A 57,671-nucleotide genomic window follows, 5' to 3' on the forward strand; every position below is an offset into this window, starting at 1 on the left:
CGGGAACCTACCGACCGGACGTGAACCGGGACGAATTCCTGCCTGACCAATCCGGCGACATTAAGCTTGAGCTCAATACGGAAGTCCGCCAAAAATTGTTCAGTATCGTCCATGGAGCGGTGTTCGTCGATGCGGGTAACATCTGGCTGCGCAACAACGGAACCGAAGAAAATCCGTTGCCCGGAGCAAAATTCACGAGCAAATTCCTAAGTGAACTCGCTGTGGGAACAGGTTTGGGTTTGCGGTTCGACCTGTCGTTCCTCGTGCTTCGAACCGACCTCGCCTTCCCGTTGCGCAAGCCGTGGCTACCAGAAAACGACCGTTGGGTGCTCGACAGCATCAACTTTTCAAGCAGCACCTGGCGCAAGGAAAACCTCGTGTTCAACCTCGCGATCGGTTATCCGTTTTGATTTTTTCGAAGCTTTTTCCGGCTGTCCGCTTATAGCTTTCTTAAATCCGGCGCTTTTGATTCCGTCGCAAAAAGGCTTCCGCTGGTCGCCATTCGCGCCGGGCAAAAGCAGCCGTATTTTTCAAAAGGCTACCGCTTCCATCCGGGCTATTGCGTCACGCCGGGAGGTAGACGTAAAACGAAGCACCCTTGCCGCTTTCACTCGTGGCGGTAATGAATCCTTGGTGGTTCTCCACTATTTTCTTGCACAACGCCAACCCGATTCCCGTTCCTGAAAATGAAGTCCGTTGGTTGAGTCTTTGGAAAATCGTAAAGATCTGGGTGGCGTATTTCTGGTCGAATCCAATGCCGTTATCGGTAAACACCAATTCGACATAGAGGCGGTCGGGATATAGATTGTGCTCAAAACCAACATCCGATCCCGTCAGCGTTCGGCACGAAAGCCTGATTCGGGGACTGTCGGCGGTAAATTTCAACGCATTTCCGATCAGGTTCGAGAACAACTGATTGATCTGTAACGGGACGGCGATGACCGTCGGCAGCATGTCCGCATCGATATGGGCGCTTCTTTCCTCGGCAAGCAGTTCAAAATCGACGAGCACGTTTTGGAGCACCTCGTTAAGGTTCACCTTTACAAAATGTTCGTCAATGCGCGAAAGGCGGCTGTAGTTGAGCACGGCTTTGATCAGGTCGCTCATGCGTTCCGCCGACGAATTGATCTTTTCGAAATAACGTCTCGATACCTCGGCATCGTGAAGGTTGCGCTCCAACATGCCGGAAAACATCTGGATCTTGCGCAGCGGTTCCTGCAAATCATGAGAGGCGATATAGGCGAACTGCTCGAGTTCCCTGTTCTGGAATTCGAGTTCGGCATTGTATTTCTGCATGCGGTCTTCGCTGATTTTGCGCTCGGTAAGGTCGCGCGTCACTTTAGAAAAACCGATGACGTTGTCGTAGTCGTCGTGAAGGGCCGTGATGGTGACGCTTCCCCAAAAAACAGTGCCGTCCTTGCGGATGCGGTAGCCTTCGTGAATGGCTCGGCCGCTGTTCCTGGCTTCGGTTATCAACGTCTGCGGCAACTGTCGCTCGCGATCTTCAGGCAAGTAAAAAATCGTGAAGTTCTTGCCGACGATTTCCTTATCGGAATAGCCCTTGATCTTTTCGGCGCCCTTGTTCCAGTTGAGGATCGTGCCGTCCGTGTCAAGTAAAAGTATCGCATAGTCCTGGACTTCCTCGGTCATGCGTTGGTAGCGTTCTTCGCTTTCCTGCAGCTGGCGGTTTTTCTCGGCCAGGCTTTTCGTGCGTTCATACACTTTTTCTTCCAGGATCGCCGTCTGGAGTCGCTCGTCTGTGATGTCGAGGACGGTGCCGTACATACGCGTAGGCTGGTTGGCCAAATCGCGCTCGGCCCTTCCGTTCAAGCGGATCCAATGCAGGGAGCCATCGTTCCACACGATGCGTGCCTCATAAAAAAGGATTCCGTCGAGCATGGCGCTGGCAACCGCCGCATCGCGTATCGGCTTGTCGTCCGGATGGATTTTGCTTACAAAGTCAGTGTGGGTACAATCCCGGGCATCGGCATATCCGAAAATCTCCGCCAACCGATCTGAAAAAATAAAGCGTTCTTCCTCTAAAATCCAGTCGAAGCTTCCCATCCTGGCGGCTTCTATCGCCAATTTGTATCGTATGGCGCTGCCTTCGATCTCTTTGCGCGCCACAACGCTGTCGGTAATATCATCGGCTACGACCACGATTCCTGAGATTGTCCCGTTTTCCTCTTTCAGCGGCTCGTAGACAAATTTCACGTAAATCATTTCGCTGCGGCCGTTCCTGTAAAGTTTGATCGGCATTTCTTCCGCAACGTAGGTTTCACCGGTATCATACACTTTTTCGAGTAAAGCTTTGAAGCCTTGAGGCACCATCTCGGGCAACCCTTGTTCGAGCGGCTTGTGCAAGATTGCCTGGGCGGACTTTCCCCAGATTTCGATGATGCGTTCGTTGGCGATCTCTACCAGAAAGTTGCGCCCTCTGAGCAAACAAATTGCGACCGGTGCATGCTCAAAGACGTTTCGAAGTTGGGAATTGACGTGCCGCCTGGACTTGCGAAGCCGCAATTGGGCCATCACACGCGCCTGAAGTTCCTTAGCCGAAAACGGTTTGACGAGATAATCGTCCGCGCCGAGTTCGTAGCCTTCGATCTTCGATTCCTCCCCTGCCCGCGCGGATAACAGCAAGATGGGCGTATCGGCGAATTCCGGGTTGTTCTTGATGCGTTTCATCATCTCGATCCCATCCATGACAGGCATCATGATATCGCTGATCACCACATCCGGACGTTCGGCATCCATCATCTCCAATCCCTGTATCCCGTTGGCAGCGATCACAACTTCGTATTGTGTCCCGAGTATTTTTGCGATGTAGGCGCGCATGTCCGAATTATCGTCGACAACCAGTACTTTTTCAAGACTTTTATGTCGGCTTATCTCATGAGGTCCGGCGGTTTCGGCCTCGGTCAGGCTTAAACTGTCCAGCCCGTAAGAATTCGGGATGATTTGGTCGAAAGGCGTGCTTTCATCAACCAGGTCGGTCGATTCCAGATGTGCGCGTCCTACCGGAATCCTTACCGTGAACCTGCTTCCTTTTCCGAGTTCACTCTCGGCCAGGATTGTCCCGTGATTGAGCTGGACGAGTTCGCGCACAAGCGACAGCCCGATCCCGCTTCCTTCAAAGCTGCGGCCCGTCGCATTCCTGACACGGTGGAAGCGTTGGAACAATTTGTCCATTTCATCGGCGGGAATGCCGGTTCCCGTGTCGGAAACTTTCATTTCGATAAACTCGCCGTTTTCACATATCGAGACGCCGACTTTTCCTGAAAGCGTGTACTTATACGCATTCGACAATAGGTTTAGCACTATTTTCTCCCACATTTCGGTATCTACATACGCTGCCGATTTCACTTCGGACTTCACCTCGAAATCCAGCCCGGCCCTTTCAAACAACGATTGGAACGAACTGGCGAGCTCTTCCGTATAACGCCCGAGGCAGACGCCCCGAAAAATCGTTTGCATACGTCCTGCCTCGATGCGGCTGAAATCCAGGAGCGAATTCACAAGTCTCAACAACCGCATGGCGTTGCGGTGTGTAATCTCCACATTTTTCCGGTTGTCCTGCAAAGTTCCGTCTCCAGGATCGTTGAGCATTTCCTCGAGTGGCCCGAGCATCAGTGTCAACGGCGTTCTAAATTCATGGCTGATATTGCTGAAGAAAATCGTCTTCGACCTGTCGATTTCGGCGAGTGCCTCGGCCCGTTTTCGCTCGCGTTTGATTGCATAGGCATTCGAAAGGGCGCTTGTTATCTGGTCTGAAACAAGTCGAAAAAAGCCGATGTAATCCTCATCGACCAGGCGGTACGGATTCATGCCTACTCCAAGGATCGCGAACGGCAAGCGATGATTCGACTGAAGGATCGGAATCAGCAACGCCTTATCGGAGGACCGCTGCCAGAACGTCGATGGCAGTTCCCCGAACCGTTCGGTTATACCGGAAACTAGTTGTATCGAGCTCCCGCCTATGGCTTTTGAAAGCTCCTGGTAATGCGCCGCATCCTGGCTAAGATCAAGTATCGGAGCCGATAATTGCTCAGGCAAGTGAGCCGGAGTTTTACCGACGAGGTGTAAGCGGTTGCCGCTTTCTTCCACTTCGTAAAGCGTCGCAAATGGAAAATCCTGAGGGTTTTGGGCGAGCACGTCCAAAGACGCCTCGTAAATCGCCTGGTTGCTTTCGAGGCTTAGAAGTGCCTTGGCCAGGTCCTGCAAAGTGCGCATTTGCCGTTCGCCCGTGATGCGCGCCGTGTCGTCGGTATTGGCGCAAATTATGCCCTGCGGTTTCCCGTCATCTCCGGGAATCGGGCTGTAGGAAAACGTGTAATAGGTTTCTTCGGTATAGCCGTTGCGCTCCATGAGCAACAGCAACGCCTCGTCATAGGTACCGGTATTTTGTTCGAGACATTGGCGGGTGCGGGGCTCGACTTCGTGCCAGATTTCGCGCCAGACTTCAAACGCAGGCTGCCCTAGACATTCGGGATGCTTGCCTCCTACTATCGATTTGTAAGCGTCGTTATAGATGTTGATGAGTTCTTTTCCCCACCAAACGAACATCGGTTGTCTTGAGGTAAGGATAATGCGGACCGAGGTGCGCAAACTTTGCGGCCACACGGACGGGTGACCCAATGGTGTCTTGCTCCAATTCTTGTTCCGGATCAATTCTCCAAGTTCCCCTCCGCCTTGCAGAAACGATTCATCAGATGGTAATGTCATAGGCTATTTCAGTATTTTACCCAATAATTCCTGCAAGCCTTGCACCGACGAGGGTTTGATCAGGAAATCCGTGGCTCCGAGAGCGAGCATTTCCTGAGTGGTCCTTGGAGCAGCTGCAGTCGAGTAAATATACACTGATACGGCGTTCAGACGTTCAATTTTCCTAATTTCTTCGAGGGTTTCCTTTCCGTTCATCTTCGGCATGTTCATGTCAATGAAGATAAAATCGGGCAAAAATGCCTCATCTTTTAATTTTTCCAATGCATCTATGCCATTTGAGGCGAACATGCATTCTAAGTCCGGATCGATACTATTGGCCGCATCGCAGAAAAATTCCTGGTCATCCACGTCGTCATCAATAAACAAACATTGCCTTGGGGAAGCCATTTATCAGAATTTAATTGAGTGATACTAAAATATGTTTTTTGGGTGAGATCGCCCTAACTTTTCATCATTCCCGAAGCAGCAAACCGCATTTTGAGATACGTGATTCTGGTTTGCAACCAAAGTTTGGAACTTATGATTTTCAGTGGATTGTTTGCATTCATGGCCGATCTTTTTGGAATGTTACAAAGGTTGTGATTTTGTCCCGCACCTTATTACAGGATTATGGGCGGTAGTTGTAAAATTCCCGCGTTAACTGTTAAAACTACAAGCTTTGCAACAAAACATATAAGCTAAAGCTGTAACATTTTGCCAAACTTTGCAATTAAATTTCAGCACATGAAAGCACTTTGGAAAGGCGGCATCAGTTTCGGTTTGGTAAACATTCCGGTCAAACTTTACAGCGGCGCCCAAACTCACCGCATCGATCTCGATATGATCCGGAAAAAAGACCAATGTAGGATCGAATACGTCCGCGTGTGTAAAAAAGACGGTAAGGAAGTGCCTTGGGATGAGATCGCAAAAGGATACAAAAAAGAAAACGGCGACTACGTCATACTCGAGAAAGAAGACATTGCGCGCGCCATGCCCGAGAAAACCCAGACGATCGACATTTTCGAGTTCGTCAAGGAAGACGAGATTCCGTCCAAATATCTTGAGAAGCCCTATCTTGTCGAGCCCGACAAAATTGCCGCCAAAACCTATGCGCTGTTGAGGGACGCCTTGAAAAAGTCAGGCAAGGTCGGCCTTTGCAAGTTTGTGATCAGGACATCCGAACACTTGGGAATCCTTACACCGCAGGACGATGCCATCGTGCTGATCCAAATCCGGTTCGAGCAGGATCTCCGGGATCCCAAAGAGCTTAAACTTCCGACCAAGAGCGTTACCATCAGTAAGAAAGAACTTGATATGGCGCTCAACATCATCGACCAATTGACCGACAAGTTCGAACCCGAAAAATACAAGGACACCTACAAAGACGAATTGCTGAAACTCATCAAGAAAAAAGCGGCGGCGAAAGGCAAAAAAGTGGTGGCGGAAGACGAACCTAAAAAGAAAAAAGAACGGCATCCGGCAGATGATTTGCTCGATCAATTGAGGGCAAGCCTGGAGGCGATCAAAAATTAAGTGAAAACTTGACTGGAAATTGAAAGACACGAAGAATGGATCAAAGCCTCGAAAAATACAACCAGAAACGCGATTTCAAGAAAACTGCGGAGCCAAAAGGCGTCAAGAAGGCCTCGAAAGGTAAGCTTAAGTTCGTAGTCCAAAAACACGCGGCATCCCATCTCCACTACGATTTCCGGCTTGAGATAGACGGCGTCCTCGTGAGTTGGGCCGTTCCCAAAGGCCCGTCCGGAAACCCTGCCGACAAACGCCTGGCGATGCATGTCGAGGACCATCCGATGGACTATCTCGACTTCGAAGGCACGATACCGAAAGGCGAATACGGAGGCGGGACCGTCATGGTTTGGGACATCGGGACGTATGAACCGGAAGGCGGGATTGCCGTAGCGAAGCAAAACGCCGAGATGAAAAAAATGCACAAGTCCGGATCGATAAAAATCGTGCTGCACGGCGAAAAACTAAAGGGTAGTTGGGCGCTCGTCGAAATGCACGGGCGGGGCGAAAACCAGTGGCTGCTGATCAAACACAAAGATGAATTTGCGGGTAAGGACGTCACCTACAACCCATTTTCTATACTTACCGGTCGCGATTTTGACGCCATAGCGGAAGGAAATGAGGAGTGGACGAGCGATGGTAAGAAAAACAAGACATCCCCAAAGAAAGCCGACCCTAAAAAACCTAAGACAGAAAAACAATCCGGATCTGCGACAGAGTTCGAGGCACATGACCTTGCAGATGCCAAACGGCTCGAAAAATTCCCATCTGACTGGAGCCCGCAACTGGCCACGCTTGCGAACGAGCCGTTCGATAACGAGGAATGGCTGTTCGAGACCAAGTTCGATGGTTACCGCGCACTGGCGCAAATCCGAAAAGGCAAATGCGAACTGGTTTCCAGGAACGGCATTTCGTTCAGTAAAAAATATCCGGAAATTGCAACCGCTCTCGACGATACGGCTACGGATATGATTCTCGACGGAGAGATCGTCATCGAAGATGAAAAAGGAAAAAGCCGCTTCCAATGGTTGCAGAACCGGGACGACAATCCGAATCGAGGCACGATGAAATTCTATGTGTTCGACATACTGTATTTCGGGAATTACGACCTGCGATCGCTCGACTTGCTGCTGCGTAAAAAAATCCTCAAGGCCGTGCTTCCCAAAAAGAAAGGTTTGGTCTTTTCCGAACACACCATCGGCGACGGTCTCAAAGCGTTCCGAAAGGCCGAAAAAGATCAGGGAGAAGGCATAATCGCAAAGAAAATTTCTTCCACCTATATTTCCGGCAAGCGAACGAAAGACTGGCTCAAGATCAAGACCGAAAAGCAGCAGGAAATGGTCATCGGCGGGTTTACCGAACCTTCCGGAGGCCGAAAAGGGCTTGGCGCTTTGTTGTGCGGTTACTACGATGGGGACGACTTTATGTATTCGGGAAAAGTCGGCAGCGGATATACCGAGGAAATCCTGAACGACCTCCGGGCAAAACTCGACAAGATCGAACGCAAGACACCGGCTTTCAAAAATCCGCCAAAGGAAAAACAGGTGCATTGGGTAACGCCCAAGTTGGTGGCCAACATCAAGTTTTCCGAATTTACCGAGACGAATTCGATGCGACACCCGGTTTTCCAGGGTTTGCGTGTCGATAAAAAAGCTTCGGAAGTAACGTTGGAATTGCCAAAGCTCGACACTGATTCCGTCGCTTCGGCCGATTCCGCATCCGAGAAAAAAGTCGCCGTTGAACAAAAGACGAGGCCCCGAAAAAAAGCTTCCAAAACATCCGATTTAATAAAAATCGCCGCCACCGATGTAGCCGATATCCCATCTCTTTCAAAAAAAGTGGAATTTTCCAATCTCGACAAACTTTTCTGGCCGGAAGAGAAAATCACAAAAGGAGACGTGATCGCGTATTACAACTCGATTTCTGGTGTATTGCTTCCTTACCTAAAGGATCGTCCGCAATCGATGCGACGCACGCCCGACGGTATCAAATCGGAAGGATTTTTTCAGAAAAACGTAGAAGGAAGCGCCCCGAAATGGGCCAAGACACGCAAGATCAAAGCCGATTCCAAAAGCGAGTCCGTGACCTGGCTGTTGTGCAATGACAAAGACACGCTGCTTTACATGGCCAACATGGGTTGTATTGAGATCAATCCCTGGAGCAGCCGCGTGGGCTCTCTCAACAACCCGGATTATATCATTTTCGATTTGGATCCGAAAGGCGCCCCGCTTAAGAACATCGTCAGGACCGCACAAAAAGTGAAAGAGATCCTCGATAAACTCGGTGTTGTCGCTTATATCAAAACCTCAGGCGGCAACGGGTTGCATGTGTTCATCCCGGTCAAGCCGGTCTATACATATGAACAAACGCGCGAATTTTCCCATCTGGTAAGCCAAATGGTGCACAGGGAGCTGCCGGATATCACGAGTCTCGAGCGCCTGCCGTCCAAACGCCAGGGCAAAGTTTACCTCGATTTCCTGCAAAACGGCAAAGGCAAGACCATGGCGAGCATTTATTCGCTGCGTCCCCGCGAAGGTGCCGGAGTCAGCACACCGTTGGACTGGAGCGAAATCGATGATGATCTCGACCTTAAAGCGTTCAACATTCACACTATCTTAAAGCGCCTTGAACAAAAAGGCGATCTTTGGGCCGGTTTTTTTGACGACGCGATCGATTTGAAATCGTTGTTGAAGAGTTTGTGATTAATTTCCAGGCACTTTTCCTTCGCTCATACTCCGGATGCGAATCGAGAAAATACGCAATCTGTTCCCGGAGTCCATCCTCTAATTTGGTGGCCGGCCGATGACCTAACAATCGCTGCGCCTTGTCGATCACGGCATGCGTCCGCAATTGGTCGCCCACTCGTTTTCCAGCTTTTCGGATCGCGATGTTTCGGCCACGAAGCCGTTCCACGATACGGATGCCGTCGAGCGTCGAGTGTTGGATATCGCTGCCGATATCGGATTCGGGCTGGTAAAGGCTCGTTTCAAGTTAGTCTTCCTCTCAGCCTTGGCCTTCAGGTCTCAATAATTGTTCAGGCGTTTCCATTGTCAGCTGTGTTGCTGAGACCGGATGGATATAAATCTGTAGACGAAGTAAAACGAATTGCCCGCACCCAGGGACTTACCGTTTACGAATTCGGCCCTTTCAGCCCGGAAATCGTTTACGCCTTCGGACAAAAAATCCCGAAAGCGGCTCCGGTTGCGGCACCTTTCGGGATTTTAGCGATGTCGGCGGACAGCCTGAAGGTAAGGGAACGATCCGACAGCGAAAAAACGGAGTTTCATCAATCTGAACACTTCCAAAAAACGCGAGAAACTAGCACAAAACAGACTGTATCGTGATTTTTACATCGTGTCCGACCAGCAAACATTATTGATAGAGCAACGCTGCAAGTCGTTTGTCGCGGTTGTAGATGTCCTCGTAAAAGGAAACATTTCCGTCTGCATCCGCCATCGCGGTAAAATAAGCGATATACACCGGAATCTTTCGATCGAGCGGATATTGTTTCTCGGTTCCCGAGTTCATATGTTCGTCAATTTGCTTTTTGCTCATCTTCTTATCGTCTTCGAGAATTAGGTAGGCCAACTCCTTGGCTTTCTGGACGCGCACACAACCATGGCTGAACGCGCGTTCACTGCGGTTGAAAAGACTTTTGGCAGGAGAATCGTGCAGGTAAATGTTGTTTTGGTTCGGAAACATGAATTTAACAAGTCCAAGCGAGTTTTTCGGACCCGGCTTCTGGCGGTAATTGCTACCGACCTTTTCCATATTCTGTTTGTCGAGGTAGTCGGGATCTTTAGCCAAGGCAGGCTCGATTTCCTTTTTGACGATACTTTTCGGAATGTTCCAGTATGGACTGAACACCAAATAACTCATCTTTCCGCTGAATACGACTGTTTTGTTGAGCGCCTTTCCCACGACAACGTTCGACTCCAGCACCGATTTCCCGTCTTTGATATAGGTTAGATGGTAAGACGGTATGTTGACGGCAACGTATTCGCTGGCCTTTTCAAAATCGGCGGGAATCCAGCGGCAGCGCTCCATGTTGACGACGATCGTCTTGATTCGCTCGGCAACTGGAATATTGAGCGCGCTGACAAGATCGGGCGTAATGGTCTTGCCATCGGTATATTGGCGCTTGTTAAAACTGATGATCGCCTGTTCGAGTTCGTCGTCAAATTGCTGGCTGCCAGAATCCGAACCGATGTCGCCGGTTAGGGCCATGCGTTTCCGGACTTGCGCCACGGCTGCATCGGAATCGCCTTTTTTCAAGATTTTTTTGCCTGGCAAAGCGATCGTGGCCCAACCTCCTTTTTTCTCGATGTCGCGATATTTCGCCAGCGCTTTACGCAGGTTTTCGTACTGGGAAAAGTTTTCCATTTTGCCTTCTTTGAGCAAACTCGGGTCTTTCATCAACGTGTCGAGATAACTCACATAGGAAATTTTCTCCCGGGGCAGGAACCAACCCATCTTACGGCTTTCGGCTGGCGGAATTCCGGCGTAGACTTTATCGACGTAAAAAATGTAAAGCGCACTTACGAGCAAATCGTCTTCGGTTGACGGTTTTTTGGTATCCCTTTCCTCGAATAAATCGGCGTATTCGGATTGGTACGGAAGCGCTACAGGAACGCCTTCTTTTTCGATCTGAAGCGATTTGTCATACAGTACTTCGGCAAAATCGATGCGGCCGTCTTTGTCGTACCAAAGCATTTTATTTGCGGATGATTTGTAAAGGGCGTCGATTTTGGCTTTTGCCGGAGTGAACTCCGGGTGCTTCGCATAAAATTCGGAAACTTTTTCGGTATCCAATGCATAGCGATCTTTAGGGTCGGCGGACAGTTGGCCGTCATTTTTCTTACAGGAAAAAACAAAAATCGAAAGGCATAGCAACAGTAGTAATTTGGGCATCTTGAACATCATATCTGTAATCTTTTTCGGCTAATTTACTGTTCGCATATCCGGCAAACAAGGCGCTGTAAAAGATTATGGAAATGATGTAAGCAGTCGTCAGCCCTGATTTTTGCCCTTAAAAAGATACTTCCGCTTGATGTGGACGACCTTCTTATGGTTCGGATAATGACGCTTATCGGTAGCATTGTTAAATACAAAGGCGCAGATCAACAGGATCATCGCGCCCGTAAACACCGGCGACAGTACGTAGCCGAAACCGAGAGCCTTGAGCTCCGGAGAACCCGTCGCGGCGATCAAGGCAGTGGCGCCACCCGGAGGATGCAGCGTTTTGGTAATTTGCATCAGTACGATCGAAAGCGAGACGGCCAACGGTGCTGCGATCCACATTTCCGGAACAAGCTTGGTCACCGCCACGCCCGTAATGGCCGAAACCAGGTGACCGCCTATGAGGTTGCGCGGCTGGGCCAACGGACTTTGGATCACGCCATAGACGAGTACGCACGATGCCCCGAACGAGCCGATCAAAAAGATAAAGTCCTGCTTAGGAAAGGCTTCGTATTGAAGGTAAGCGATGATTCCCATCCCGACGAACGATCCCAGGAATGCCCAAAAATGTTCGCGAAAATCGACAAGCGTCTCCCGATAAAGTACATAACGCGTCTTGCGATAGGTTCGTTTGATTTTCTCTATCGGCATCAGCTCGCGGGTTTGTAGGTATAAACGTTATAGCGATACATCTTTTGTGAAGCGATTTTAGACAGCACGCAAACCAACAGCAGCGGCAGGATCAGCACATAGTTCCCGGTTATTCCGCAGACCAGGAAAACGGCGGTGAAAGGTGCGTGTATCGTGGCGCTAAGGACGGCGCCCATTCCTATCAGCATAAAATTGATCGGAATCAGGTGGGCGTTGAAAAAATGGTTGGCGACCATGGCGAACAACAGTCCCGCAATGGCGCCGGTGACGAGGCTGGGCGCGAAAACACCTCCGTCCCCTCCTCCCCATAGCGCGACCGAAACCAAAAGCGGTTTAACGATGAGAAGCGTCGCAAGCAAGCCGGCAAAGCCAAGTGAATACCGCGTATTGGAATCGAGGAAAAGCTCCGACAGCCCGTGATAACCATCACCGTAAAGTTGCGGCAGGACGAGCAGGCAGCCGCCGATGATCAAAGCCGCGACAAGTATTTTGTATTCGGGACGCGAGAAAATTGCCGGACGCGACTTGAACCACAAAACGCTTTTGGTAAGGTATACGGAGTTCAGGCTCGCGAAAAGCGCAAACCCGATGAAATAAGGAATGGCCCCATAATTCCAGTGGGTTACGTCGACGTGAAAAAGGTCCGAAGGCGATAGGAAATGCGCCATCACCAAAGCAGAAAAACACGCCATGGCCATGATGAGGAACGACTTTAGCGACCGCTTTCTTGTAATGACTTCAAGCGAAAACAACATTCCCGCCATCGGGCTGTTGAACAAAGCCGTCAGTCCCGCCGAAATTCCGGCACAGATCATTTCGGTTTTGTATTTCCTGAAAAAACTCTGGCGATCATGGGTCACCGATCCTACTGCAGCCGAAGCCACGACCGTTGAAACCTCTATACCGGTCGGCCCGCCGAAGGCAACGGTGAGCAGTCCGTTTACAAAATGGGACGGAACTTTGTACATCGGCAAACCTTTTCCCGTTTTCAGGCTGTCGAAAACTTCCGCAATTCCCTTATTTTCCTTTTTCCGAAAGACATACTGGCGCAACAGAAAAATCATCCCTAATCCGAAAACAGGGAAAACCACGAGTAAAAAATTACTATGCCTGGTTTTTTCGAACAGCATTTCCTCGTAATGTTCGGTGGTCAGCTTCAGCGAAATCGCAACGAACGAAGCCAAAACACCTATCAAGAGCGCGATACCGAGCAATTTGGCCCATTTGATCAAAACAAGTCTTGCGCGCAGTTTGGATTTGGAAGTCATGTAGAAGATTTATGCAAAAATAGTTCACCGCACCCAAAATTCGAACAACCTTAACATTTTACCGTCTGAGCAATTCCCAATCGCTGAGGCTTGCTTTTATCGCTTCCATCACCTTGTTTTTGATGAGACGCCTTAAAACCGCGCGCGACCCGATCCAGAGCAACCCGGAAGTGAGCCAGTTGAAATCGGAGAGGTTTAAGATGATTTTTTCGACCCGTTGCTTGACCGGACCTGAAAAACGCTCCAGATCCTTTTCGGAAAGCGAGGGCCAATCAGTCCCTGAGGAAAAAACCGGCATGGCAAATGTTCCCGGCACGGGCCTATCGGTGAATATCGGGATGATCTGGTAGCGCATATCGCCGGTGGCCATAGATCCGAAACGCGTTTTGTCGATGCCGGAATATCCTGCGGCAAAAATCGGATTGAGCTCGAGTGCATCTGCCGGAACCGTAAAATAGTCCCTCAGGAAAACTTCGCAATTGTGGCGCCCCAAGAAGTAATCGTGAATTCGGAATTCCTTGTCGATAAAGCCGCCAAAGCCGCCAAGCGCACCACAGGCAATCGCCTTTTCACCGAAAAGTTCGTTAACGAGCTTACCGTCTTCGTCCCGAATTTGGCGGGAAGGCGAAATGATGAATTTCCCGGCATCTGCCATGAACATGCCCACGCGGTAATCGAGCGGCTTTGCGCGCATTTGGGCCGTCATCGCCGACAGTGTCTTGCCAATTACCGGAAACAGTGCCTGATCAAACTTGAATTCCCCGGGCGATTTGCTCGGAAACGGGTCGATCATCATAATCGTGTTCTCAAACGACTCGTATGTCGAGTTGATCTTTGAGAGCAGTTCGCGTCGTTTGTCAAGCGAAACCTCTTTGAGCTGGCGCTCCTTTATCGTAAAATCGTCGAGCAGGTCCCGCACTTTTTCATAGGGTTCGTTATTGATCATTCCACCGTCGACATTAAGGGTGCGAACCGTTGCGGAAGTCAGCGGGCTATTGTTGAAAATGTCGCGCAGCCACGGGATGTCTTTTACATATCGTGCTTCCCTTTCGATGATACGCGATTGCAATCCGACGGGAAACGCACCGGTAGCCATAGCCGCGTCTTTTGCCGTTTTTAGTGCGGCGTTGTCTTTGGAAAAATCGAGCGGTATCCAACCAGGAGTGTTTACGGAGACCGGTGATCCCGAAATCTCGAAACAGGCGTAATCATTATGTACCGACATATTGTACTTTTCCTTTTTACGGCCCGAGACGAAATCGACATTGTAATGGAAACCGCCAAGATTGGAAAGCGTGGTGAAAACCTTGACGGGCGATTCGAAATAAGCGGGCATCGAGCGTTGAGGAATCGAAGGCGCGAACATTTTGTCGGCCACTTCATCGATGAACTTGGAATTTAACAGGGAAATGATCTTTTTGCCGTCGATGTCCGAATTGTCGAGCATTTTCGGAAACATGTCGCGATGGGTAAGATCAACCCAACTGTGGTAGAATTTGTTTTCCGGATGTTCATCGAGCAGACGCCCTTTCTGAGGAACCTCCACCGCAACGATATCAGAGTGGATCGCACTGGCTGCCAGCATGGCCGTCATGCCTCCGGCCGAAGCGCCGCCCATGACGGGAATGGTAACGGTGTGGTTGGGAACTCCGTCCTGACCTCGCCTGCGCTGCCAATCTTCTAGCGCTTCAAGAAGATAATCCATTACGCCGGCAGTGTAAGCGCCAGCCGAAACGGCACCGGCCATACAAAGCCCAATCCTGAACGGTTTCATATCACAAAAAATTAAGTGTAAAATGCAAAAAACCTACGCTATCAGCCAACATATTGGGAAAGCCTAAGATACGCAATATGAAGTACCGTTTACCGAAACAAAAAAAATCTCCCGGAGGAGATTCATTTGTCAGAGCGTAAAAACTTAAACCTGGATATGGCCCCAGTTCTCGCCTCGTTTGATTCGGTAGAGTTGCATCTCGCTCACGCCGAACTGTTTGGCAAGGATTTTCAGCCTGGTTTTTCGGTTCGGGTCGAGAATTTGTTTTTTTAGTCGGATGACTTGGGTGATGGTCAGTTTGTGACCGTCGGATTTCATGCGGTCCTGGATTTGCTTCTTTTTGGCCGCCTGAACATAAGGGCTTTTTTTGTAGAAATCGAGGAACTCTTCCCTGGTAACCCATTTCAGGTTCTTATAATGATCGTTTCCTCTTTGCCGGTCGAGGTGGATCAGGTGGACGTGATCTTCCGTGGGTTGCTCCACAAAATGTTTTCCGACCAATTTGTAAAGGAAAATGATCTTGTTGGTGATTTTCGTGCCGGTGTTGATCTTGTAGGCAAGGACGCGATAGCCCTCGGTAAGGCTGCCTTTCAGGATGGTCCCGTCGTCGAAAGTGTCGGTGTAGCTCAGTAAACGTCCGTAATTGGAAACTGCGTAACGCTTCCTCAACGGAGCATCAATAGCAATTTCCTTAAACGTTTCAGATGCATAAAGTCGCAGCATACTCGTCTAGGTTTTGGGAAATATTAGTCTTTGGATTAACAAAGTTAGCATTAGCGCGGACTTTGCAAAGGCATCGGCTTTTTTTTTAGCTTTTTTTAAGAAACACCGGGTCGAACGTCTGGGTTTGTAACCAAAAATTTACAACAAAACGCCATTATGCTGTAAGGTAATTGCGGGAGTGCAAAAATATCTTTGTAAGACAACGCAAAACAAACTGTCATGAAAACCGAAGCCACGACCAAAAGAAATTTTTCCAAAATAGACAAAGCAGGAACCGATCCTAACCGTTACGCCAGCGTCTCCAACATGGATGAGGCTAAACATTATATGGGTGACGGCAAGAATTTTTTCGGATACACACCCAATATCGGCAAGATCGAACGCATCGCCATGATTGCCGCGGGATCCTACTTACTGTATAAGGCACTTTCCGGTAAAAAGAAAAGCATTCCGCAAAGTATTGCCGGAGGAACGATGCTCATCAGAGGTGTAAGCGGCTATTGCCCAATTTACGATGCAGCAGGAAAAAATCCCAAACTTTCCGGTAGCAACGTCAATATCCGCACGACGGTGGTGGTAGACAAAACACCGACGCAAGCTTACGACCAATGGCGCGACCTTAGCAGTCTGCCTCAAGCCATGAAACATCTCGAAAGTGTCGAGGAAATCGACCATCTGCGTTCACAATGGACGCTCAAAGGCCCAGCGGGAATCGGCCGCCTGAGCTGGAAAGCGGAGATCCTGATGCAGGAACCTGGAAAAATCCTGAGCTGGCATTCGCTTCCCGGGTCGGCGATCGACAATGCGGGTAAAGTGAAATTTACCGACATCGGATCAGGAAAAACCGAAATCGAAGTGGTCATTTCCTATCACGCCCCTCTCGGATTTGCAGGTGAAGCCGCCGCAAAATTGTTCAATCCGCTATTTGAGAAAATGGTGAAGTCCGATATTGAAAATTTCGTACAATCTGCAGCCGACGCCCGTCCGCAAATGGTCTGACCAAACGATAACCCAAACGCAAAGCACCGGATCGACACTCGTTCGGTGTTTTGCATTTAAAAAAACATTATGGCTCTCATCACCAAACAAAATCTTACCGACATCTGGAAGATGCTCAAATGCACCTTTAGCGATTTTATCGCCGACAGGGCGCTGAAACTCAGTGCCTCCTTATCGTATTACACCGTCTTTTCGATGGCACCTTTGCTGCTGCTGATGATCTCGCTTTTCGGATTTTTCTTCGGACGCGAAGCCGTCCAGGGACACGTTTTTCACGAAATAAACGGATTGATCGGAAACGAAGCCGCGCTGCAAATACAGGAAGTCATCCGCAACATGGAATTGTCCGGAAAGACAACGACGGCCTTGCTCGTAGGGATCGTCACGCTGATAATCGGGGCCACGACGGTTTTCGGCGAAATCCAGGATTCCATCAACATGATCTGGAAAGTCAAGGCCAAACCGAGACGAGGTTGGGTAAAAATGCTCAAGGACCGACTGCTTTCCTCTTCTCTGATCATTGGTTTGGGCTTTCTTATGGTGGTATCGCTTATGGTAAACGGCGCACTTATGGCGCTCAACGATTGGTTGAAAAGCTTTTTTCCCGAAATGACGCTAATCCTGTTCAACATCATCAACCTGGTGATTACGTTCGGCGTGATAACGGTTTTGTTCGGCATCATCTTCAAAGTGTTGCCCGACGCTTACATCGACTGGAAACACGTTAGGATCGGAGCGTTTTTTACGGCTTGCCTTTTTATGATCGGACGCTACCTTATCGGATTATACATCGAGACGACAAGCACGGGAACTGCGTACGGAGCCGCCGGAAGCATGATCGTAATTCTCGTCTGGGTATATTACACTGCCGCAATTTTATATTTCGGGGCGGAATTTACACGCGTGTATTGCGAATTCACGGGAGCCCGCATCAGGCCAGCCGAATATGCCGTTTATGTTGAGGAAAAAGAAGTGGAGCGCAAAATAGATGCGATTCCGCCTCGCGCCACGCTTTAAAACGTGCAACCTCTGAAAGAAGAATTGTAAGCAGGCATCGCCTTTAAAAACTTACATTAAATTAAAAAATAAAATCATGGACAATCAGGAAAACAAGACCGACCACGAACACGAGTTCGACGGGAAAAAAGACCGCAATTTTTATCAGAAACCGTTCGACGACGTCACCGATCCGCTGCCGCAGATAGATGAGCAATCGGCCTCACTATCGGAAAAAGACAGCACGAAGAATGGCGCTTCTGACGAAAATCAAACTGCGCAAACCGAGACCCAACCGGAACCCGCCAAAGCCGACGACATCAATGAAAAAGACCCGCGCGATCAAGGCGACAGTTTACGTGACTGGGATTCCGAACACAACCGCAGTTCGAGACAGCGATAACCTATTTGACGAAATGCGACTCGTATAGCGAAATCCAATCGTTAGGCGTCAGTTTGCCAACGAGCTCGCCAATCAATTCAAACGGAATGGCTTCTGGCTTTTTGAAACGCATGCAACTTTTTCCCATATCGAGTTTGAGTTTCGAGTGTTTTGGAAATTCGGTTACAAACCAATCCAACAAACCTTGATCGCTGTAAATACCCATGTGGTAGACCGCGACAAAATTCTTTTGGGACGCGATACTCAGGAATGGCAGCGGAAGCTCGGCATTGCAATGATAGCCTTTCGGATAAGTCGATTTCGGCACTATCCAGCCTATCATTCCGTACGAAATTTGTTCCTGGAACCCTTCCGGCAAATTTTGATTGATCGTTTGCCTCAATTTTGAAATGGCGTCCCTTCTTTCCGGATCCAGTTGTTCGATATACGCTTCTACAGAATTCGTTTGCATGTCATAAAGTTTCTCCAAAGATACACGCATCGGTTAAATTGGCATCGAAATTGGAAAATGTGCGGAAAACGTTATCTTTAGAAACCTAAAATCACCGTATGAAAAAGATACTTTTGCTAACAGCCTTGCTTCTTGGGGCTTACGTAACGGTTCAGGCTCAGGAAAAACCCAAGAAACGTCCGGTAACGGAAAAACCAAAATCAACTGCTACGGTAAAAGCCGAACCTACTCCAGAGGGTCAGGCGAGCCGCCAAAAAGCTGCCGAAGACATCAAACGTAGCCGTGCCGAAAAACGCGCCAAAATGGAGGAAACACGCAAAAATGTGCGCGATCGCATCGCAACGGATACTACTTCAAGTTCAAGAAAATAATTATGAAATCGAAGACGTTTGCCTCTTTTTTGTTGCTTTTTGCGAGTCTCTCTATCAAAGCACAATTGAAACCGATCGCTTATTCGGACGGCTCCCAGAAACTCAATGGCGTGTTTGTAGCTTCGGGAGAAACTTCGGCTGCCAAACCGGGCATATTGATACTTTCGGCCTGGATGGGCATTCAGGATCATGAAAAACAAGTGGCTGCCGAACTGTCCAAAATGGGCTATCATGTATTTATCGCCGATATTTTTGGCGAAGGCAATTATCCTAAGAATCCTTCGGAAGCGGGCAAACAAGCCGGGCATTACAAAAACAATCCCAAAGACTACCAAAGACGTATCCAACTCGCGCTTGACCAATTGGTCAAAGCAGGAGCGAATCCGGACAATATCGTGGCCATCGGTTACTGTTTTGGAGGGACGGGCGTTCTCGAAATGGCGCGTTCGAACATGAAAGTCAAAGGCGTAGCTTCGTTTCACGGCGGTTTAGGCAAAGACAAATCGCGTCCGAACGGGGCAATTTCGGCCAAAGTCCTGATTCTTCATGGAGCGGACGACAATTTTGTCCCCAAAAACGAAATCGAGGCGTTCCAACAGGAAATGCGTGACGGTAAAGCCGACTGGCAAATGAATTATTATGCGGATGCTGTCCACGCCTTCACCGAAAAATCGGCGGGCAGCGACAAATCGAAAGGTGTCGCTTACAATGAAAAAGCAGACAAGCGCTCTTGGGAAGCGTTGAAAGTCATGCTCGATGAAACGCTAAAGAAATAAGTTTCAGATAAATATATTCGTAAAATCGGGATGGGAAACTGTCCCGATTTTTTTGTTGATCGCAGCCATCATTCTCCAACCCGAACCGGATGCGCTAATCGACTAATTCGCTAATTGACTAATTCGCTAATTGACTAATTGACTCATTCGCTAATTGACTAATTCGCTAATTCGCTAATTGACTCATTCGCTAATTGACTAATTGACTCATTCGCTAATTCGCTAATTGACTAATTCGCTAATTGACCAATAAATACTATTTTTGGGCAAACCAACCAAAACATGTCCGGACACAGCCCGCTTCGCCAAGATAAAACCTGTCTCAACTGTCGTCACGTAGTCGAAAGACGCTATTGCCCAAACTGCGGACAGGAAAATACAGATTCGCGAAAGACATTCCATCACCTGTTCATCCACTTTTTTGAAGACCTGACGCATTATGAGAATGCGTTCTGGAAAACGATACGCCACTTGCTTTTCAAGCCCGGCCGGCTTACAGCCGAATATCTCTCGGGAAAACGCCTGTCGTATCTCGCGCCGGTTCGCTTGTACATTTTCATCAGCTTCGTGACCTTTTTTGTAATCAGTCTGATGCCATCGGATAACGAAAACGAAAGCCATGACACCAAGGGCGATAAAGACGCTAAAAGCGAACAAGAACTGCTGAGCCTGAAATTTCCGGAAAACGATACCGTCCCGCCGAAACCTACTGTTCCGGGAAAATTGACACGTGTCAACGGAGAACTGGTTTTCGTCGAGGATACCGCGACCGCGACTCCGGAACTGTCACCCGAACAGCTCAAACTTGGCGCAATTTCCATGAACGTCAAGGATAACGACGTCGAAAAGCCTCGTAAAGTGAAAGGTTTCGGGTCATTTTCTACGGTTCGCGAGCTCGACTCGATACAAAACACGCGACCGGAGGGACAAAAGTTGTCCTGGTTCGGATATCGCCTCGAAAAAGTCCTCGTCATGGTGCGCGAACGATCCAACGAAGAAGACTATATGAACGATCTGGGGCAGGAAGTAGTTCACAACATCCCGAAAGCGCTTTTCCTTTACATGCCGATTTTCGCGTTTTGGTTGTGGCTTTTCCACGGCAAAAAACGCTGGTATTACTTCGATCACGGCATTTTTACACTACATTATTTTTCGTTCATGTTACTCACCTTGTGTGTAATGATGACCGTTACCGCTTGTGTGAGCCTTGCGAAATCCGATGTTTTGAACACTATCATGGTATTTGCCTGGATTTTCCTTTTCGGATGGTGGTTCTTTTATTTTTTCCGGTCGCACAGCCGTTTTTACGGGGAGTCCAAAGCGATTTCGCGCCTTAAGTCGCTGGCGCTGTATTTCATAAACATGTGGCTGATCAGCTTTTTTACGCTCGGACTTTTCGCTTACACGATTTTGAACATGCATTGATTGTAACTTTCTTCAAAAAATCGTTACTTACTGAAGATTAACCAAAATAGCTTATGAGAAAATACCTGATTTTAGGTGCAGCCTTGCTCGCTTTGTCCTGTAAGAGCACCAAAGGAGATTTGAATTCGGAAGCGACCGTGACCAAGTATATGAACACGATCACGTCGGCCGAACTGAAAAAACACCTTACCATTATCGCATCCGACGAAATGGAAGGACGTGAGACAGGATCCGAAGGCCAGAAAAAAGCCGGGCGTTACATGATCGACCAGTACAAAGCCGATAAGATTTCGTTCCCGAAGGGCGCGTCCGATTACTACCAGAAAGTTCCGGCGGCCTTCCTCAATGCCAAACGCAACGAAGGACTTCCTGATTCCGAAAACATCTGGGCCTTTATCGAAGGTACCGAAAAGCCGGATGAAATCGTCGTGATTTCCGCTCATTACGACCATATCGGGATGAAAAACGGACAAGTCTACAACGGAGCCGACGACGACGGATCGGGAACTGTCGCACTGATGGAAATTGCCCAGGCGTTCCAGAAAGCCAAAAAAGACGGATATGGACCAAAGCGTTCCGTGTTGATCCTTCACGTTACCGGCGAGGAACACGGCTTGCACGGCTCGCGTTATTATTCCGAAAATCCACTTTTCCCGTTGGCCAAAACCGTAGCGGACGTCAATATCGACATGATCGGCAGACGCGATGAGCCTCACGCCAAATCCAACAATTACATCTACGTCATCGGTGCGGACAGGCTTTCAAGCGACCTTGACAAAATCGTGCGCGAGACCAACGAAAAGTTCGTCAAGCTCGACCTCGATTTCAAATTCAACGACCGCAACGACCCGAACCGTTTTTACAACCGTTCCGACCATTATAATTTCGCCAAACACGGCATACCGTCTGTCTTTTTCTTTAGCGGCGTGCACGAAGATTACCACAAGCCAGGAGACGAAGTCGAAAAGATCGAATGGGATGCGTTGCTAAAACGTTCCCAACTTGCCTTTGTGACAGCTTGGGAAATCGCCAACAGAACCGACAGGCTCGTTGTCGACAAGGACGGAAAATAACCTGGAGAAAAAAAGACGAATTTAAATAGAAAGCCCGGAACTGTTTCCGGGCTTTTTTTGTGGCTTTTGAAACCTTGGGTGTTTAGCGACGTCAAAACATCTTCGTTTATGAGAGCATCGAGTACTGTTGCGATAGCTCTTGTGAAGCTACCATCAACATTTTCTAAACGATTTAAATTGTCCCAGATAAAAAACCATTGCCCCAATAGAGAATCAAGACGGATTGTGTCGTGATGCGCTAAAGTTGCAATGGCTGATTAAGCGTTTATGCATGTTCTGTCGTAAGTTGCCGTGGTATCCGAACGGACGTTTACCTAAAATTTCTCATTTTTGACGATTTGTACTTTCCCCGTCGGAACCGTATCGGTGGAATCCTGGGTAACGATCACGTTAAGAATCTTGATTGGGATATCTGGAATTCCGTCCGAAGACGCTTTCATATCCTGTATCAGATTTTCAAAATCCTGTGGACTCAAAACCAGCGTATCGCCGTGGTCGATCCTGTGGGTAATGATGTAATCGCGAATTCCCGCGACCGACATCTTGTGTAAAAAATTGAATTGTGACATAGTTAGGTTGTTTTACTTAAAGATAGCGATTGATCTGCTGAACGGGGAATCTTTTAGGCTTTAATTATGACCAAAACTTAATTGTCAGTTGATTATTTCGGTTACCGGTAACTAGTAAACTCGCTAATTCTCTAACCCGCTATTTCACCAATTCGCTAATTTACCAATTCGCTGTTGTTAACACACTAGCCGCGAATTCGCTAATTCATCAATTCGCTAATTCGCTAATTTGCTAATTCGCTAATTCACCAATTCACTGTTTTTAATACACTAGCCGCGAATTCGCTAATTCGCTAATTAACTAATTCGCTAATTAAAACCGCTTCTTATACTCCGCCAGCAACCAGTCCGAAAAAAACAAGGAATTGTAGGCATCGCGGTTTTTTTCGTCATTTTTTTCAAATGCGCTCAGCTTTTCCCGATACTTGACAAGTTGGTCGGGCGTGAGCATTTTACGGTAATCGTCTTCCTGTCTTATCAGCGTTTTGATGAAAAGATTGGTGTCTTTCTCGTTTTCACTGACGATCATCGTGTTGTAGATCGGCAGCAGTTCGCGGTATTGGTCGATGAAAAGCTGCTTGAATTTCGGGTTTTGCGCTTCCGAATAGTTTACGATCTGATAGGTCACTTTGCCTTTTGTCTGCCAGAAAGCTTCCTCCCCTTTTTCCGCTTTGTGTACGAATTGTTGCATCATCATGACCTTCGTCTCGATCGATTTGGAAATTCGGGCGTCGTTGTTCTGGGAAAAAACAACACTTGACATCAGCAGTGAAAGCAACAGCAACTTTTTCATGTCCGGGATTTTTTACAAAAATAAAAAAAGCCCCGATAGTCGAGGCTCTTAAATTTGGTTGTGTTGTTTTGTGGTTGTATTTTAGAATTCGTATCCGATCTTGAGCCCGAGGCGCGGCACCCATTCGTCCACATTTCGGTTGTCGATGTAGCCTTTTCCCTTAATCTCGAGTTTCCACATGATTCCGACAAATGGATCGACCGCAACCGGCCCGAGTTTTATTTTGTAGCCGGCTTCAGGACTGAAAAACGAGAAATACGAATAGGTTCCTTCATCACCGAAAATCCCGAAATCGTCGTCATACGAAATACGGCCATACGACAGGAAATTTCCCAAATAAGGTCCGCTGTTCCTGCCCATGAAATAGGTGCGCTGGCCTAGCTCGACCACGAAACCTTCCCCTTCGAGATCATCGATACCTGGAACGTTTACATCGTATTTCATCATACCGTAGGCCACGTTGACGACTTTCGACGAATAAAAGCTGAAACTCTTGGAGTCCATCGCTTTCGTCTTTTTGTTTCCAAGGAATTCCACGCTCAAACCAACCTGGTTCAACTCGGGAAAAGAACCAAATGCCGATACGGTCACATTCTTGTCATAAACGCTCGTTTCGCTTGCGGTATGCGTCTTGCCGTCGTTGGTAGTAGTCGTGGTTGTGGTGGTCGTGGTTTGCGCGAACCCAGGACAAAATGCCAGGAAGGTCGCGAACATCAATACTTTTCTCATCATTTTTGCTTTAGGTTACAGCGAATTTACGAACCTCCAACGTAGTGTACAAGCAATATGGAAATGATGTAGGGTTGACGATTTTAAGTGTAAACCGTCGGAAAGTCAAGGAATAGCTCCCAAACAAAAAAACGGCTTCGATTTCTCAAAGCCGTTTCAAATCTAAGGGTGAATGACGGGGGTCGAACCCGCGACCTTCGGTACCACAAACCGACGCTCTAACCAACTGAGCTACAATCACCATGTTTTTGCGAGTGCAAAGATATACGAACTGCTGATATTTGCAAACAAAATCCGGATAAAATTATATCAAATCTCCTAAACTGCTGACGCCCAAATAGCGTTCAACGGTAAAACCTTCGCCCATGTCGGTTCCGATGAGCCTTCCGAGATCCTGTGCACGATAGTCGAGGCTCTCCAAAAAGTTCTTTGTGGCGATCGGCGTCACGGGATCTTTACTGTCCGGATCGTAAAATTGGGACGCGTAAGCGAGGATCGCCTCCACCCTTTTGGCATTGAAGCCGGTAATGTCCACGACAAAATCAGGCGTGATGTTCATCCATTGGATATAGTGATAGACAACTTTAGGACGCCACTCTTCCTGTCGCTGCCCGTCGTATTCCGTTTCAATTTTTCTCAGTCCCGATAAAAAACACGCGTCCGAGACCAATTTGCTTCCCTTGCCATGATCGATGTGACGGTCTTCAATGGCGTTGCACAGCACAATTTCCGGCCGGTATTTGCGGACCATACGGATTACGGCAAGTTGGTGTTCTTCGTCGTTCACGAAAAAACCATCGCGCATATTGAGGTTTTCGCGCACCGAGACGCCCAGCACTTTTGCCGCGTTGGCCGCTTCGATGTCGCGTATTTCCGCCGATCCGCGGGTTCCGAGTTCGCCCCGTGTCAAATCGACGATGCCGACTTTTTTTCCAAGCGAGATTTCCTTCGCTATCGTTCCGCCGCAGCCTAATTCTACGTCATCGGGATGGGAACCGAATGCCAGTATGTCAAGTTTCATTTGTTGTGATATTGTTGGGTTGCTCATTTGTTCGATTAATGACTGTCGGATAATTTTTAGCCACTTGGCTTTGGCTTCACAGCACTTTTCGCATCGTAAGCGATTTGTTGACAGTTTCAAAAAACTCCTTTTCCGCGTCGCTGTCTTTGGTGATGCCGCAGCCCATGAACAACTGCGCCTTGCTCGCAACGACTTTCATGCAGCGCAGGTTGACATAAAGATCCGTTTTGCCGGAGCGGTTGAGCTCGCCAAGAAATCCTGCGTAATACTCGCGCTTGTAGCCTTCGTTGTCGAGGATGAATTTTCGGGCATCGGCTTTCGGCAATCCGCAAACGGCCGGCGTTGGATGCAGAGTCGAGATGACCTGTCCCAAATCCTGGCTGTCGTTCAATTCTCCCTTGATGTCGGTGCGGATGTGCAACAGATTTCCCGCTTTCGCCGTGTAAGGCGCCGTCAATTCGATTTCGGATACGATCGGTTCGAGGCTGTTCCAGATAAAATCCTTGACGAGCCGCTGCTCTTCTTTCTCCTTTTTTTGCCATTCGACCGTTTCCTCTCCCTCGAACTTTTGGGTGCCGGCAAGGGCCATCGTCTCAAAACTATTGCCGCTGGCTTTGAGCAACGTTTCCGGAGTGGCGGCCATCCAAATGTCGGTTTTGGGATGGAACCACAAGTACACGAAAGCCGTCGGATAGGAAGCTGCCAATCTCCCAAACGTTCCGATCGCATCGAAATTTACGACGTCTACCGATTCGGTACGCGAGAGCACAACTTTTTCGAAAGTCCCGTTTGCGATCGCCTGTTTTCCTTTGCCCACCAATTGCTCGAACTTTAGTTTGGCGTTGGTATCGATTTGAAGCGATGGCGCGGGCAACGCTGGGAATTGAGGTTGGAACGCTTCTGTCTGGGAATCGGAATCGGAATCTGGCAAAATCCAGGATTCATCGCCCGAAAAAGGCGCGAAAACAAATCCCGAATCGCTCCATTTATTGCATCCGTGCGAAATCTTGCCTCGTTGGAAGATCCCGGTTGCCTGTTGCTCTCCAGGCTTTCTGAAAAGGACAAAAGGTTTTCCATCCGCAAGCCAAAGTTGTGCTTTTTGTAAAAGTTCCATCAGCGTTTTCTTGGTAAGACCATGTTCGTAAGTTTGCAAAGCGAAATGAGGTTGTCGTTTTCGTCAGTAACCCGGATTTCCCAAAGATGGATAGTCCCGCCTTTGTGGATGATGCGCGCCGTACCGAAAACCGTCCCGTTGCGTTTGGCCTTGACGTGGTTGGCCGATATCTCGATGCCGCGCACTTCCCGTTCTTCAGGATCGACGAGCATCAGCGAAGCCGCACTGCCGACGGATTCCGCCAGAGCGACGGTGGCTCCGCCATGCAACAATCCCATCGGTTGGTGAACCTTTGGCGTAACGGGCATTTTAGCTTGGAGAAAATCCGGCCCGGCATCGATGAATTCCATTTCGAGCGTGGCCATGAGCGTATTTTCTTTCGAAAAATCGTTGCAGAACGCAAGCACTTTTTCTTTGTCGAACATAAGGAAGTATTTTGCGTAAAAATACAAAAGGGAGTTGGTTGTTTAACGTTTCAGGTTCAAAGTTTGCCGATTTCATCCAACCTTAAACTTTAAACTTTAAACCATAAACTTTAAACTTTGAACATTAAACTATAAACGCATACTTTTACGTCCATAATGCCGTTCCAACGTAAACCTTTACCAATGCGCAATTTTATTCTTCTTTCCTGTATCGGAATCCTTACTTTTTTATACTCTTGCCGAAGCGATTTTGAATTCCAAAAAAGCACGGGCGGACTGCGTTTCTCACGCGATACGGTTTATCTCGACACCGTTTTCACGAACATCGGATCGAGCACCTACACCCTCAAAGTCTACAATCGGAGCGATAAGGATATCAAAATTCCGACGATACAATTGGGCAAAGGCCTCGATTCCAAATATCGCATCACGGTGGACGGCATGACGGGCGAAAACAACCGCGTTTTTCGCGACGTCGAAATGCTCGCGAAAGACTCCATGTACATCTTTATCGAAACGACGGCCGATGTCGCCCAGGCCGATCCGACGACGTTTTTGTATACCGACCAGATCCAGTTCGGGGAAACAGGAAATTTCCAGAACGTCGAATTGGTGACGCTCATCCAGGATGCTGTGTTCCTGTATCCGCAGCGATTCGACGACGGCACTACCGAAACGCTGCCGCTGGGTGACGAGCAGATTTACGGCTTCTTTCTCGACGAAGACGACCCGAACCACGGGAACGAATATCTGTTTACAGACGAAAAGCCCTACGTGATTTACGGTTATGCAGGAGTCGCTCCCGGAAAAACGCTGACCATCCAGGCCGGAGCCCGCGTCCATTTCCACGATTCATCCGGGATTTTGGTGGCCAATACAGCCACTATCAATGTTGAAGGAACAGCCTCGTCTCAAGGAACCCAGGACGGAGAAGTCATTTTTGAAGGCGACCGTCTCGAGCCGCTTTTTTCGGACATTCCGGGCCAGTGGGGCGCTATTTGGCTCACGCCGGGAAGCACCGGAAATTTCAGTCACGCCACGATCAAAAATGGTTCGATAGGTTTGTATATCCAGGCCAACGCGGGGACGGTCACGATAAACAATTGCCAGATTTACGACAATTCCGTTTACGGCGTTTATGCGCAAACGGCTAACATTACGGGTCAAAATACGGTGATCAATTCGGCAGGGGAAGCGACTTTGGCCTGCACGCTTGGCGGATCCTACGATTTCACCCATTGTACGTTCAACAACAACTGGCAGAGTTCGAGCCAGTTCGCGGTTCTGGTCAACAACAGGCTCATGGACGGCACACAGGAAATACAGGGTTACGACTTGACGGCAGCGAACTTCAAAAACTGTATCATTTACGGCTCCAACCAAGTGGAAATGCTGTTGCAGAAATCACAGGACCAAAGCAAGGCATTTGAATATTCGTTCGACCATTGCCTGCTGCGCTTCAACAACAATACACTGGCGGCCAATCCCTTGTATAACTTCGAGGAAAACACAACGCGTTATCCGGGTTTGAAACGCAACCTGAACCCGCGATTCTGGAACATCGGCACCAATAATTTGAGGATTACAACCGAGTCCGGTGCTGTCGGGATTGCGAACCCTTTGAACGTGTTTTCTCCTGATCTCGACGGAAATGCCAGAATAACCAAAGATGCGGGCGCTTACCAAAGTGCGGACATTCCGGAAGAAAACTAAGAATTATATGTTATTATAAAGACCGGATTTGCTGTCAGATCCGGTTTTTCGATTTTGCACGAGATATGCGTTAGGGATGCGAGCGGATATCCTTTTGAGAGGAACGAACAAAAGATAGCAGCGGGCAGCCCGGCGGCGGCTTGGAAAATGCGATCAGCTTTTTTCAAGCCGCCGAAACGCCCAACCTTTAACTTTAAACTTTAAACCTTAAACTTTAAACTTCGAACTCTAACTTTCAAACCCTTTCACACCCTAATCTTTTTCCCTAATTTTGCACCCGTAAACACAACTCACTTACCATGATCCATTTTTTCGGAAATGAAAGCGACACCGTTTTTGCAGTCCAGACGCAAAACGAGCTTTCAGGCGAGACTATCTCAAAATTGAACTGGCTTTTCGGCAACGCACATAAAATAGAGAAATCCGCCCTTGCGGGTTTTTTTATTGGCCCTCGTGCCACCATGGTCACGCCCTGGAGCACGAATGCCGTTGAGATTACCCAAAACATGGGAATCGACGGCATCGTCCGCATCGAAGAATTCATAAAGGTCGATGCCGATTTCACGGATTATGACCCTATGCTTTCCCAACGCTATCGCGGAATCGACCAGATCATTTTTACCTTCGACATCAAACCGGAGGCGATTCTCGACATCGACGACATCGCCGCTTACAACAACCAGGAGGGTTTGGCGTTGAGCGAGGACGAAGTGGAGTATCTGGAGAATCTGTCGAAAAAGCTGGGCAGAAAATTGACGGATTCGGAAGTTTTCGGATTTTCCCAAGTCAATTCCGAACACTGCCGACACAAGATTTTCAATGGAACTTTCGTGATCGATGGTCAGGAAAAACCGACGTCATTGTTCAGGCTGATCAAGAAAACCTCGGCCGAAAATCCAGGCGATATCGTATCGGCTTACAAAGACAACGTAGCGTTTATAAAAGGGCCAAAAGTCACGCAATTTGCACCGAATTCGGCCGACAAACCTGATTTTTACTCAGAAAAGGAATTCGAATCGGTCATTTCGGTCAAAGCCGAAACACATAACTTTCCAACTACCGTAGAACCATTCAACGGAGCCGCGACCGGTTCCGGAGGCGAAATCCGCGACAGGCTCGCCGGTGGTCAAGGCTCACTCCCACTGGCCGGAACAGCGGTTTACATGACGTCTTATTCGCGTTTGGAAGATGGCCGAAACTGGGAAAACGGGATGGCCGAGCGCAAATGGCTTTACCAAACGCCAATGGACATTTTGATCAAGGCGTCGAACGGCGCTTCAGACTTTGGCAATAAATTCGGACAACCATTGATCACGGGTTCGCTTTTGACCTTTGAACACGAGGAACACAACCGCAAGCTGGGTTTTGACAAAGTCATCATGCTCGCCGGCGGGATCGGATACGGAAAAGCCGACCAATCGATAAAGCAAAAACCGAAAGAGGGCGATAAAGTCGTCGTCCTTGGTGGAGAAAATTACAGGATCGGAATGGGCGGAGCCGCGGTTTCGTCTGCCGACACGGGCGCTTTCGGATCGGGAATCGAATTGAACGCGATCCAACGCTCCAATCCTGAGATGCAAAAACGGGCGGCAAACGCCATCCGCGGGCTTGTCGAAAGCGACCACAACCCTATAGTATCGATCCACGACCACGGAGCCGGCGGACATTTGAACTGCCTTTCGGAACTCGTTGAGGAAACCGGCGGAAAAATCAACCTCGACGCTTTGCCTGTGGGCGATCCGACGCTTTCCGCAAAAGAAATCATCGGAAACGAATCCCAGGAAAGAATGGGATTGGTCATCGGCAAGGACGATGTGGAATTCCTGCAAAAAGTGGCCGATCGCGAACGTTCGCCAATGTATGAAGTGGGCGACATCCTGAACAACCACCGCTTTACGTTCGAGTCCGCGAAGACAGGCGCAAAACCGATGGATTTCGCCATCGAAGACATGTTTGGCGCTTCGCCCAAAACGGTCATGAACGACGTAACGGTCGAACGCGACTACAAAAACGCCAGTTATTCGGTTGCGGACTTCCAAACTTATCTCGAAGCCGTGCTGCAGCTCGAAGCCGTCGCCTGTAAAGACTGGCTCACGAACAAGGTAGATCGCTGCGTGGGCGGGCGCGTGGCCAAACAGCAATGCGCCGGGCCGCTACAATTGCCGCTCAACAACGTCGGAGTCATGGCGCTCGATTTCAACGGGAAAGAAGGAGTCGCGACTTCGATAGGACATTCGCCCGTGGCTGCGATCATCGACGCCGCGAAAGGGAGCCGGACGGCGATAGCGGAATCGTTGTCGAACATCGTCTGGGCCCCGATAAAAAATGGTTTGTCGGGCGTTTCGTTGTCCGCGAACTGGATGTGGCCGTGTAAAAATGAAGGCGAGGATGCGCGTTTGTACGAGGCTGTCGAGGCGTGTTCGGAATTCGCGATCGCGCTTGGCATCAACATTCCCACGGGAAAGGATTCGCTTTCTATGAAACAAAAATATCCTGACGGAGACGTGATTTCCCCGGGAACGGTCATTATCTCGGCCGCCGGAAACTGCACCGACATCACCAAAGTTGTCGAGCCTGTTTTGCAGAAAAACGGAGGCGACATCTACTATATCAACCTTTCGGACGACATCCACAAATTGGGAGGTTCTTCGTTTGCGCAAATTCTGAACGTGGTCGGAAGTGAAGCTCCTGACGTAAAAGATGCGGCTTCGTTCAAAAAGACGTTCAACGTTTTGCAGCAATTGATCACCGACGCAAAAATCCAGGCCGGCCACGACATCGGAAGCGGCGGTTTGATCACGACGCTTCTGGAAATGTGTTTCGCAGATCTGAATCTCGGTGCTGACATCGATTTGTCGTCGTTGAACGAATCCGATTCCGTAAAACTGTTGTTTTCGGAAAACATCGGGATCGTATTCCAGGCCGATGCGTCGGTTGAGGGAATTTTAAAAGCGAACGGCATTGCCTTTTTCAACATCGGAAAACCAACGCAAGGCAACACGGTTTCAATCAAAAACGGCAACGACAATTTCGAACTCAACGTTTCGGAAATGCGCGATACGTGGTATAAAACGTCTTATCTGCTTGACAGAAAACAGTCTGGTGAGAAAAAAGCAAAAGAGCGTTTCGAAAACTATAAAAACCAACCGTTGCAATTCGAGCTTCCCGCTCAATTCGATGGGAAAAGGCCGGTGATCGACGCGTCAAAACCTCGTCCGAAAGCCGCCATCATACGCGAGAAAGGATCGAATTCCGAGCGCGAAATGGCCAATGCGATGTTCCTTGCCGGATTCGATGTGAAGGACGTCCATATGACAGACCTGATCTCGGGACGCGAAAATCTCGAAGACATCCAATTCATCGGGGCTGTCGGCGGATTCTCGAATTCGGACGTACTCGGATCCGCAAAAGGCTGGGCCGGCGCTTTCCTTTATAACGACAAAGCGAAAACGGCACTCGAGAACTTCTTCAAGCGAGAAGACACGCTATCGGTTGGCATCTGCAACGGCTGCCAGTTGTTCGTCGAACTGGGATTGATCAATCCCGGTCACAAGGTGAAACCGCGCATGCTGCATAACGATTCGGCCAAACACGAAAGTTCGTTTACTTCGGTTAAGATCCAAAAGAACAATTCGGTCATGCTTTCGACGCTCGAAGGAAGCAGACTAGGTGTCTGGATTTCGCATGGTGAAGGGAAATTCGAGCTTCCGCTGCCCGAAGATAATTACGATGTCGTGGCCAAATATGCCTATGAAGGGTATCCGGCGAATCCGAACGGGTCGCATTATGACGTGGCGATGATGTGCGACGCGACCGGACGCCATTTGGTGACGATGCCGCACATCGAACGTTCGGTTTTCCAATGGAACTGGGCGCATTATCCTCAAGGCCGCAAAGACGAGGTTTCGCCATGGGTCGAAGCGTTTGTGAATGCGAGAAAATGGATAGACGGGCGCAACTAAGATAATTTCAGCAAAAGACCTTGATTTAGGGTCTTTTTGCATTTTATACCGCTTCGCATTTGACGAATTCCACAAACTTGGCGCCGATCCGGAAGGTTTCGACAAAATTCACGTTAGCTTAAGGTTCTTGGGCGTTCAAACACGGGAGAACCATTATATTTGCAAACAAAAAAATATATGTTCCGCAAGCACATACTTGACCCTTTGCGCGATTGCCTGGTTTCGTCCGCTGCCCAAAATGCGTTTTGCATCGGGGAAACCTTTTATTCGTATTCGGATTTCGGGAAAAAGATCTCGAGCATCCGTTCGGTGCTCAAAGACCAGCAAACCGGAAACCGCATCGGGATCGTGGCCAACGATGACCTGGAAACCTACGCCTCCATTTTTGCCGTTTGGTTCGAGGGACTTGCTTATGTGCCTTTGCATCCGATGCAACCGCTGGAGCGCAATCTCGATATAGCCGGACAGGCGGGGATCACGTTGCTGCTGAATTCCGACGGCAAAGCGGAATATGTCCACCAGGTCACGACCTCGGATCTTCCCGAAGCCGCATCCGACTTCGATTTTACCGAAGTTTCCGACGATTCCCTTGCCTATATTCTGTTCACTTCCGGAAGTACGGGAAAACCCAAAGGCGTCGCCATCACGCGCGGAAACGTGGGCGCGTTCATGGCCGCGTTCTGGAAGGCCGGTTTTGCCATCGACGCTTCGGATCGTTGCCTGCAGTGTTTCGACCTTACGTTTGACGTTTCGGTACAGTCGTTTTTGGTACCGCTTACCAGGGGCGCCTGCGTCTATACGATTCCGCATGACCAGATAAAATACAGTTATGTGTTCGGCTTGCTTGACGATCATCAACTGACATTTGGCGCGATGGCCCCGTCGATGGTGCGTTTCCTGCGTCCGTATTTCGATGAGATCGACGTTCCCTCGATGCGTTATGTGATCATGACCGCCGAAGCGTCTCCGCTAGACTTGATATCGGAATGGGCGAAATGTGTCCCGAATGCCGAAATTTTCGATTTTTACGGCCCGACCGAAGCCACGATCTATTGCACGTATTATAAAATGCCAAGAATCGCTTCCGCCAAAGAACTCAACGGCATGCTTTCGATCGGGAAACCAATGGACGGAATCACAGCCGTGATGCTCGGCGAGGATGGAGAAATCCTTCCGGAAGGCGAAAAAGGCGAAATGTGTATTGCAGGCCCTCAGCTCACGCCGGGCTACTGGAACAACCCTGAAAAGAATGCCGAGGCGTTCCTGAACCTCGAGCTAAACGGTGAAACGCGACGTTTTTACAAGACCGGGGACGTTTGTTATTTCGATGCGGATGGCGACATCATGTATTACGGCAGGCTCGATTACCAGGTCAAAATACAAGGTTATCGCATCGAATTGGGTGAAATAGAGTTCCATTGCCGGGAATTTCTTGGCGGACATAACGCTGTTGTGATCCCTGTCGAAAATGCGATGCGCAATACGGAACTCGTGCTGTTCGTAGAAAGCGCCGCCGATGTAAACGAAACGCTTTCCAGCTATCTCAAGTCGAAATTACCTTCTTATATGGTGCCGGCAAAAGTGGTGCTTCAGGACGTTTTCCCAATCAACACCAACGGAAAAGTCGACCGCAACAAACTAAAAGCGATGTTGAACTGATGGAGATACTATTGAGGAAAGCCGGCCCGACCGATTACCCGTTTTTGGCGGAAACCATCATCAACGCCGAAAAAAGCGGCGGCCAAACCCTGACTTACACGACGATTTTCGGTATTGCCGAAGAAAAGGCTAAAGATTACATCATCCAAATGCTCGACGAAGAGATTGAACACTGCGAATTTTCTGCGGAAGCATTCCTGATTGCCGAATCCGATGGAAAAGCCGTCGGGGCCGTTTGCTGTTGGATCGAGGCTGCCGATGGCATTGCATCGTCGATTCTCAAAGGAAACCTGTTGCGCCATACGCTTCCGAAAGACAATTTCGAGAAGGCGATTCGACTAGGACCGATAATTTCGGAATTGCATATGGAATACGAGGCGGGAAGCATACAGGTCGGATTGGTTTACGTGACCGAAGCCGCGCGCGGAAAAGGCTTGGTAAAGCGATTGCTCGACGGGAAGATTTCCGAACTTCGCACTGGCGATCAGCACGTTTATATCCAGGTTTTCGGAAATAACGCTGCGGCGATCCGGGCTTACGAAAAATACGGTTTCGCTACCGTTGCCCAAAAAACAGCCATACATCCTGAAATCAACGCTTATATGCCAAGCGACACCAAATTGTTAATGAAATTAAATACCGCTACCGGATATGAACCGATCTGAAATCACTGAAAAACTAAACACCATTTTCCCAACCGTATTCAACAAGCCGGGGCTTTCGATAACCGAATCGCTGACTGCAAGCGACGTCGATGGATGGGATTCGCTCACGCACATGATCCTGATCAGCGAGGTCGAGAAGTCGTTCGGTATCACTTTCAAACTGAAGGAACTCAACAAAATGAAGAACGTTGGCGATATGATCGAGATCATCGCTTCAAAACTGTAAGGCGTGGTTTTTACGTCGCTTCACTTTTTTGTTTTTTTTCCGCTGGTTTGCGTGCTGTCTTATCTGACGCCGGCCAGATATCGTTATATCACACTTTTGGTGGCCAGTTATTATTTTTACCTGAACACCAAACCGATTTTCCTGCTGCTCACGGCCGGCATCACGCTGTCTACCTACGCTTTCACGCGCCTGATGGATGCCACGCCGAACGATGACCGCAAGCGCAAACTCATGTGGTGCAACGTCGTTTTGATTTTACTGCCGCTTTTTTTCTTCAAGTACTTCGAGACGATAAACCGGGAAGTCATGCAACTCATGGCCGGTCTCAACCTGTCGTATCCCTTGCCGGACAACCATTGGCTGCTTCCGGTGGGAATCTCGTTTTACACGTTCATGGCCATCGGCTACACGATCGATGTCTATAATGAAGAACTCGAAGCCGAAAAAAACATTGGCATCGTAGCACTGTTTGTCTCGTTTTTTCCGCTCGTCCTTTCTGGCCCTATCGAAAGAGCCGGGAACATGCTGCCTCAGTTCCGCTCGCCCGAAAAACTGGCCGCTTCCAATCTCTCCAAAGGGCTAAAACTCATGCTTTGGGGCTATTTCATGAAACTTGTCGTGGCCGACCGCCTCGGTATCTATATCGACGAAGTTTATTCCGATACGGCAAGCCATAACGGAAGTTCGTATCTTATTGCGATGACGCTTTACCCTTTCCAGCTTTATGGCGATTTGGGCGGGTATTCCCTAATTGCCATCGGCGCTGCCAAAGCGATGGGATTCAACGTGATGATGAACTTCAGGAGGCCGTTTTTTTCGGTTTCCATGTCCGAATTCTGGAGGCGCTGGCATATTTCGCTGATCACCTGGATTACCGATTACATCTACACGCCTTTGTCGTTCTCGTTCCGCAAACACGGTAAATGGGGCATCGTGATCGCACTGTTGCTCGCCTTTTTGATCAGTGGGATTTGGCACGGAGCTTCGCTGACTTTTGTCGCGTGGGGATTGTTGCAGGGCATTTTTTTGAGCGTCGAGGCGTACACGGTCAAATCAAGGGCTGATTTCCGACACCGGTTCGGTCTTGGCAAGCAAGCCTGGTTTATAGCGCTTTCGTGTATTTTTACGTTTTCGCTGTTCGCCATTTCCCAGGTTTTCGCGCGTTCTTCTACCCTTTCGGAATCGTTTACCGTGTTCGCCAAATTGGTATCCGACCACGGAAATCCGTACGTCGACTTTTCGAATCTTACGATAGGACTCGGATTCCTGGCGTTGCTGATGCTTTCCGATTTCAGGGACGAATTCCTGCCCGGAAAATTCAGGATTTTCGACAACCGCAGTTTTGCAGTCCGGTTCCTGGCCTATCTCGCGATTTTCTTTTGCATTGTGATTTTTGGCGTCGTCAGCGACCAGTTCATCTATTTTAATTTTTAGGCGATGAAGGCATTTTTCCTTAAACTCGGAGTTTTCGTTATCGCGGTCGTCGCGCTGATGACGCTTTTTATGTCGCAATTCGGACAGTATGTCGATTACTTCTACGGGAAATTCACGACACCGGCCCAACATTCTCTCATTACCGGGGATTCCAAAAGCCTGTCAGGGTTACGTCCGGCCCTGTTCGACGAACAATTGAAAGGGCAATTCGAGCTGCCGATGTTCAATTACAGTTTCACGATGTCGCAGGCCGTTTACGGAAGCTGCTATCTCGAAAGCATCAGGCGCAAGCTCGATCCCGACACTAAAAACGGCCTCTTTATTTTATCGGTAAGCCCCTGGATGTTGTCCGAACGGCCGGGTGACGAGGTAGAAAACGGTGTGTTTTTCGAATCGGACATGGCGCCTCACAACATGCGTTTTCCGAACATGAAACCCAATCCGGAGTATTTTTTGCGCAATTTCAACAACTTCCATTTCAAGGCGGTTTTCAGACAAGCCTCACGCCTGCACGAAGACGGATGGTACGAAGAGCATAACGTCCCGAACGACGAACGCGAACGCGCTGCGTTGCATCACCATCACGAGGGTTTGTTCCGGCAACAGTCCAAAATTTGGAAACCTTCCGGGTTCAGGATGCAACAGTTAAAAAAAACCGTGTCCTTCCTGAAGAAACACGGAACGGTCGTCTTGTTGCGCATGCCGTCGAGCGCGAACGTCAACAGGATCGAGGACGCCTACTGGCAAAATTTCGACAGCGAATTGCAGCAGGTCGCCAAAAGCGGGGCGTCGTATCTCAACTACGCCAAAAGCTATCAATTCCCTACTTTCGACGGATCCCACCTCGACTACGACACCGCGACGGCTTTTGGGAAAGCGCTTTGCGACACCATCCGAAATTTTCCATCCGTAAAAAACAAGCTTCCCCAATCCTAAAAGTCACACTTTCATGGATTTTTTTTTGGAAGTAACGCCTTACATTTTATTCGTTTTGCTATTTTAGCGCCAACCGACCCGATATGGAACACCCGACCTGCCTGAATTGCGACAATCCTGTCTCGAAAAATTTTTGTGAAGTGTGCGGCCAACGAACCAATACTCACCGCATCGATTTCAAGAGTTTTTTTCTGCACGATCTTGTGCATGGCGTATGGCATCTCGACCGCGGCATCCTTTTTACAACGAAAGAAACGTTCACGCGCCCTGGCAAGGCCGCCCTGGACTACATATCGGGCAAACGCGTTCGCTACTACAACGTGTTCTATCTGACGTTGCTTGCGCTAGGTTTGAGTTTTTCGGTCTCCCATTTTCTCGATGGCTATCTGCCTCATACCGATGAAAAAATCCCGACGGTCTTTGCCTTCCTGATCGACAACCTCAAATGGTTCATCGTCGGGATGATTCCATTCATAGCGTTCAACGGTTATGGCATCATGGACAGGCTCCACCTGAATCTCGCCGAACATTTCATCATCGCGGGCATTTGCCTGTTGGGATCTACGTTGCTTTCGTTCCCGGCCATCCTGTTCTCGTTTTTAGCGGAAAAGACCGGATATGCGTTGTTTGAAATACTTTCAGTCGTTGTCGCTGCCCTGATTATTTTTTTCCCGGTATATGTCTATGCCAACGCCAGTAGCGAAAAGTACAGGTGGTGGGAACTCCTTTGGCGCTTTCTCCTATTTTATACGATCCTTATGATTCAAGGCAGTCTCGTCGCCTCATTACTATTGCTGTTCTGGTAGCGGAACGCCGTACAAGGCGTACTTCCAGACCGCGAATTTTACCAGTTCATTGAGGATTTCGCACGGCTTTTTTTAATAATTTGCAGAAAACAAACACCAATGTCCGATATCAAACGACTTTTCGACTTTCCATACCACCAACTCAAACACTATAGCCGTGAGGATTCGCTCGTTACCAAACAGGACGGCAATTGGATCAAGACTTCCACACAAGAATATCTCGCAAAAGCCAATGCAATTTCTCGGGCGCTGTTGAGGATAGGCGTGCAGAAAGACGACAAAATCGCCGTGATTTCACACAATAACCGCACGGAATGGCATATCCTCGACATCGGCATCCAACAAACGGGCGCTCAGAACGTTCCGGTTTACCCGACGATTTCCGAGGAAGAATACGAGTATATCCTGAACCATTGCGAAGCCACGTATTGCTTCGTTTCGAACGACGAAGTATTGTCGAAGGTAAACGCCATCCGCAACAATCTTCCGAAACTCAAACAAGTCTATTGCATCGAACAGATTTCAGGTTGTAAGAACTGGTCGGAACTTCTCGAGCTTGGGAAAGACGAGAGCAACCAACCTGAAGTCGAAGCCAGGAAAGACGCGATCAAAGCAGATGATCTTGCCACGATCATTTATACGTCAGGCACCACCGGCAAACCAAAAGGCGTCATGCTTTCGCACGATAACATTGTTTCAAATGTGCTTGGCAGCGAGAAACGAATCCCGTTCGAAGCCGGTAAGTCGCGTGCGATGAGCTTCCTTCCGATCTGCCACATTTTCGAGCGCATGGTCGTCTACCTGTACCAATATTACGGCGTCGGGATCTACTTCGCCGAATCGATAGACAAAATCAGTGAAAACATCCAGGAAGTAAAACCCAACGTGATGACGGTCGTGCCGCGCCTTCTCGAGAAGGTGTACGAAAAGATCCACGCCAAAGGTTCCGAGCTTACCGGAATCAAATACAAGCTTTTCTTTTGGGCCATCGGACTTGGCGAATGCTACAAGCCTTACGGACAAAACGGATGGTGGTACGAATTCCAGCTCAAATGGGCGCGCAAGCTCATCTTCAGCAAGTGGAAAGAAGCCCTTGGTGGACAACTCGGCCTTATGGTTTCGGGAAGTGCCGCATTGCAGCCGCGTTTGGCGCGTATGTTCGCTGCAGCTGATATTCCCGTCATGGAAGGCTACGGCCTTACCGAGACGTCTCCTGTGATCGCCGTGAACTGCATCCGCGACAGGCAGTTCAAAATTGGAACCGTCGGGAAACCGATCCCGAATATCGAGGTCAAGATTGCCCAGGATGGCGAAATACTTTGCAAAGGCCCCAATATCATGATGGGCTATTACAAGGACGACGCGAAAACCGCCGAGGTCATCACCGACGGCTATTTCCACACGGGTGATATAGGCGAGATCGACAGCGAGGGTTTCCTCAAGATCACGGATCGCAAAAAAGAAATGTTCAAAACCTCCGGCGGAAAATACATCGCGCCTCAGTTGCTTGAAAATGCCATGAAACAATCGCGTTTTATCGAGCAGGTCATGGTCATAGGCGAAGGCGAAAAGATGCCGGCAGCTTTCATCCAGCCAAACTTTGCGTTCGTAAAGGATTGGGCGCGTATCCACAAGCTCGAAATCGGCGAGAACAATGAAGACATTGTTTGTAATGAAGCCGTCAAACAGCGCATCTGGGAAGAAGTCGAAAAAATGAACGACAAGTTCGGGAATTGGGAAAAAGTCAAAAAAATCGAACTGACGCCACAAATTTGGTCGATCGACGGTGGCGAGCTTACGCCGACGTTAAAACTCAAGCGCAAGAATATTCTGGAAAAATACAAGGATTTGTACCAAAAGATTTACGGATCCAGAAACGAGTAATGCTAAGCACTTAAAGCGTTTTGTAGATTCGCGCGGTTTGCGGCAGCTATCGGATTTACACAACGCGAATCGCTGTCCTCTCTTGACATAACCGCGAACTCGCGAATCTTGATCTCCCCGACTAAATTCGCAAATTCGCGGCTAACGTCTTATCCTTGATTCCATAGCTTTGTAAAGATCGTTGTTGCGTATCACTCCACTTTTATTACGGCCGTCTTTTCCGAAACGCCGTTTTCATTAATGGCTTCGATCGAAAAATAATACGTTTTCTTCAAGTCCATCGTCTTGAGCCAATACTCGTTGAAATCGTGTATCATGATGCAGCTGTACAATTTGTCCGGAGCCGTCCCATAATACAAATTGTAGGCGAACGCATTGTCGACCGGTTCCCATTTTATGTAGGCGCTCCGTTTGTCTTTCTCGGTTCGGAGTACGATCAATTGGCGAACCTTATCCGGTTTGGCCCCGTTTCCGTTTCCGAAGACACGCAATCCTGAAATCGCGAATTTTCCGGTCGGCATATGGATGTTCTCGAGTTTGATGTAACGTGTTTGGATGGATTTTGGCAATTCGATATAATCGTGGGGAACGTCGGTTTTGTTGTTGCTTTTATCGACGAGGACTTTCCATTTTTTCCCATCGTCAGAGCAAAGTATCCGATATTGATGATAGATTCCGGTCTGCTTCCCAAGGAATTCCACATCCTGGTCGGCATAATTGATTTGAATGGCGTTCACGGTGGATTTCTGCCCTAAATCAGTGGCGATCCACTCCCCTTTGCCGGCGGTTTTCGCGCTCCAATACGTCTTGATGTTTTCGTCGTTGGCATTGTTGGCAAAAAAACTACCGAGGGTCGAGGAAACGGTTACCGGCTTTTTATAGTTCAGCAGCATCCATCCGGGAAAAGTTTTGCCGTTTTTCCTGGCCTCCGGCGCATATTGCGGATAATCGCCAAACGCCGTATTACACCACATGACATCGTCTTTGTCAAATCCTGTCGGCCAGATTCCGATGCGGCGCTCCCAAGTGTTTTTCACGCACACAATCGTCGTCGATACATGCCAGTACTGCCCGAATCTGTCCTTGAACGATCCGCCATGACCTGCTCCGCGGTTGAATCCGCCGGGTTTGAAACTCAACGGATCGGATTGTGGTACCACGTTCGGTTCCAGGTCAAACAAAGGCGTGTCGGCCACGACTACACCGTCGGCATAACCGCTGAATTCGGTTCCCGGCGCTCCGTACTGGAAATAGTATTTGCCGTTGTGTTTGGTCATATCGGCACCTTCAATGAACGGATCGAGGAAAGTATTGTCCATGTGTTCGCCGAAACGCTGCCATCCGTAGCGCCAATCCTCCAGAAAATACATTGGGCGACGGCTGCCGATGGGTTCAAAGGTTTTGCGGTCCATCTCGACGCCAAAAACGGGATGCTTGTTGCTCGAGCCGTTGTACATGTAAAATTTACCGTCGTCATCTGTAAAAAAACCGGGATCCCAACCGCCGATGGCAAGTGAATCTTTTATCACGAACCACTTGTTGCTCGCAGGATCCGTACTTCCCCAAAGCGAAAATGTCTTGGTGTAAGTGCTTCCGAAAACCACCATCGTATCGCCAACGATGCCAACTCCGGGTGCGCACAGGTCATCTTTGGTATCGTTCCACGGCCTCAGGAAACTTTTTTTGTGGAATTTCCAATTGAGCATGTCGGCGCTTTGCCAATATCCGCCTTGGTTCGTGGAAAAGAGATAGAGGTCGTTTTTGTAATTTACGATGACCGGATCGGCCGTGGCGCGGTGTTTTCCCCAAGAAGTAAAATTCTCATGAGGCGTGTACCCGTAATCGATGTTGACAGGGTTGCAATACGTTTGTTGTTGTGAAATCGCAAGCATAGGCACAAGAAATGCGACAGCCCGCGCAATGGCTTTGATCATCTTGAAAGGTGTTGGTTTGAAATCTTTAAAATTATCAAATTTGATGTAGTCCTGACACGAACCGTACACATCATCGCCACATCAGACACAAAATTTTACGATAATTTATTATGCATGCATACTACTTTTTATTATATTTGGATTCCACTCGCCCGACATGAAAGACAAAACAATAGACTACATCCTTCGCGCCACATGGCAAGCCGTCTCGAGAATGTACAACGAAGAAGCCAACAAATACGGAGCGACGATGGCCACGGGATTCGCCCTGCTGAGCATGGATCGTGAGGAAGGGACACCTTCGACGGCTTTGGGCCCAAAAATGGGTATGGAGGCCACAAGCCTTACCCGGACGTTGAAATCGATGGAGGAAAAAGGCCTGATTGAGCGTCGGCCGAACCCTGAGGACGGACGCGGCGTCTTGATCTACCTTACGGATTTCGGTCGCGAAAAACGCGAACTTTCCAAAAATACCGTATTGCAGTTCAACAACATCGTCCGCCAGAAAGTAGGTGACGAAAAATTGCGGCATTTCGCCGAGGTCGCCGAAGCCATAAACGAACTCATCACCGAAAAAAATATTTTCAATACAACCGAACAACTAAAATGAAAAGGACTATCAAGAAAGTGGCCGTCGTAGGCTCGGGCATCATGGGCTCGGGAATCGCCTGCCATTTCGCCAACATTGGCGTTGAAGTACTGCTTTTGGACATCGCTCCGAAGGATTTGACCGAAAGCGAGACCAAAAAAGGATTGACGCTCGAGAGCAAATCCGTTCGCAACCGTATCGTCAACGAACATTTGCAGAACGCGCTCAAATCGAAACCTTCGCCTATCTATCACCAGAAATTCGCCAGCAGGATCTCAACCGGGAATACCACCGACGACATGGCGAAACTGTCTGATGCCGATTGGATCATCGAAGTCGTCGTGGAAAGGCTCGACATCAAAAAACTTGTATTCGAGCAAATAGAAAAATACCGCAAACCAGGCACACTGGTTACTTCGAACACTTCCGGGATTCCGATCCAATTCATGAGCGAAGGCCGAAGCGAGGATTTCCAGCAACATTTCTGCGGCACCCATTTTTTCAATCCGCCGCGTTACCTCAAACTGTTCGAAATCATTCCGGGACCTAAAACATCGCCGGAAGTACTTTCCTTCCTCAATGAGTACGGCGAAAAATTTCTTGGGAAAACCTCAGTGGTTGCCAAAGATACGCCTGCGTTCATCGGGAACCGCATCGGGATTTACGGCATACAATCGCTTTTCCACCTCGTAAAGGAAATGGGATTGACCGTCGAAGAAGTCGACAAATTGACCGGCCCGGTCATCGGACGACCGAAATCGGCAACGTTCCGAACGGTAGACGTCGTCGGCCTGGACACGTTGGTTCACGTCGCAAACGGCCTATACGAAGGCGTTCCGAACGATGAAGCCCACGGACTGTTCAAGCTTCCCGAGTTCGTATCCACGATGATCGAAAACAAATGGCTCGGAAGCAAGACTGGGCAAGGTTTCTATAAAAAAGTCGACAAGGACATCCTGACTTTGGATTTGGATACGTTGGAATATCGTCCGAATAAAAAAGCGTCGTTCGCCACGTTGGAATTGACGAAAACGATAGAAAAACCGATCGACCGATTCAAGGTTCTGATCACCGGAAAAGACAAGGCAGGGGAATTCTACCGCAAGAATTTCGCAGGAATGTTCGCCTACGTTTCCAACCGAATCCCTGAAATCACGGAAAATCCGTACAAGATAGACGATGCGATGAAAGCTGGTTTCGGATGGGAAAACGGCCCGTTCGAGATTTGGGACGCCATCGGCATAGAAAAGGGCATCGAACTTATCAAAGCCGAAAACCTGACCTATGCTTCGTGGGTCGACGACATGCTCGCGTCGGGAAACAAATCGTTCTATGCCGTCAAGGATGGTGCGACTTACGCCTACGACATTTCGTCGAAAACACAGCAAAAAATTCCCGGGCAGGAAGCCTTCATCATCCTGAACAACATACGTGAAAACAAAAAAGTTTGGAGCAATCCGGGCGCGACGATACAGGATTTGGGCGATGGCATCCTCAATCTCGAGTTCCACTCAAAAATGAATACGATTGGAGGAGAAGTCATCCAGGGCATCACCAAAGCCATCGACTTGGCCGAAAAGGACTTTCAGGGCATCGTCATCGGAAACCAAGGCGCGAATTTCTCGGTCGGGGCCAACATCGGCATGATCTTCATGATGGCCGTAGAGCAGGAATACGACGAGCTCAACTTCGCCATCAAGCAATTCCAGGATACGATGATGCGACTGCGGTATTCGTCTATCCCGGTCGTGGCGGCGCCTCACGGTATGACGCTCGGAGGCGGATGCGAACTTAGCATGCATTCCGACAAAGTCGTGGCTGCCGCCGAAACGTATATCGGATTGGTCGAATTCGGCGTCGGTGTGATTCCCGGAGGCGGTGGATCGAAGGAAATGGCCTTGCGCGCTTCGGACCAGTTCCACAAAAATGATGTAGAGCTCAACGTGCTCCAGGAATATTTTCTGGCAGTGGCAATGGCGAAAGTCTCGACTTCAGCTTATGAAGCCTACGACACCGGAATTCTGCAGAAAGGCAAAGATGTGATTGTCGTGAATCGCGACCGACAGATCGCCGAGGCAAAAAAGCACGCATTGCTTCTCGCCGAAGCCGGTTATACCCAACCTATCCGCCGCAAAGACGTGAAAGTCCTCGGGAAACAAGCCTTGGGAATGTTCATGGTGGGAACCGACAGCATGGAAGCCGGGCATTATATTTCCGAACACGACAAGAAAATCGCAAACAAGCTGGCTTACGTCATGGCCGGTGGCGACTTGTCCGAAGCGGCATTCGTATCGGAACAATATCTGCTCGATTTGGAGCGCGAGGCATTTTTGTCGCTTTGTACCGAGAGGAAAACGCTGGAACGCATCCAGTTTATGTTGACGAAAGGCAAACCTTTGAGAAATTAAATTCCAGTTGTAAATGAAAACCGCATATATCGTAAAAGCCTATAGAACCGCAGTCGGAAAAGCCCCAAAAGGTGTTTTCCGATTCAAAAGACCAGATGAGCTGGCGGCTGAAACCATCCAACACATGATGAACGAGTTGCCCCAGCTTGACAAAAAACGAATCGACGACGTCATGGTGGGAAATGCCATGCCCGAAGCCGAACAAGGCCTCAACTTCGCCCGATTGATCTCACTCATGGGATTGAAAGTGGATGATGTTCCAGGTGTGACCGTCAACCGTTACTGCGCTTCGGGATTGGAGACGATCGGAATGGCAACGGCTAAGATCCAGTCCGGAATGGCCGACTGCATCATAGCGGGCGGGGCCGAAAGCATGAGTTTTATCCCGATGGGCGGCTACAAGCCCGTCCCCGATTATGCGCTGGCCAAAAACGGTCACGAGGATTATTACTGGGGAATGGGATTGACCGCAGAAGCGGTCGCCACGCAATTCAAAGTTTCCCGTGAAGACCAGGACGAGTTCGGATTCCAATCGCACCAAAAGGCGTTGAAGGCGCAAGCCGAAGGGAAATTCGACAAACAGATCGTCCCGATCACCATCGAGGAAAACTACGTGGACGAAAGCGGTAAAAAAGCCACGAGAACGTACACGGTGAGCAAAGACGAAGGCCCGAGAGCCGACACTTCCCGGGAGGCACTCGCCAAACTGAAACCTGTCTTCGCCTCAGATGGATCGGTCACGGCAGGAACTTCATCCCAAATGAGCGATGGGGCCGCGTTTGTAATGGTCATGAGCGAAGAAATGGTCAAAGAACTCAACCTCGAACCTATCGCGCGCCTGGTGAGTTTCGCTTCTGCTGGAGTCGAACCGAGAATTATGGGCATCGGCCCTGTCAAGGCCATTCCGAAAGCATTGAAGCAAGCCGACATGAAATTGGAAGACATCCAGTTGTTCGAACTGAACGAAGCCTTCGCCTCACAATCACTTGCCGTCATACGCGAACTTGGGATCAATCCTGAAATTGTAAACGTAAACGGAGGCGCGATCGCACTTGGCCATCCGTTAGGTTGTACGGGCGCGAAATTGTCGGTTCAATTATTTGACGAGATGAAACGCCGCGGCGACAAGTACGGAATCGTGACGATGTGCGTCGGAACCGGACAAGGCGCGGCAGGGATTTACGAAGTCCTCTAATGTCAACCCATGACATTCGGTCCTAATTCGCGAATTCGCGGCTAAAGCGATCAAGTGCCCCTGGCAAATCAGGCCGAGCGCGGCGAGGCCGCCAGACGGAACAAACCGTTAAGATTTCGCGTCAAAAAAAACCAGGCCGAGCGCAGCGAGGCCGCCAGACGAAAAACTAATCCGGTCGAGCAAAGCGAGACCGCCAAACAAAATAAAATGGAAACAGCAATCGAAAAAGACGTAACCCGCGGCGGGCAGTTTCTAACAAAGGAAACCAGGTCCGAGGACATTTTTACACCCGAAGACTTTACCGAAGAGCAACGCATGATGCGGGATTCCGTGAAAGAATTCACCGACAAGGAACTTTGGGCGCAAAAAGAAAAGTTCGAAAAAAAAGATTACGGATATACCGAAGCCTCGATGCGCAAAGCGGGTGAAATGGGCTTTTTGGGTGTTTCCGTCCCCGAGGCATACGGTGGGCTCGGCCTGGGATTCGTCGATACGGTCCTGGTCTGTGACTACATTTCGGGAGCGACGGGATCCTTTTCGACGGCTTTCGGCGCACACACCGGGATCGGGACGATGCCCATTACGCTATACGGAACCGAAGAACAGAAGAAAAAATACGTGCCTAAACTTGCCTCTGGAGAATGGTTCGGCGCTTATTGCCTGACCGAACCGGGAGCGGGATCGGATGCCAATTCCGGTAAGACCAAAGCCGTTTTGTCCGCCGATGGAAAATATTATTCGATAACCGGACAGAAAATGTGGATTTCGAACGCCGGTTTCTGTTCGCTTTTCATCGTCTTTGCGCGTATCGAAGACGACAAAAACATCACCGGGTTCATCGTCGAAAATGATCTGTCGAATGGCATTACCTTGGGTGAGGAAGAACACAAGCTCGGAATTCGCGCCTCTTCGACACGACAAGTTTTTTTCAACGAAACCAAAGTTCCGGTAGAAAACATGCTTTCCGAACGCGGAAACGGCTTCAAGATCGCCATGAATGCGCTGAACGTCGGACGCATCAAGTTGGGTGCGGCTTGTCTTGACGCACAACGCCGTATCACTTCGGAGGCGGCAAAATATGCAAACGACCGTGTGCAGTTCAATACTCCAATCGCGTCATTCGGCGCAATTCGGGCAAAATTGGCGGAAATGGCGGCAAATTGTTATGCTGGCGAAAGCGCCACGTATCGCGCGGCACACGACATCCAAACCAGGATCGAAGCGCGTGAGGCGGCCGGAGCCGGACATCAGGAAGCCGAGTTGAAAGGCGTTGAGGAATATGCGATAGAATGTTCGATCATCAAGGTCGCGGTTTCGGAAGACGTCCAGAATTGTGCAGACGAAGGCATCCAGATTTTTGGCGGAATGGGCTTTTCGGAAGACACGCCTATGGAATCGGCCTGGAGAGATGCCCGTATTTCAAGGATTTACGAAGGCACGAACGAAATCAATCGTATGCTATCGGTTGGCATGCTCATCAAGAAAGCCATGAAAGGGCACGTCGATCTACTTGGTCCGGCAATGAAAGTACAGGAAGAACTCATGGGAATTCCGGATTTCAACACTCCGGATTTTGCGGAATTGTTCAGCGAAGAAAAAGAAATCATCGCCAAGCTGAAAAAGACGTTTTTGATGGTAGCCGGAGGCGCGGTCCAGAAGTACGGCCCCGAACTCGATTCCCATCAGCAATTGCTAATGGCTGCGGCCGATATCCTGATCGAGATCTATCTAGCCGAATCGACGATACTGAGAACGGAGAAACTCGTAAAATCGGTTGGGAAAGACGCCGCTGAAGGGCAAATCGCAGCTGCGCAACTTTATCTCTACAAAGCGGTCGATATCGTCCAAAGCAAAGGGAAAGAAGGAATCGCTTCTTTTGCCGAAGGGGACGAGCAACGCATCATGATGATGGGATTGCGCCGTTTCACGAAGTACGCCAACATGCCGAACGTCGTGGCGCTTCGCGAGACGATTGCACAAAAAGTCGTTTCGGCCAACGGATATCCTTTTTAAAAGAAACGGCATCTTCTGCCAAACCTAAGTTGAGACAAAAGATGCCGCCACGAAAATAGTTGTTAATAATAGTTTAGTTAAGTTGAAGCGTCCTGGTTCCCGGGGCGCTTTAGTTTTTTACGAAACGCAGGATCGCCATATCACCCGCCATCAGCTGTAGTTTACCGTCTGTAGAGATGTCGTAAGCGTTTACCTTTTGGATCGCGCCCATGAACGTTTTTTCGCCGTCGCCTGGACAGAACATTTTAGTGGTAATCATATTTTCGCTGAAATTGAGCTTATTCCCAACCACGGTGATCGGCCCGGAATAATTATTACACCCGTTTTTCCCTGAAGCGCGATTCTCTTTCAGGTCGATAAACAACGTCGGGGGATTTCCCGGATAAAGGGTTCCCAAATCGCCTCCCGAGACATACTCCAATACCCAGTTTCCGTCGAGCGCGCCGGATTTCGTGAACTGAGGCTCAGCTGGTTGTTTGCTTTTGCATGATGCCATTAAGGCGAAGATGGAGAAAAGAATCAGTTTTTTCATATTCGATGAGTTTGTGTTGTCAATTAAATTTACGGATTTTAACCATTCGGAGTCAGGGACAGCTATGGAAATTCCGTCCCGGTTGCTTATTTTTAGCCCGATTAAAAACTACTATTATGAAATTACTTGGAATCGGGTCGCGCATCAACCATCCTGAATATGGAAAAGGTGTCGTGACCAATGTTTCGTCCAAAGAATATTGGGTTACGTTTATTGAAGGCGGATTGGAAACCATCGCGCTTGACGACACTTTCGATGTGATTGAAGCTTCGGAAAACGAAGTCGACACGGTGAGCTTCTTCGACGTCGAAAAATCGTTGAAGTCGATCCTGCGCAAATGGAGCGATGTAACCGAGACCGTACCGATTGCCGACAAATGGAAAGGCGGCAACCTAAAGCTCGAACCCGGCCAAAACGGCGTGCAGGGCAAAGATGTCCCGATCGATACGTTCTTCAACAAAATCGTCATGGTCCGCGACCGACTGCGCGTCATGGAACAAAAAATAAACGCAAGCAATCTTGACAATTCCGAGAAGGTCGAACTGCAACAGTATATCACACGCATTTACGGGTCACTGACGACGTTCAACGTAATGTTCAAGTTGCAGAGCGATTATTTTGTCGGGGAAAAGAGCAAATAGATGTAGTTGATGACATGCCGATATTACATTGGATCGTCAGGCGATTTTTGCGATGCGTTCCTAAACCGGCAATTGTAAGTATTAAATAGGCGAACTTAGTGCTTTGGCGACTTCAATAAATTAAAAAAGCGGCCTTTGAGGAAGCGGCCGCTTTTAACTTGCATGAGTATATTATTTAGAGAGTAATAGTATACATCCTGCAAAAACCAAACAAACATTTATTGTAGTCCCTTGAATCTTTATGATGATCTACATGACAAAGATGCATCTATTCCAAAGCGGATTCGTTACACGATTTTTTTGATTTGTTACAGGATTTTATTTGAACGAAAAATCATGGACAAACTAAAATTTTTCTTGGTAGTTTTCGCATGAAATCAATCAAAAAATTCCCCATTATCGCGATTGGATCGGATTGAATTGTTGTAATTTACCGTCTCCGAATTTTCCTTCATAAAGCGTCAGATCACAACAAAAAAAAAGGACCGTATTGCTACGATCCTTTTCTTGTTTTTAAACGATAGGTTTAGACTGCAGAATTTGCCTTCTCCACCATTCCGTTGGCCGTTTGTTCAGCTCTTCCGGTCAAATCGTTGAATTTCGATTTTACGGCGTCGAACTTTTCTTTGGCGACATCTACGATATTACCGTATTTGTCCACCGCCTGGCCTTTGATATCGTTTCCTTTATCTTTGATTTTTTTGCGTGTTTCGCTCCCTTTATCTGGTGCGAACAGAATTCCTAGTGTAGCGCCAATCGCAACTCCGGCGAATAGACCTACCAATACATTCTTATTCATGATATTGATTTTAGTGATTAGACGTTGATTATTACAGCGTGACTTAAAGTGGTCGTCTTCCCTGGATTACTCTGAGCAATACGACGATGATCGCGATTACCAACAAAATGTGGATTAGGTTCCCGGCTACGAAGCCTCCGAAATATCCGATAGCCCAAAGGATTACCAGGATTACAGCGATGGTGTACAAAAGATTTCCCATGATTTCTGTGTGTTTTAGTTAGACTTATTTGTTATTGAGGTTGTGGTTATTTTAATTTCGACTGAACATCTTTCGAATGTTGCAGATGCGTTCTCAGACCAGTAAGTGTTTTTTCGGCCCAAGCCTTGATTTCCGCATCGGTACCGTCAGCGATGTACTTTTCGAATTTCTCGATGGTCTCTTCATGCCCTTTTACCATTTTATCTGCATAGTCCTTGTTGAACTCGTCAGCTTTTTTCTTGTTGAAATCCTGGACCGTTTCGGTAACATCTTCAGTTGGTCCGGCCGGAAGACTGATGTTTTTTGCTGCGGCAAGCGCTTTCATTTCTGCAGATGATTTCGTGTGGGCATCCACCATCATCGTACCTAATGCTTTTACATCGGCGTTAGCGCTCTTCTGGGCAAGTTTCCCAAGTTCGATCTCTTTCATATCGACTTCGGCTACTTTCATAAGGAAATCCGAATCATTTTCCTTTGCTTCGTTTTCTACACCGGTTGAATCATTGTCAAATTTGGCTTCGTTTTGCTCTTCGGCAACTTCTTCTGTGTCAGCGGCTTCTTTTTTGTTGCAAGACTGGACCGTTAGTGTAAAGGCGCCAAGGCAGAACATTGAAAGTGCGCACAATCTGAGGAAATAAGAATTTTTCATCGTTTGGGATTTAGTTATTTGTAATTTGTATTTGTTGTTTACAAAATTCCCAAAATACGAGGCATTAACCGTTACAGGATATTTCCGTAATCTTGCAATATTCCTCTTTAAGAACTGTTTAAGCAGTTATTGCGGTAGGTAAACGGTAAAAGTTGCCCCGTTCCCTGGGTCGCCCTTCGCGAAAATATAGCCGCCATGACTCTCCGCCATCTTTTTGCAAATGGCCAGCCCTATTCCCGTTCCGGAGTATTTTTCCTTGTCGTGCAGCCTGTTGAAAAGCACGAAGATGCGCTTTTCGTATTCCGGTTCAAAGCCGATACCGTTGTCTGAAAAAACAATGCGATGGAATTTCTTACCGCCCGGCTTGTTTATTTCCTGGACCTGGGATGCGTCAATTACCGAATAGGTGATGTTGATCTCCGGCCTGGCGTTTTCCTTAGCATATTTAATCGAGTTGCTGATAAGGTTTACGAACAACTGCTGGATTTGGTAAGGCGTAACTTTTACCGTAGGAAGTTTGTCCGCAATGATAAGCGCATGCCTTTCCTCTATCGCCTGGGCCATGTCGATTTTCGCGTTGTCGAGCAATTCGTTGAGATCGGTAGGTTCGGCTTTTTTGTCGTTCCGGTTCATGCGCGTGTAGACGAGCAGGTCATCGATGAGTTTTTGGGCGCGGTTGGCCGATGACTGGATGCGCGAAAGGTAATTGCGCGACGTATCCGACACCTTTTCCAAGTCGTCGTTGTCTATGCGCGAAATGAACATCTGGATTTTGCGCATCGGCTCCTGGAGGTCATGGCTTACGATGTGGTTGAAAGACGAGAGTTCCGAATTGCTGACCCTGAGTTCGTTGTTGCGTTGCTCGAGTTTGGCCGTACTGCGATGCTGTGTCGTCACATCCCGATCGATGCCGATGATGATCTGGCGGCCGTCCTTCGTTTCGATCAACTGGCTCGTCGTACTGAAATAGCGTATCTTCTTGTCCTTTCGAACGACCCTGTAATTCACTGCAAATGGCGTGAGGTTCCTGGACTTGAGAAAGCATTCCTCTACCCTTTTGCGATCCTGGTTGTGCACGAATCTTAAAAATTCAGCTATCGTAGGTTCAAACTCACCCGTTTCGCATCCCAACAATCGATAGCGGTTGTCCGATAAAGTCAACTCCTGCCTGTCAAGGTCATATTGCCAATGCCCGATCTGGCCGATGCGTTCGGCGTTTTCAAAGGTTTTATTGGTCAGGCGCAACTTTTGGTTGAGCGAGCCCGTGCGCTTGAGATTGGATTTTAGCGTAAGAAACGTCAGCACGAAGATCGCAATCGAAAAGATAACGAGAAACGAGGAAGTAAAAGGAGTGAATGTGATCTCGTTGCGATGGTCCGCTTCCTGTCGTTCCAGAATACCGGTTTCATGTGAAATGATGCGGTTTATCTGAACGCGGATCTGGTCCATGACCATCTTTCCACGCCATAACGACGCGAGGAATTCAGGGTCGTCCGCTTTGTATTTCCTGGCCTGTATCTTATTGTCGCGAAGTGTCTCGAATCGCTTGTTGATGAGTTTGTACAGTACATCGAATTCCTTTTGCCGTTGCTTGTTTCCGCCTACTTTGTTCCCGATGGCCAACAGCGATTTGTTGATGCTGACGTGACTGTAGCGATACGGTTCGAGATAGCGCTCGTCTCCCGTCAACACGAAGGCGCGGTTAGCCGATTCCACATCCTTGAGTTCAGAGAACAGGCGCTCGAGATCCACCCGGATGTTGAGCGAATACGTGATGGCTTCCTGGGTCCGGTTGAGCGTGCTGATTTGCTTGAACGAAATGCTCGCTATAAAAAACAGCAGAAAAACCGAAATGACGAAAGCCACGGTCAGTAGCGTTGACGGCGATGTGAGCTTCCGTAATTTCATAGGCATTTAAATACTGAATAGGAAAGTGTCCCTGTTCAATCCTCCGGTGTGAAACTGCCAATTGACATTGAGCACGTCGGTCAACGCCTTTTTGAGGCTGTCGAAGTCGCTGGGCTTGCGAATGTAGACATTGGCTCCTTTTACGAAGGCCGTCTCGATATCGCGCTCCTCTGCAGATGTCGAATAAATGGCTACGGTCATGTGCTTCAGGCGCTCACTGAGACGGATCGCGTCAAGACATTCGAATCCGTTTTTGCAGGGCATGTTCAGGTCTAGGAAGAGAATATGGGGCAATTCATTGTTTTCATCTTCAAGGAATTCCATGAGCTTTTCGCCGTCGTGAACCGTAGTGATTTCGGTCTCGGCTTTCAGGGATTCCAGTGCATCTGCAAAAAACAGGCGATCGTCCTCATCGTCGTCCGCGAGCAGTATGCGCGTTTTGATAGGTTTCATCTTTTCGGTGGCTTGTTTGGAAGGAATAAAAGTACATTATTCCTTAAACAATTCCTAACGCGCCCCTGCCCTCTTTTTAATGATGCGCTGAAATGCGGTCGGTGTCAAGCCCGTGGTTTTTTTGAATTGGTTGCTCAAGTGGGCCACGCTGCTGTAATTGAGCTGGTACGAGATTTCCGTTAGCGTCAGTTCTCCTTCGATTATGAGTTGTTTGGCACGCTCGATCTTCTGGATGATGATGAAGTTCTCGATGGACGAATACGTGACTTCCGAGAACAGGTTCGATATATAGCCGTAACTATGGTTGAGCCTGTCGGCCAAATAGGTGGATATATTGGTGTTCGGAAGCTTTTCCTTTTCGTATATCATTTCGATGATGATATCCTTGGTCTTCTCGATGAGTGTATTTTTATGGTTGCTCACGATCCTGATCCCGTAGCGCTCGAGAGCCGCTTCCAGCTGTTTTTGGAGATCCGGTTGCAGCGTGCCTCGTATTTCTACTTCACCTAATTCCTTGAGTTCGTATTCGATACCGAAATCTTCGAGTTTTTCCTGCAAAATCACCTTACAGGCGAGGTTTATATCATACTTTACGTAAAGCTTCATCTAGGTTTGATTTTATGTAAATATATAGTAAAAACCGTAAAAGCTGCAAAATGTTCTGTCATATAATTTTCGTATTTTGAACTTGAATAACTGACCATCATGCAAGAAAATGCAACACCATCCGAGGGTTTCGATTGGGAAACCTTCCTTCGCGGAAGCGAGGACTGGAGCTTCCACTGGGAAATCGTCCTGCGTACCGCCATCATGTACGTCGTGATCCTTTGCGCGCTCAGCGTCCTGGGAAAAAGAGGCGTAAAACAATTATCTGTTTTCGAACTGGTGATCATCATCGGTTTCGGCTCAGCGGCCGGAGATCCCATGTTCTACAAAGATGTTGGGCTCGTCAATGCCGTGGTCGTACTGTCAAGCATCATCATCCTGTACAAGATTACGACCCACCTCGTTTTCAAAAGCGAAAAATTCGAGCAGCTCATAGAGGGCAAACCGATCTGCCTCGTGAACGATGGAAAATTCTCGATTTCGAACTTCAACAAGGAAAATCTTGGCTATGACGAGTTCTTTGCGGAAATGCGCGTCAAAAGCGTTTCTCATCTTGGCCAGATCGAAAAGGCGATAATCGAAGTCTCGGGAGAGGTCAGCCTCTATTTTTATGCCGATGCCGACGTGCGGTTCGGGCTGCCGATACTGCCGGAGCTTTATGCCGAAAAACACCGGTCGATCCTGTCCGACGGCATTTATTCCTGTAGTTTTTGCGGACATACCGAACAGATCGCGCCTACCGATACTCATATTTGTCCCGAGTGCAAACGACAGGAATGGGTTACGTCCATAGACAAGAAGCGGATTTCCTGATTTTAAACAATGGCGTTTTGACACCTTCCGCCAGCGATGGAAGCGGAGAGCCTTTGCGCAAAAAAACGACATTCGGGCCCGGTTTGGGGCGGCGACCAACGGAAGCCGCCCCAAACCGGGCCCGAACGTTTTTTTGAAAAAGCTTGAGCGAACAGCGCGGTGCGCAGCAGGCGGCCAAATCAGCTGGCCACCATTTCGCCCCCGTTGACATGAATGATCTGGCCGGTAATGTAACTCGCATCCTTGCTCGCCAGGAAAACGTAGGACGGCCCGACCTCGCTGGGCTGACCGGCGCGTTTCATGGGCGTATCTGACCCAAAGTCGCTGACGTCGTCGAAAGTGGAAACGATGAGCGGCGTCCAGATCGGGCCGGGTGCGACACCGTTGACGCGAATGCCTTTGGAAACCAACATCGTCGAAAGCGAGCGCGTAAAGGTCACGATGGCGCCTTTCGTGCTGGAATAGTCGAGCAGGTGTTCGCTTCCGCGATAGGCGGTAACCGATGTCGTATTGATGATGGTGTCGCCCTTTCCCATGTGTTCGACTGCTTCGCGAACGAGATAAAACATCGGGAAAATGTTGGTTTCGAATGTCCCGGACAATTGTTTTTTGCTGATATCCTTGATTTCAGATTCTGGAAATTGCTGGGCGGCATTGTTTACGAGGATGTTCAACTTTCCTAATTTTTCGACCGTTCTCGCTACAGCGGACTTGCAAAACCGCTCGCTTTTGAGGTCGCCCTTGATGAGCAGGCATTTGACTCCTTCTGCTTCCACCATTTTCTTAGTGTCCTTGGCATCTTTGTCTTCGCTGAGATATACGATGGATACGTGTGCGCCTTCTTTGGCGAAATACACGCATATGCTGCGCCCGATTCCGCTGTCTCCTCCGGTAACAAGGGCGACGCTTCCTTTTAATTTGGCGCTGCCTTTATATCCGGGATAGACAATTTCGGGTTCCGGTGCCATTTTGGATTCTTTGCCGGGACGCGACTGTGTTTGTTCGGGAAGTATGGTGGGTTTTGCCATGTCGTTCGTATTTCTGCAAAGTTAGACCGTGGTCGCTGTCGGGCATTACAGGATTTAAACCGTCCGATGCAACGTTATCGGCTGAACTTGCACGCGCCGCTTCAGATAGCTGGATCTCATGTCCATCGCATGGTGATTTGCCTGAGGTTATGCAGAAACAAACCTGGAAGGCGTTAAACACTTGTTAACCGCCACGAAACCGCAACGCTTTATTGCCTAACTTTGAGAAAGACCTAAAAACAATGACAATGAAAAAAATATTCCTTTCAGCATGTGCATTAGCCGTATTGGTGGCTTGTAAATCGGGCGGAAAACAAGATTCCGGAGTCACGCCTTCCAAAACGATCAAGGTGGGACTGGCTCAAAAACTGGATAGCGGTGTTTCCGGAGAAGCGACGTTCACCGAGAAAGACGGGAAAGTCACCTTTACCGCGACGATGTCAGGGCTCAAGCCAGGCATACATGCGATCCATATCCATGAAAAAGCAGATTGTTCCACCAACGACGCTTCGTCTGCCGGCGGACACTGGAATCCGCTGAAAAAGAAACACGGCAAATGGGGAGAGGGCGAATACCACAAAGGTGATATCGGCAATTTCCCTGCGGACCAGGACGGCAACGGAACCATTACGATGACCACCTCGGAATGGTGCATCGGATGCGGCGATCCTGCCAAAGATATCGTCGGGAAAGGGCTTATCGTGCACGAAAAAGCCGACGATTTCGTCACCCAGCCGACAGGAGACGCCGGCGGACGTATCGCTTGCGCGGGAATCATCAAATAATTATATCGAAATTTCCAGAAAAGTCGGGACCTCACATTCCGACTTTTTTTTACCACAATCTATAATTATTGATTACTAATTATTAATTGATAATTACCTTTGCCGCATGATAAACCCATCGGTACACGGCTGGATCGACAAATACTTTATCGGGCTCAGCAAGTCAAGCGACCAACCGACAGGGGAAGCCGAGGTTTTTTATCGCGAGATCAGAAAAACCGGGTTCGTCTACGGCCATATCATCTCTTATTATACGAGTCGCAAGATCGAGAACCACGGCTGGCTCGACGAGGAAGTTTCCAAATTGGCGCTGCTTGTGATCCTCCACCGGTTATATGTGGAAATCAGAAAAGTGGACAACCGCGAAATGTTCGTTGCCGAAACTATTGCGTTCTACGACGAAATGCATCCCAAAGGACTTAGTTTATTAAAGAAAGTCCTGCCCGGACAGCCTCCGTCACTTCAACTGGAAAGCATCATAGACGAGCGCGTCCAGACGAACGAGAACATCATCAGCAAAAATTTTTCGCACATCGTGACCAATGCTTTGTTGTTCATCGACGTGATCGCCTTCCAGAAATTCCTCGAAAGCGGCAGCCTGCCTGAAAAATATCTCAAGAACGCCGAAGAACTCATAATTGGAGTCGTTTCGTTGGCCTTGCAGACCAAGGTGCGCAAATCCCAATACGATACGTTGTTGATACGTTTGTTCGAGGCCTCGCTTCGGTTCGGGAAATTCTCGAACGTTTCCGTGAGCAATCTCGAGTCGCTCGACCTTAGTTTTTTCAACAATCCGCTGGAGCGTTATTATCTGCTCGACCTCGCGGGAATGTCAATGTGGAGTGATGGCGTGCTCGAAAACGAAGAGCGTTATTTTCTTTACAAAATCGGGGAATTCGTTCGCCTTTCCGATAAATTGGTAGAGGAAAGTATGTTCGAGGTAAACGATTTCATCTCAAAGCACAAAAAAGAAATCGCCTATTTCAATTATTCGAATCCGGTAAAGCATTTCTACGATCATATGACCGAGAGCGTTATCGTTTTGATAAAGCGCAACCGCAGCCGACTGGTCAAAGAAAT

At 48.7% G+C, this 57,671-nt stretch carries 51 protein-coding genes and 1 tRNA gene (2 of these 52 cut by a window edge); 27 read left to right on the forward strand and 25 right to left on the reverse strand.

Annotation, left to right across the window (positions count from 1 at the left end):
• Positions 1-410: the final stretch of a translocation and assembly module lipoprotein TamL gene (tamL, locus tag HC229_RS02480; RefSeq protein WP_191018851.1), read on the forward strand. Its footprint begins 1,966 nt before the window's first position; only the last 410 of its 2,376 coding nucleotides appear in the window; the start codon falls outside the window, past its left edge; it ends in the stop codon at positions 408-410.
• A 154-nt stretch (positions 411-564) separates the two neighbouring features.
• Here tamL and HC229_RS02485 read toward each other — a convergent pair whose 3' ends face one another.
• Together HC229_RS02485 and HC229_RS02490 are read right to left on the reverse strand one after the other, a co-directional pair.
• Complete coding sequence (locus tag HC229_RS02485; protein ID WP_191018852.1) at positions 565-4,725, reverse strand: ATP-binding protein; 4,161 nt, start codon at positions 4,723-4,725, stop codon at positions 565-567.
• Between the two features lie 3 nt (positions 4,726-4,728).
• Positions 4,729-5,112: a response regulator gene (locus HC229_RS02490; protein WP_191018853.1), complete on the reverse strand. Its 384-nt coding sequence runs from the start codon at positions 5,110-5,112 to the stop codon at positions 4,729-4,731.
• Positions 5,113-5,448: 336 nt separating this feature from the next.
• Here HC229_RS02490 and ku point away from each other — a divergent pair, with 336 nt between their 5' ends.
• Together ku and ligD are read left to right on the forward strand one after the other, a co-directional pair.
• Positions 5,449-6,237 (forward strand): non-homologous end joining protein Ku, encoded by a 789-nt coding sequence (ku, locus tag HC229_RS02495; RefSeq protein WP_191018854.1) that lies wholly within the window; start codon positions 5,449-5,451, stop codon positions 6,235-6,237.
• A gap of 35 nt (positions 6,238-6,272) precedes the next feature.
• Complete coding sequence (ligD, locus tag HC229_RS02500; RefSeq protein ID WP_191018855.1) at positions 6,273-8,933, forward strand: DNA ligase D; 2,661 nt, start codon at positions 6,273-6,275, stop codon at positions 8,931-8,933.
• A 129-nt stretch (positions 8,934-9,062) separates the two neighbouring features.
• Here the strand turns inward: ligD and HC229_RS02505 are convergent, their stop codons facing one another.
• The 6 genes from HC229_RS02505 to HC229_RS02530 form a co-directional block, all read right to left on the reverse strand.
• Positions 9,063-9,221 (reverse strand): hypothetical protein, encoded by a 159-nt coding sequence (locus HC229_RS02505; protein WP_191018856.1) that lies wholly within the window; start codon positions 9,219-9,221, stop codon positions 9,063-9,065.
• A 382-nt stretch (positions 9,222-9,603) separates the two neighbouring features.
• A complete protein-coding gene (locus tag HC229_RS02510; protein ID WP_191018857.1) occupies positions 9,604-11,154 on the reverse strand; it encodes a L,D-transpeptidase family protein in 1,551 nt (516 codons plus the stop codon).
• Between the two features lie 87 nt (positions 11,155-11,241).
• Positions 11,242-11,841, reverse strand: a complete 600-nt coding sequence (locus tag HC229_RS02515) for an HPP family protein (protein ID WP_191018858.1) — start codon at positions 11,839-11,841, stop codon at positions 11,242-11,244.
• A complete protein-coding gene (locus HC229_RS02520; protein WP_191018859.1) occupies positions 11,841-13,109 on the reverse strand; it encodes a chloride channel protein in 1,269 nt (422 codons plus the stop codon). The genes HC229_RS02515 and HC229_RS02520 overlap by 1 nt, the downstream gene beginning before the upstream one ends.
• A gap of 58 nt (positions 13,110-13,167) precedes the next feature.
• Positions 13,168-14,883: a patatin-like phospholipase family protein gene (locus HC229_RS02525; RefSeq protein ID WP_191018860.1), complete on the reverse strand. Its 1,716-nt coding sequence runs from the start codon at positions 14,881-14,883 to the stop codon at positions 13,168-13,170.
• Between the two features lie 144 nt (positions 14,884-15,027).
• The gene (locus HC229_RS02530) at positions 15,028-15,606 is read right to left on the reverse strand and encodes an NUMOD4 domain-containing protein (RefSeq protein WP_191018861.1); all 579 of its coding nucleotides are present in this window, start codon (positions 15,604-15,606) and stop codon (positions 15,028-15,030) included.
• A 219-nt stretch (positions 15,607-15,825) separates the two neighbouring features.
• On the opposite strand from HC229_RS02530, the gene HC229_RS02535 reads away from it, so the two are divergent.
• The 3 genes from HC229_RS02535 to HC229_RS02545 all read left to right on the forward strand — a co-directional run bounded on the left by HC229_RS02535 (position 15,826) and on the right by HC229_RS02545 (position 18,004).
• Positions 15,826-16,605, forward strand: a complete 780-nt coding sequence (locus HC229_RS02535) for an SRPBCC family protein (RefSeq protein WP_223845497.1) — start codon at positions 15,826-15,828, stop codon at positions 16,603-16,605.
• A 69-nt stretch (positions 16,606-16,674) separates the two neighbouring features.
• Positions 16,675-17,622 (forward strand): YihY/virulence factor BrkB family protein, encoded by a 948-nt coding sequence (locus tag HC229_RS02540; RefSeq protein ID WP_191018862.1) that lies wholly within the window; start codon positions 16,675-16,677, stop codon positions 17,620-17,622.
• Positions 17,623-17,698: 76 nt separating this feature from the next.
• Positions 17,699-18,004 (forward strand): hypothetical protein, encoded by a 306-nt coding sequence (locus HC229_RS02545; protein WP_191018863.1) that lies wholly within the window; start codon positions 17,699-17,701, stop codon positions 18,002-18,004.
• 1 nt (position 18,005) lies between these two features.
• Here HC229_RS02545 and HC229_RS02550 read toward each other — a convergent pair whose 3' ends face one another.
• Complete coding sequence (locus HC229_RS02550; RefSeq protein WP_191018864.1) at positions 18,006-18,455, reverse strand: DUF1801 domain-containing protein; 450 nt, start codon at positions 18,453-18,455, stop codon at positions 18,006-18,008.
• A 98-nt stretch (positions 18,456-18,553) separates the two neighbouring features.
• Here HC229_RS02550 and HC229_RS02555 point away from each other — a divergent pair, with 98 nt between their 5' ends.
• The 4 genes from HC229_RS02555 (at position 18,554) to HC229_RS02570 (ending at position 22,100) form a co-directional block, all read left to right on the forward strand.
• A complete protein-coding gene (locus HC229_RS02555) occupies positions 18,554-18,826 on the forward strand; it encodes a hypothetical protein (RefSeq protein WP_191018865.1) in 273 nt (90 codons plus the stop codon).
• Positions 18,827-18,828: 2 nt separating this feature from the next.
• Complete coding sequence (locus HC229_RS02560) at positions 18,829-19,602, forward strand: dienelactone hydrolase family protein (protein ID WP_191018866.1); 774 nt, start codon at positions 18,829-18,831, stop codon at positions 19,600-19,602.
• A 282-nt stretch (positions 19,603-19,884) separates the two neighbouring features.
• Positions 19,885-21,027: a DUF3667 domain-containing protein gene (locus tag HC229_RS02565; RefSeq protein ID WP_191018867.1), complete on the forward strand. Its 1,143-nt coding sequence runs from the start codon at positions 19,885-19,887 to the stop codon at positions 21,025-21,027.
• Between the two features lie 53 nt (positions 21,028-21,080).
• Positions 21,081-22,100 carry a M28 family peptidase gene (locus HC229_RS02570; RefSeq protein WP_191018868.1) on the forward strand — a complete coding sequence of 340 codons (1,020 nt, stop codon included), beginning with the start codon at positions 21,081-21,083 and terminating at the stop codon, positions 22,098-22,100.
• A gap of 314 nt (positions 22,101-22,414) precedes the next feature.
• On the opposite strand, the gene HC229_RS02575 is transcribed toward HC229_RS02570, so the two are convergent.
• The 7 genes from HC229_RS02575 to HC229_RS02605 all read right to left on the reverse strand — a co-directional run bounded on the left by HC229_RS02575 (position 22,415) and on the right by HC229_RS02605 (position 26,751).
• Complete coding sequence (locus tag HC229_RS02575; RefSeq protein ID WP_191018869.1) at positions 22,415-22,669, reverse strand: hypothetical protein; 255 nt, start codon at positions 22,667-22,669, stop codon at positions 22,415-22,417.
• A gap of 313 nt (positions 22,670-22,982) precedes the next feature.
• Entirely contained in the window at positions 22,983-23,462 is a 480-nt protein-coding gene (locus HC229_RS02580) for a hypothetical protein (protein ID WP_191018870.1), read from the reverse strand.
• Between the two features lie 81 nt (positions 23,463-23,543).
• Positions 23,544-24,191, reverse strand: coding sequence for a hypothetical protein (locus HC229_RS02585; protein WP_191018871.1), 648 nt, complete (start codon positions 24,189-24,191; stop codon positions 23,544-23,546).
• 166 nt (positions 24,192-24,357) lie between these two features.
• Positions 24,358-24,433 (reverse strand) — tRNA-His (locus HC229_RS02590).
• 62 nt (positions 24,434-24,495) lie between these two features.
• Positions 24,496-25,212 carry a bacillithiol biosynthesis deacetylase BshB1 gene (gene bshB1 / locus HC229_RS02595; RefSeq protein WP_191018872.1) on the reverse strand — a complete coding sequence of 239 codons (717 nt, stop codon included), beginning with the start codon at positions 25,210-25,212 and terminating at the stop codon, positions 24,496-24,498.
• A gap of 76 nt (positions 25,213-25,288) precedes the next feature.
• Positions 25,289-26,326, reverse strand: coding sequence for an isochorismate synthase (locus HC229_RS02600; RefSeq protein ID WP_191018873.1), 1,038 nt, complete (start codon positions 26,324-26,326; stop codon positions 25,289-25,291).
• Complete coding sequence (locus HC229_RS02605; protein WP_191018874.1) at positions 26,326-26,751, reverse strand: PaaI family thioesterase; 426 nt, start codon at positions 26,749-26,751, stop codon at positions 26,326-26,328. The genes HC229_RS02600 and HC229_RS02605 overlap by 1 nt, the downstream gene beginning before the upstream one ends.
• Before the next feature lie 183 nt (positions 26,752-26,934).
• Here HC229_RS02605 and HC229_RS02610 point away from each other — a divergent pair, with 183 nt between their 5' ends.
• The 9 genes from HC229_RS02610 (at position 26,935) to HC229_RS02650 (ending at position 40,036) form a co-directional block, all read left to right on the forward strand.
• Positions 26,935-28,464 (forward strand): right-handed parallel beta-helix repeat-containing protein, encoded by a 1,530-nt coding sequence (locus HC229_RS02610; protein WP_191018875.1) that lies wholly within the window; start codon positions 26,935-26,937, stop codon positions 28,462-28,464.
• Positions 28,465-28,763: 299 nt separating this feature from the next.
• Entirely contained in the window at positions 28,764-32,426 is a 3,663-nt protein-coding gene (gene purL, locus HC229_RS02615) for a phosphoribosylformylglycinamidine synthase (protein WP_191018876.1), read from the forward strand.
• Between the two features lie 177 nt (positions 32,427-32,603).
• Positions 32,604-34,085: an amino acid adenylation domain-containing protein gene (locus tag HC229_RS02620; protein ID WP_191018877.1), complete on the forward strand. Its 1,482-nt coding sequence runs from the start codon at positions 32,604-32,606 to the stop codon at positions 34,083-34,085.
• The gene (locus tag HC229_RS02625; protein ID WP_191018878.1) at positions 34,085-34,750 is read left to right on the forward strand and encodes a GNAT family N-acetyltransferase; all 666 of its coding nucleotides are present in this window, start codon (positions 34,085-34,087) and stop codon (positions 34,748-34,750) included. Before HC229_RS02620 ends, HC229_RS02625 begins: the two co-directional genes overlap by 1 nt.
• The gene (locus HC229_RS02630) at positions 34,737-34,976 is read left to right on the forward strand and encodes an acyl carrier protein (protein ID WP_191018879.1); all 240 of its coding nucleotides are present in this window, start codon (positions 34,737-34,739) and stop codon (positions 34,974-34,976) included. The genes HC229_RS02625 and HC229_RS02630 overlap by 14 nt, the downstream gene beginning before the upstream one ends.
• A gap of 3 nt (positions 34,977-34,979) precedes the next feature.
• Positions 34,980-36,410, forward strand: a complete 1,431-nt coding sequence (locus HC229_RS02635) for an MBOAT family O-acyltransferase (protein WP_191018880.1) — start codon at positions 34,980-34,982, stop codon at positions 36,408-36,410.
• Positions 36,411-36,413: 3 nt separating this feature from the next.
• The gene (locus HC229_RS02640) at positions 36,414-37,346 is read left to right on the forward strand and encodes a hypothetical protein (protein WP_191018881.1); all 933 of its coding nucleotides are present in this window, start codon (positions 36,414-36,416) and stop codon (positions 37,344-37,346) included.
• Between the two features lie 83 nt (positions 37,347-37,429).
• Positions 37,430-38,152 (forward strand): DUF3667 domain-containing protein, encoded by a 723-nt coding sequence (locus HC229_RS02645; RefSeq protein ID WP_191018882.1) that lies wholly within the window; start codon positions 37,430-37,432, stop codon positions 38,150-38,152.
• Positions 38,153-38,251: 99 nt separating this feature from the next.
• The gene (locus HC229_RS02650; protein WP_191018883.1) at positions 38,252-40,036 is read left to right on the forward strand and encodes an AMP-dependent synthetase/ligase; all 1,785 of its coding nucleotides are present in this window, start codon (positions 38,252-38,254) and stop codon (positions 40,034-40,036) included.
• A 191-nt stretch (positions 40,037-40,227) separates the two neighbouring features.
• Here HC229_RS02650 and HC229_RS02655 read toward each other — a convergent pair whose 3' ends face one another.
• Positions 40,228-41,970: a discoidin domain-containing protein gene (locus HC229_RS02655; RefSeq protein ID WP_191018884.1), complete on the reverse strand. Its 1,743-nt coding sequence runs from the start codon at positions 41,968-41,970 to the stop codon at positions 40,228-40,230.
• Between the two features lie 157 nt (positions 41,971-42,127).
• Between HC229_RS02655 and HC229_RS02660 the strand changes: the two genes are divergently transcribed.
• From HC229_RS02660 to HC229_RS02675, 4 genes are all read left to right on the forward strand, one after another.
• The gene (locus HC229_RS02660; protein ID WP_191018885.1) at positions 42,128-42,580 is read left to right on the forward strand and encodes a MarR family winged helix-turn-helix transcriptional regulator; all 453 of its coding nucleotides are present in this window, start codon (positions 42,128-42,130) and stop codon (positions 42,578-42,580) included.
• Positions 42,577-44,967, forward strand: a complete 2,391-nt coding sequence (locus HC229_RS02665; protein WP_191018886.1) for a 3-hydroxyacyl-CoA dehydrogenase/enoyl-CoA hydratase family protein — start codon at positions 42,577-42,579, stop codon at positions 44,965-44,967. The genes HC229_RS02660 and HC229_RS02665 overlap by 4 nt, the downstream gene beginning before the upstream one ends.
• Positions 44,968-44,980: 13 nt before the next feature.
• Positions 44,981-46,162: an acetyl-CoA C-acyltransferase gene (locus HC229_RS02670; RefSeq protein WP_191018887.1), complete on the forward strand. Its 1,182-nt coding sequence runs from the start codon at positions 44,981-44,983 to the stop codon at positions 46,160-46,162.
• Between the two features lie 207 nt (positions 46,163-46,369).
• Positions 46,370-48,175, forward strand: coding sequence for an acyl-CoA dehydrogenase family protein (locus HC229_RS02675; RefSeq protein ID WP_191018888.1), 1,806 nt, complete (start codon positions 46,370-46,372; stop codon positions 48,173-48,175).
• A gap of 109 nt (positions 48,176-48,284) precedes the next feature.
• Here the strand turns inward: HC229_RS02675 and HC229_RS02680 are convergent, their stop codons facing one another.
• Entirely contained in the window at positions 48,285-48,707 is a 423-nt protein-coding gene (locus tag HC229_RS02680) for an META domain-containing protein (protein ID WP_191018889.1), read from the reverse strand.
• Positions 48,708-48,823: 116 nt separating this feature from the next.
• Between HC229_RS02680 and HC229_RS02685 the strand changes: the two genes are divergently transcribed.
• Positions 48,824-49,348: a hypothetical protein gene (locus HC229_RS02685; RefSeq protein ID WP_191018890.1), complete on the forward strand. Its 525-nt coding sequence runs from the start codon at positions 48,824-48,826 to the stop codon at positions 49,346-49,348.
• Between the two features lie 526 nt (positions 49,349-49,874).
• Here the strand turns inward: HC229_RS02685 and HC229_RS02690 are convergent.
• The 6 genes from HC229_RS02690 to HC229_RS02715 all read right to left on the reverse strand — a co-directional run bounded on the left by HC229_RS02690 (position 49,875) and on the right by HC229_RS02715 (position 53,965).
• Entirely contained in the window at positions 49,875-50,147 is a 273-nt protein-coding gene (locus tag HC229_RS02690; protein WP_191018891.1) for a YtxH domain-containing protein, read from the reverse strand.
• Between the two features lie 43 nt (positions 50,148-50,190).
• Positions 50,191-50,349, reverse strand: coding sequence for a lmo0937 family membrane protein (locus HC229_RS02695; RefSeq protein WP_176004279.1), 159 nt, complete (start codon positions 50,347-50,349; stop codon positions 50,191-50,193).
• A gap of 46 nt (positions 50,350-50,395) precedes the next feature.
• Positions 50,396-50,998, reverse strand: coding sequence for a DUF4142 domain-containing protein (locus HC229_RS02700; RefSeq protein WP_191018892.1), 603 nt, complete (start codon positions 50,996-50,998; stop codon positions 50,396-50,398).
• A gap of 126 nt (positions 50,999-51,124) precedes the next feature.
• Entirely contained in the window at positions 51,125-52,906 is a 1,782-nt protein-coding gene (locus tag HC229_RS02705; protein ID WP_191018893.1) for a sensor histidine kinase, read from the reverse strand.
• Positions 52,907-52,912: 6 nt separating this feature from the next.
• Positions 52,913-53,359, reverse strand: a complete 447-nt coding sequence (locus tag HC229_RS02710; RefSeq protein ID WP_191018894.1) for a response regulator — start codon at positions 53,357-53,359, stop codon at positions 52,913-52,915.
• A gap of 54 nt (positions 53,360-53,413) precedes the next feature.
• Positions 53,414-53,965, reverse strand: coding sequence for a helix-turn-helix domain-containing protein (locus tag HC229_RS02715; protein ID WP_191018895.1), 552 nt, complete (start codon positions 53,963-53,965; stop codon positions 53,414-53,416).
• A gap of 99 nt (positions 53,966-54,064) precedes the next feature.
• Between HC229_RS02715 and HC229_RS02720 the strand changes: the two genes are divergently transcribed.
• Positions 54,065-54,778 (forward strand): YetF domain-containing protein, encoded by a 714-nt coding sequence (locus HC229_RS02720; protein ID WP_191018896.1) that lies wholly within the window; start codon positions 54,065-54,067, stop codon positions 54,776-54,778.
• Between the two features lie 179 nt (positions 54,779-54,957).
• Here the strand turns inward: HC229_RS02720 and HC229_RS02725 are convergent, their stop codons facing one another.
• Entirely contained in the window at positions 54,958-55,806 is an 849-nt protein-coding gene (locus HC229_RS02725) for an SDR family oxidoreductase (protein WP_191018897.1), read from the reverse strand.
• 248 nt (positions 55,807-56,054) lie between these two features.
• Here HC229_RS02725 and HC229_RS02730 point away from each other — a divergent pair, with 248 nt between their 5' ends.
• Complete coding sequence (locus HC229_RS02730; protein WP_191018898.1) at positions 56,055-56,591, forward strand: superoxide dismutase family protein; 537 nt, start codon at positions 56,055-56,057, stop codon at positions 56,589-56,591.
• 106 nt (positions 56,592-56,697) lie between these two features.
• Positions 56,698-57,671: the 5' portion of an LETM1-related biofilm-associated protein gene (locus tag HC229_RS02735; RefSeq protein WP_191018899.1), read on the forward strand. It continues 229 nt past the right edge of the window; 974 of the gene's 1,203 nt are visible here — the first part of the coding sequence; its start codon is at positions 56,698-56,700; its stop codon lies off the right edge, out of view.

It is taken from the genome of Flavobacterium selenitireducens, assembly GCF_014748335.1.
In the GTDB taxonomy this organism is placed as follows: domain Bacteria; phylum Bacteroidota; class Bacteroidia; order Flavobacteriales; family Flavobacteriaceae; genus Flavobacterium; species Flavobacterium selenitireducens.

Coding starts and splice junctions, on each gene's coding strand:
- HC229_RS02655 (WP_191018884.1), bottom strand. CDS start 41,970: ATGATCAAAGCCATTGCGCGGGCTGTCGCATTTCTTGTGCCTATGCTT.
- HC229_RS02515 (WP_191018858.1), bottom strand. CDS start 11,841: ATGCCGATAGAGAAAATCAAACGAACCTATCGCAAGACGCGTTATGTA.
- HC229_RS02715 (WP_191018895.1), bottom strand. CDS start 53,965: ATGAAGCTTTACGTAAAGTATGATATAAACCTCGCCTGTAAGGTGATT.
- HC229_RS02630 (WP_191018879.1), top strand. CDS start 34,737: ATGAACCGATCTGAAATCACTGAAAAACTAAACACCATTTTCCCAACC.
- HC229_RS02545 (WP_191018863.1), top strand. CDS start 17,699: ATGGACAATCAGGAAAACAAGACCGACCACGAACACGAGTTCGACGGG.
- HC229_RS02525 (WP_191018860.1), bottom strand. CDS start 14,883: ATGAAACCGTTCAGGATTGGGCTTTGTATGGCCGGTGCCGTTTCGGCT.
- HC229_RS02680 (WP_191018889.1), bottom strand. CDS start 48,707: ATGAAAAAACTGATTCTTTTCTCCATCTTCGCCTTAATGGCATCATGC.
- HC229_RS02710 (WP_191018894.1), bottom strand. CDS start 53,359: ATGAAACCTATCAAAACGCGCATACTGCTCGCGGACGACGATGAGGAC.
- HC229_RS02605 (WP_191018874.1), bottom strand. CDS start 26,751: ATGTTCGACAAAGAAAAAGTGCTTGCGTTCTGCAACGATTTTTCGAAA.
- HC229_RS02620 (WP_191018877.1), top strand. CDS start 32,604: ATGTTCCGCAAGCACATACTTGACCCTTTGCGCGATTGCCTGGTTTCG.
- HC229_RS02610 (WP_191018875.1), top strand. CDS start 26,935: ATGCGCAATTTTATTCTTCTTTCCTGTATCGGAATCCTTACTTTTTTA.
- HC229_RS02705 (WP_191018893.1), bottom strand. CDS start 52,906: ATGAAATTACGGAAGCTCACATCGCCGTCAACGCTACTGACCGTGGCT.
- HC229_RS02675 (WP_191018888.1), top strand. CDS start 46,370: ATGGAAACAGCAATCGAAAAAGACGTAACCCGCGGCGGGCAGTTTCTA.
- HC229_RS02560 (WP_191018866.1), top strand. CDS start 18,829: ATGAAATCGAAGACGTTTGCCTCTTTTTTGTTGCTTTTTGCGAGTCTC.
- HC229_RS02670 (WP_191018887.1), top strand. CDS start 44,981: ATGAAAACCGCATATATCGTAAAAGCCTATAGAACCGCAGTCGGAAAA.
- HC229_RS02585 (WP_191018871.1), bottom strand. CDS start 24,191: ATGAGAAAAGTATTGATGTTCGCGACCTTCCTGGCATTTTGTCCTGGG.
- HC229_RS02600 (WP_191018873.1), bottom strand. CDS start 26,326: ATGGAACTTTTACAAAAAGCACAACTTTGGCTTGCGGATGGAAAACCT.
- HC229_RS02650 (WP_191018883.1), top strand. CDS start 38,252: ATGTCCGATATCAAACGACTTTTCGACTTTCCATACCACCAACTCAAA.
- HC229_RS02580 (WP_191018870.1), bottom strand. CDS start 23,462: ATGAAAAAGTTGCTGTTGCTTTCACTGCTGATGTCAAGTGTTGTTTTT.
- HC229_RS02490 (WP_191018853.1), bottom strand. CDS start 5,112: ATGGCTTCCCCAAGGCAATGTTTGTTTATTGATGACGACGTGGATGAC.
- HC229_RS02565 (WP_191018867.1), top strand. CDS start 19,885: ATGTCCGGACACAGCCCGCTTCGCCAAGATAAAACCTGTCTCAACTGT.
- HC229_RS02510 (WP_191018857.1), bottom strand. CDS start 11,154: ATGATGTTCAAGATGCCCAAATTACTACTGTTGCTATGCCTTTCGATT.
- HC229_RS02535 (WP_223845497.1), top strand. CDS start 15,826: ATGAAAACCGAAGCCACGACCAAAAGAAATTTTTCCAAAATAGACAAA.
- HC229_RS02700 (WP_191018892.1), bottom strand. CDS start 50,998: ATGAAAAATTCTTATTTCCTCAGATTGTGCGCACTTTCAATGTTCTGC.
- HC229_RS02550 (WP_191018864.1), bottom strand. CDS start 18,455: ATGCAAACGAATTCTGTAGAAGCGTATATCGAACAACTGGATCCGGAA.
- HC229_RS02555 (WP_191018865.1), top strand. CDS start 18,554: ATGAAAAAGATACTTTTGCTAACAGCCTTGCTTCTTGGGGCTTACGTA.
- HC229_RS02690 (WP_191018891.1), bottom strand. CDS start 50,147: ATGAATAAGAATGTATTGGTAGGTCTATTCGCCGGAGTTGCGATTGGC.
- HC229_RS02640 (WP_191018881.1), top strand. CDS start 36,414: ATGAAGGCATTTTTCCTTAAACTCGGAGTTTTCGTTATCGCGGTCGTC.
- HC229_RS02625 (WP_191018878.1), top strand. CDS start 34,085: ATGGAGATACTATTGAGGAAAGCCGGCCCGACCGATTACCCGTTTTTG.
- HC229_RS02520 (WP_191018859.1), bottom strand. CDS start 13,109: ATGACTTCCAAATCCAAACTGCGCGCAAGACTTGTTTTGATCAAATGG.
- HC229_RS02570 (WP_191018868.1), top strand. CDS start 21,081: ATGAGAAAATACCTGATTTTAGGTGCAGCCTTGCTCGCTTTGTCCTGT.
- HC229_RS02575 (WP_191018869.1), bottom strand. CDS start 22,669: ATGTCACAATTCAATTTTTTACACAAGATGTCGGTCGCGGGAATTCGC.
- bshB1 (WP_191018872.1), bottom strand. CDS start 25,212: ATGAAACTTGACATACTGGCATTCGGTTCCCATCCCGATGACGTAGAA.
- HC229_RS02665 (WP_191018886.1), top strand. CDS start 42,577: ATGAAAAGGACTATCAAGAAAGTGGCCGTCGTAGGCTCGGGCATCATG.
- HC229_RS02685 (WP_191018890.1), top strand. CDS start 48,824: ATGAAATTACTTGGAATCGGGTCGCGCATCAACCATCCTGAATATGGA.
- ligD (WP_191018855.1), top strand. CDS start 6,273: ATGGATCAAAGCCTCGAAAAATACAACCAGAAACGCGATTTCAAGAAA.
- HC229_RS02660 (WP_191018885.1), top strand. CDS start 42,128: ATGAAAGACAAAACAATAGACTACATCCTTCGCGCCACATGGCAAGCC.
- HC229_RS02540 (WP_191018862.1), top strand. CDS start 16,675: ATGGCTCTCATCACCAAACAAAATCTTACCGACATCTGGAAGATGCTC.
- HC229_RS02645 (WP_191018882.1), top strand. CDS start 37,430: ATGGAACACCCGACCTGCCTGAATTGCGACAATCCTGTCTCGAAAAAT.
- HC229_RS02530 (WP_191018861.1), bottom strand. CDS start 15,606: ATGCTGCGACTTTATGCATCTGAAACGTTTAAGGAAATTGCTATTGAT.
- HC229_RS02485 (WP_191018852.1), bottom strand. CDS start 4,725: ATGACATTACCATCTGATGAATCGTTTCTGCAAGGCGGAGGGGAACTT.
- HC229_RS02720 (WP_191018896.1), top strand. CDS start 54,065: ATGCAAGAAAATGCAACACCATCCGAGGGTTTCGATTGGGAAACCTTC.
- HC229_RS02695 (WP_176004279.1), bottom strand. CDS start 50,349: ATGGGAAATCTTTTGTACACCATCGCTGTAATCCTGGTAATCCTTTGG.
- purL (WP_191018876.1), top strand. CDS start 28,764: ATGATCCATTTTTTCGGAAATGAAAGCGACACCGTTTTTGCAGTCCAG.
- HC229_RS02730 (WP_191018898.1), top strand. CDS start 56,055: ATGAAAAAAATATTCCTTTCAGCATGTGCATTAGCCGTATTGGTGGCT.
- HC229_RS02725 (WP_191018897.1), bottom strand. CDS start 55,806: ATGGCAAAACCCACCATACTTCCCGAACAAACACAGTCGCGTCCCGGC.
- ku (WP_191018854.1), top strand. CDS start 5,449: ATGAAAGCACTTTGGAAAGGCGGCATCAGTTTCGGTTTGGTAAACATT.